The organism is Spirillospora sp. NPDC047418, assembly GCF_040643275.1.
GTDB lineage: Bacteria > Actinomycetota > Actinomycetes > Streptosporangiales > Streptosporangiaceae > Spirillospora.
In genome coordinates this window covers 1-50714 of record NZ_JBEYTW010000062.1, presented here as the reverse complement: position 1 = coordinate 50714, position 50714 = coordinate 1, and the positions used below count along the sequence as shown (strand labels likewise).

At 68.5% G+C, this 50714-nt stretch carries 44 protein-coding genes; 19 read left to right on the top strand and 25 right to left on the bottom strand.

Annotated features, from left to right (window positions below; genetic code table 11):
• On the top strand, positions 1-639 hold a 639-nt coding region (locus ABZ806_RS30600), incomplete at its 5' end, for an IS256 family transposase (protein WP_500220898.1).
• A 324-nt stretch (positions 640-963) separates the two neighbouring features.
• Here the strand turns inward: ABZ806_RS30600 and ABZ806_RS30595 are convergent.
• The 15 genes from ABZ806_RS30595 to ABZ806_RS30525 form a co-directional block, all read right to left on the bottom strand.
• Positions 964-2505: a hypothetical protein gene (locus ABZ806_RS30595; protein WP_500220897.1), complete on the bottom strand. Its 1542-nt coding sequence runs from the start codon at positions 2503-2505 to the stop codon at positions 964-966.
• A gap of 4 nt (positions 2506-2509) precedes the next feature.
• On the bottom strand, positions 2510-2893 hold the full coding sequence (locus tag ABZ806_RS30590) for a hypothetical protein (protein ID WP_500220896.1): 384 nt from the start codon (positions 2891-2893) through the stop codon (positions 2510-2512).
• Between the two features lie 136 nt (positions 2894-3029).
• Positions 3030-3782 (bottom strand): hypothetical protein, encoded by a 753-nt coding sequence (locus ABZ806_RS30585; protein WP_500220895.1) that lies wholly within the window; start codon positions 3780-3782, stop codon positions 3030-3032.
• A 5-nt stretch (positions 3783-3787) separates the two neighbouring features.
• Positions 3788-4189, bottom strand: a complete 402-nt coding sequence (locus tag ABZ806_RS30580; protein ID WP_500220894.1) for a hypothetical protein — start codon at positions 4187-4189, stop codon at positions 3788-3790.
• A 90-nt stretch (positions 4190-4279) separates the two neighbouring features.
• Positions 4280-5101, bottom strand: a complete 822-nt coding sequence (locus ABZ806_RS30575) for a hypothetical protein (protein ID WP_500220893.1) — start codon at positions 5099-5101, stop codon at positions 4280-4282.
• Between the two features lie 52 nt (positions 5102-5153).
• Positions 5154-5978 carry a hypothetical protein gene (locus ABZ806_RS30570; protein ID WP_500220892.1) on the bottom strand — a complete coding sequence of 275 codons (825 nt, stop codon included), beginning with the start codon at positions 5976-5978 and terminating at the stop codon, positions 5154-5156.
• 43 nt (positions 5979-6021) lie between these two features.
• Entirely contained in the window at positions 6022-6819 is a 798-nt protein-coding gene (locus ABZ806_RS30565) for a hypothetical protein (RefSeq protein WP_500220891.1), read from the bottom strand.
• On the bottom strand, positions 6816-7220 hold the full coding sequence (locus ABZ806_RS30560; RefSeq protein ID WP_500220890.1) for a DUF4913 domain-containing protein: 405 nt from the start codon (positions 7218-7220) through the stop codon (positions 6816-6818). Before ABZ806_RS30560 ends, ABZ806_RS30565 begins: the two co-directional genes overlap by 4 nt.
• Positions 7221-7310: 90 nt before the next feature.
• Positions 7311-9116 (bottom strand): type IV secretory system conjugative DNA transfer family protein, encoded by a 1806-nt coding sequence (locus ABZ806_RS30555; protein ID WP_500220889.1) that lies wholly within the window; start codon positions 9114-9116, stop codon positions 7311-7313.
• Positions 9113-10558 carry a putative type IV secretion/conjugal transfer ATPase gene (locus ABZ806_RS30550; RefSeq protein ID WP_500220888.1) on the bottom strand — a complete coding sequence of 482 codons (1446 nt, stop codon included), beginning with the start codon at positions 10556-10558 and terminating at the stop codon, positions 9113-9115. Before ABZ806_RS30550 ends, ABZ806_RS30555 begins: the two co-directional genes overlap by 4 nt.
• Before the next feature lie 15 nt (positions 10559-10573).
• A complete protein-coding gene (locus ABZ806_RS30545; RefSeq protein ID WP_500220887.1) occupies positions 10574-12049 on the bottom strand; it encodes an SCO6880 family protein in 1476 nt (491 codons plus the stop codon).
• Positions 12039-13394, bottom strand: a complete 1356-nt coding sequence (locus ABZ806_RS30540; RefSeq protein ID WP_500220886.1) for a TrbL/VirB6 family protein — start codon at positions 13392-13394, stop codon at positions 12039-12041. The genes ABZ806_RS30545 and ABZ806_RS30540 overlap by 11 nt, the downstream gene beginning before the upstream one ends.
• Before the next feature lie 62 nt (positions 13395-13456).
• Complete coding sequence (locus ABZ806_RS30535) at positions 13457-14203, bottom strand: DUF8175 domain-containg protein (protein ID WP_500220885.1); 747 nt, start codon at positions 14201-14203, stop codon at positions 13457-13459.
• A complete protein-coding gene (locus tag ABZ806_RS30530) occupies positions 14200-14511 on the bottom strand; it encodes a hypothetical protein (protein WP_500220884.1) in 312 nt (103 codons plus the stop codon). The genes ABZ806_RS30535 and ABZ806_RS30530 overlap by 4 nt, the downstream gene beginning before the upstream one ends.
• Before the next feature lie 2 nt (positions 14512-14513).
• Positions 14514-14951: a hypothetical protein gene (locus ABZ806_RS30525; RefSeq protein WP_500220883.1), complete on the bottom strand. Its 438-nt coding sequence runs from the start codon at positions 14949-14951 to the stop codon at positions 14514-14516.
• Between the two features lie 232 nt (positions 14952-15183).
• Here ABZ806_RS30525 and ABZ806_RS30520 point away from each other — a divergent pair, with 232 nt between their 5' ends.
• The 6 genes from ABZ806_RS30520 (at position 15184) to ABZ806_RS30495 (ending at position 19354) form a co-directional block, all read left to right on the top strand.
• Entirely contained in the window at positions 15184-15480 is a 297-nt protein-coding gene (locus ABZ806_RS30520) for a helix-turn-helix domain-containing protein (protein ID WP_500220882.1), read from the top strand.
• A 33-nt stretch (positions 15481-15513) separates the two neighbouring features.
• Positions 15514-16491 carry a C40 family peptidase gene (locus ABZ806_RS30515; RefSeq protein ID WP_500220881.1) on the top strand — a complete coding sequence of 326 codons (978 nt, stop codon included), beginning with the start codon at positions 15514-15516 and terminating at the stop codon, positions 16489-16491.
• A 14-nt stretch (positions 16492-16505) separates the two neighbouring features.
• Positions 16506-17438: a phosphoadenosine phosphosulfate reductase gene (locus tag ABZ806_RS30510; RefSeq protein ID WP_500220880.1), complete on the top strand. Its 933-nt coding sequence runs from the start codon at positions 16506-16508 to the stop codon at positions 17436-17438.
• A gap of 44 nt (positions 17439-17482) precedes the next feature.
• Complete coding sequence (locus ABZ806_RS30505; protein ID WP_500220879.1) at positions 17483-17704, top strand: helix-turn-helix domain-containing protein; 222 nt, start codon at positions 17483-17485, stop codon at positions 17702-17704.
• Positions 17705-17989: 285 nt separating this feature from the next.
• On the top strand, positions 17990-18712 hold the full coding sequence (locus ABZ806_RS30500; RefSeq protein WP_500220878.1) for an acyl-CoA dehydrogenase family protein: 723 nt from the start codon (positions 17990-17992) through the stop codon (positions 18710-18712).
• A 399-nt stretch (positions 18713-19111) separates the two neighbouring features.
• Positions 19112-19354 carry a hypothetical protein gene (locus tag ABZ806_RS30495; RefSeq protein ID WP_500220877.1) on the top strand — a complete coding sequence of 81 codons (243 nt, stop codon included), beginning with the start codon at positions 19112-19114 and terminating at the stop codon, positions 19352-19354.
• Between the two features lie 288 nt (positions 19355-19642).
• Here the strand turns inward: ABZ806_RS30495 and ABZ806_RS30490 are convergent, their stop codons facing one another.
• Positions 19643-20551, bottom strand: a complete 909-nt coding sequence (locus ABZ806_RS30490; RefSeq protein WP_500220876.1) for an AraC family transcriptional regulator — start codon at positions 20549-20551, stop codon at positions 19643-19645.
• A 414-nt stretch (positions 20552-20965) separates the two neighbouring features.
• On the opposite strand from ABZ806_RS30490, the gene ABZ806_RS30485 reads away from it, so the two are divergent.
• Complete coding sequence (locus ABZ806_RS30485; RefSeq protein ID WP_500220875.1) at positions 20966-22090, top strand: sensor histidine kinase; 1125 nt, start codon at positions 20966-20968, stop codon at positions 22088-22090.
• A gap of 89 nt (positions 22091-22179) precedes the next feature.
• Here ABZ806_RS30485 and ABZ806_RS30480 read toward each other — a convergent pair whose 3' ends face one another.
• The 5 genes from ABZ806_RS30480 to ABZ806_RS30460 form a co-directional block, all read right to left on the bottom strand.
• Entirely contained in the window at positions 22180-23394 is a 1215-nt protein-coding gene (locus tag ABZ806_RS30480; protein ID WP_500220874.1) for a fibronectin type III domain-containing protein, read from the bottom strand.
• On the bottom strand, positions 23391-24617 hold the full coding sequence (locus tag ABZ806_RS30475; RefSeq protein ID WP_500220873.1) for a hypothetical protein: 1227 nt from the start codon (positions 24615-24617) through the stop codon (positions 23391-23393). Before ABZ806_RS30475 ends, ABZ806_RS30480 begins: the two co-directional genes overlap by 4 nt.
• A 174-nt stretch (positions 24618-24791) precedes the next feature.
• Positions 24792-26636, bottom strand: a complete 1845-nt coding sequence (locus ABZ806_RS30470; protein ID WP_500220872.1) for a type IV secretory system conjugative DNA transfer family protein — start codon at positions 26634-26636, stop codon at positions 24792-24794.
• Positions 26637-26726: 90 nt separating this feature from the next.
• On the bottom strand, positions 26727-27299 hold the full coding sequence (locus ABZ806_RS30465; protein ID WP_500220871.1) for a hypothetical protein: 573 nt from the start codon (positions 27297-27299) through the stop codon (positions 26727-26729).
• A gap of 53 nt (positions 27300-27352) precedes the next feature.
• A complete protein-coding gene (locus tag ABZ806_RS30460) occupies positions 27353-28492 on the bottom strand; it encodes a C40 family peptidase (RefSeq protein WP_500220870.1) in 1140 nt (379 codons plus the stop codon).
• A gap of 1236 nt (positions 28493-29728) precedes the next feature.
• Here ABZ806_RS30460 and ABZ806_RS30455 point away from each other — a divergent pair.
• From ABZ806_RS30455 to ABZ806_RS30430, 6 genes are all read left to right on the top strand, one after another.
• A complete protein-coding gene (locus ABZ806_RS30455; protein ID WP_500220869.1) occupies positions 29729-30055 on the top strand; it encodes a hypothetical protein in 327 nt (108 codons plus the stop codon).
• Positions 30056-30275: 220 nt separating this feature from the next.
• Complete coding sequence (locus ABZ806_RS30450; protein WP_500220868.1) at positions 30276-31415, top strand: hypothetical protein; 1140 nt, start codon at positions 30276-30278, stop codon at positions 31413-31415.
• Between the two features lie 124 nt (positions 31416-31539).
• On the top strand, positions 31540-32976 hold the full coding sequence (locus tag ABZ806_RS30445) for a hypothetical protein (RefSeq protein WP_500220867.1): 1437 nt from the start codon (positions 31540-31542) through the stop codon (positions 32974-32976).
• Positions 32977-32993: 17 nt separating this feature from the next.
• Positions 32994-34475, top strand: a complete 1482-nt coding sequence (locus ABZ806_RS30440) for an SCO6880 family protein (protein WP_500220866.1) — start codon at positions 32994-32996, stop codon at positions 34473-34475.
• The gene (locus ABZ806_RS30435) at positions 34472-36043 is read left to right on the top strand and encodes a putative type IV secretion/conjugal transfer ATPase (RefSeq protein ID WP_500220865.1); all 1572 of its coding nucleotides are present in this window, start codon (positions 34472-34474) and stop codon (positions 36041-36043) included. Before ABZ806_RS30440 ends, ABZ806_RS30435 begins: the two co-directional genes overlap by 4 nt.
• A gap of 224 nt (positions 36044-36267) precedes the next feature.
• Entirely contained in the window at positions 36268-36597 is a 330-nt protein-coding gene (locus ABZ806_RS30430) for a hypothetical protein (protein WP_500220864.1), read from the top strand.
• Positions 36598-36801: 204 nt separating this feature from the next.
• Here the strand turns inward: ABZ806_RS30430 and ABZ806_RS30425 are convergent, their stop codons facing one another.
• Positions 36802-38772, bottom strand: coding sequence for a PAS domain-containing sensor histidine kinase (locus ABZ806_RS30425; RefSeq protein WP_500220863.1), 1971 nt, complete (start codon positions 38770-38772; stop codon positions 36802-36804).
• Between the two features lie 436 nt (positions 38773-39208).
• Between ABZ806_RS30425 and ABZ806_RS30420 the strand changes: the two genes are divergently transcribed.
• Complete coding sequence (locus ABZ806_RS30420; protein WP_500220862.1) at positions 39209-39508, top strand: hypothetical protein; 300 nt, start codon at positions 39209-39211, stop codon at positions 39506-39508.
• 286 nt (positions 39509-39794) lie between these two features.
• Here ABZ806_RS30420 and ABZ806_RS30415 read toward each other — a convergent pair whose 3' ends face one another.
• Positions 39795-40775 (bottom strand): helix-turn-helix transcriptional regulator, encoded by a 981-nt coding sequence (locus ABZ806_RS30415; protein ID WP_500220861.1) that lies wholly within the window; start codon positions 40773-40775, stop codon positions 39795-39797.
• 138 nt (positions 40776-40913) lie between these two features.
• On the opposite strand from ABZ806_RS30415, the gene ABZ806_RS30410 reads away from it, so the two are divergent.
• From ABZ806_RS30410 to ABZ806_RS30395, 4 genes are all read left to right on the top strand, one after another.
• Complete coding sequence (locus ABZ806_RS30410) at positions 40914-42038, top strand: epoxide hydrolase family protein (RefSeq protein ID WP_500220860.1); 1125 nt, start codon at positions 40914-40916, stop codon at positions 42036-42038.
• Positions 42035-43108 carry a winged helix DNA-binding domain-containing protein gene (locus tag ABZ806_RS30405; RefSeq protein WP_500220859.1) on the top strand — a complete coding sequence of 358 codons (1074 nt, stop codon included), beginning with the start codon at positions 42035-42037 and terminating at the stop codon, positions 43106-43108. The genes ABZ806_RS30410 and ABZ806_RS30405 overlap by 4 nt, the downstream gene beginning before the upstream one ends.
• 184 nt (positions 43109-43292) lie before the next feature.
• Positions 43293-45335, top strand: coding sequence for an SNIPE associated domain-containing protein (locus ABZ806_RS30400; protein WP_500220858.1), 2043 nt, complete (start codon positions 43293-43295; stop codon positions 45333-45335).
• Between the two features lie 1071 nt (positions 45336-46406).
• On the top strand, positions 46407-47186 hold the full coding sequence (locus ABZ806_RS30395) for an SAM-dependent methyltransferase (RefSeq protein ID WP_500220857.1): 780 nt from the start codon (positions 46407-46409) through the stop codon (positions 47184-47186).
• A gap of 699 nt (positions 47187-47885) precedes the next feature.
• On the opposite strand, the gene ABZ806_RS30390 is transcribed toward ABZ806_RS30395, so the two are convergent.
• On the bottom strand, positions 47886-49250 hold the full coding sequence (locus ABZ806_RS30390) for an ATP-dependent nuclease (RefSeq protein WP_500220856.1): 1365 nt from the start codon (positions 49248-49250) through the stop codon (positions 47886-47888).
• A gap of 431 nt (positions 49251-49681) precedes the next feature.
• Positions 49682-50714 (bottom strand): hypothetical protein (locus tag ABZ806_RS30385; RefSeq protein WP_500220855.1); only part of this gene is annotated, 1033 nt, incomplete at its 5' end.

Below are 50714 nucleotides of genomic sequence, written 5' to 3'. Positions count from 1 at the left end.
GGGCAGGTGATGACCGACCTGCGCAACCGCGGCGTCCGCGACATCCTCATCGCCTGCTGCGACGGGCTGAAGGGCTTCGAGGACGCCATCGGCGGGGCGTTCCCGGGCACCGTGGTGCAGACCTGTGTGGTCCACCTCATTCGCAACGCGCTGCGGCCGGTCGCCCGCCGCGACGCCGGCGCGGTGGCCAAGGAGTTGAAGAAGGTCTACACCGCGCCCGATGCCGACGCCGCGCTGGAGGCCCTGGCCGAGTTCGCCGGCACCGACCTGGGCCGCAAGTATCCGCAGGCGGTGCGGGTGTTCGAGGACGCCTGGGACCGGTTCACGCCCTTCTTCGCCTTCACCCGCCCCGTCCGCAAGCTGCTCTACACCACCAACGGGATCGAGTCGCTGAACTACCAACTCCGCAAGGTCACCAAAGCACGCGGGCACTTCCCCACCGACGACGCCGTGGTCAAGCTGCTCTGGCTGGCCATCATCAACATCGAGGACAAGAGAGCCCGCGAACGCGCCGCCAAACGCGAGCAAGGCGACAAGCACGCCTTCCAGCCCACACGCCTCGTCGAGGGGCAACGCGCCGCCGGATGGCGCGAAGCACTCAACGAACTCGCCGAGGCATATCCAGGACGCATCAGGTAAAGCGAACATCGCCTTCTACCTGCAAGGACTTTCCACACCTGACGTTACAAGCTCCCTCACTGGTCTGTAGCCGTGCTGGTGCGTTCTCTGATCGTGTCGGCGTAAGCAGCCCAGGGTGTTGCGACGACCGGTTGAGGGCAGGCAGTTGAGCCCGGGGGCCTGCTGAAATCAGGCCCCGGGGTTCTGAGCCTCGGCGAGGTCGACGGCGCTCGTCCAGAGCATCCTGAGACGAGATTTCATCTGCAGCGTAGCTAAGTCGAGTCTTCGACGTGCTCGGTGCTACTGGTGCCGTGGCGGATCCGGTATCGCATCAGGTCCTGCTGCTCATCGTCTACGGGGCGCCTCTGGCCTGTTGTCTGTTGGGGATTGGGCGTTGGTCGGTGTCGTGGGCGGCGGGAGGGGTTGGGGTGGCGACGCTGATTGTTCTAGGCATTCGTTGATGGAGTACGGGAAGTCGGCGGCGGCCAGGCGGTGTTTGGTGTGCTCGTCCAGGATCGAGTTCCGCTGGTAGATCAGCTCGACTTCTTCGGGGACGGAGGCGGGCGTGGAGGTCAGGTTGTGGATGGCTTGGCCGATGGTCGTGATGGTTTGGCGGCCTTTGATCTGGGCTTTTTCGTAGCGGGTTGAGAGTTCGCGGGCTGATGCTGGTGCGCGGGGGATGTGGGTGGGGTGTTTCTTGTGGCGGTCGAGGGCGTGGAGGGTGGCTGCGTCGTTGATGGCGGTGTGGTGGTGGGCGGCGAGTGTGTTGCAGGCTTCGATGGTTTTGAGGGTGATGGTGGCGAGTTCGGCTGCGTGGGTGAGGGTGGGGGCGAGTTGGTGGGGTGGTTTGAGGTGGGAGGAGGCGCGGGGGCTGGGTGTCCAGGCGGGGTCGGTGTGGACGAGGCGGCCGAGGCGGATGATGAGGTCGCCGGCGTCGGTGGCGGGGCCGTTGGCGGGGTGGCCGTGGTGGCCGATGTGGGTGTCCCAGCGGCGGACGATGGTTTTCCAGGTGGTGCGGAGGCGGCGGAGGTCGGTAGCCGCTTGTTGGATGGCGGGTAGGTGGTCGCGTTGGTCGAGTTCGTTGATGCGGTAGATAAGTTGGCGGATGGTCTTGTGGTTGAGGTCGCAGATGATGGCGGCTGCGCGGGCGAGGTAGCGCCAGGTGGTGACGGAGGTGGCGGTGGTGGGGTTGCCGAGTCGGTCGATGCTGGCGTTGATGCCGGCGAGGACTTGATCGCTTGTTTCGCCGATCTCGGGTGGGATGCGGTCGGGCGTGTGGTGGAGGGGGATGGCGGTGATGGGTGGTGGGGGCTGGTTCTCGCTGTAGAAGCGGGCGAGGACGGCGGCTTTGAGTAGGAGCGGGCCGGCCTGGTCGGTTGGGGTGGTGGTGCCGTAGGCGAGGTGGCCGAGGGTGGCGGTGTGGGTGCTGAGCTGGTGCAGCAGGGCGCGGGCGGTGTCGGGGGCGGCGATCATCGCGGCGTTCACGGATGTCGCTTGGTCGGGGGCGGTGGGGAAGTGGGTGGCGAGCAGGTCCAGGCCGCAGCCCAGAGCGATGGAGGCGGCGCGGAGTTGTGCCGCCAGGGGTGATTGCGGGGTTTCTGTGGTCGCGGGTGGGCCGAGGTGGTGTTCGGCTTGTTTGATGAGGGTGCTGGCGCGGTGGGCGGCGTCCCGGACCCCGGCGGTGGCGGTGGTGGTGTCGGGGTGGGGGAGGCCGAAGCCGACGGCGATCTGGTCGTGGTAGCGGGCTAGGACGTGGGTGAGGCGGGCCAGTTCGGGTGGGGCGGTGTGGTGGCGCAGGTCGTGGTGCAGGAGCGGGGTGTAGAGGCGGTGGTGCAGGTCGGTGAGGTGCTGGTCGGCGAGCGCGGTCATCTCTCCGAAGGTGGCCATGCCGTTACCGGAGGGCGTCGCGTAGGCGGCCGGCGTGCAGGGCGGCTTGGAGGCAGGCCATCTTGTCGTCGGGGTCGCCGGTCAGTTCGGCGGCCCGGACCAGGCTTTGGGAGACGGTGGTTGCGAGGTGGAACAGGGCGTCGGCGGTGGCGTCCAGTTCGGTGTGGTCGGTGGCGGGTGTGGCGTGCAGGGAGGGGGCTTGGCGGAGGGCTTGGTGGGCTTGGACGGCTTCGCCTTCGGCCATGCCCCAGGCGATGAATCCGTCGGGTTGCTGGGCGGCGTAGGCGGTGATGACGCGTTCGGCGTGGGCGAGGTCGTTGAGGGCGGTGGTGAGGATCTCGGTGAACCAGGTGTGTCGGACGTCCTGGTGGTGGTGTTCGTTGGTCATTGGGGTGTCCTCCGGTGGGACGGGTGGGTTGTCGCGGGCGGTGTCGGCTGGTTCAGCCTGGCGCGGGCTGTGGTGTGGTGGGGGTGGGGCGTGTTTCTGTGGACAACGGCAGGCTGCTCGGTGGTGTGGCGGGTGGTCAGGCTTGGGCTGCGGGCGAGGGCGGCGGCTCCTCACGGCCGTGGGGGTGCGGGCCTGCCGTGGGTGGGCTCGGGTTGATGTCGGTGTAGGAGTCCGTGGCGGCGGCTGTGGTGTCGGTGGGTTGGTGTCTGCTCGGGGTGGGGTGCGGGGCGAGTGCGTCGTGCAGTCGGGTTTGGGTGATGCCGCTCCATGTGCTCAGCGCGGCCAGGAGCCGCCGCCGGTCGTGTTCGAGGGCGTGCCGGGCTGGTTCTGGGGCGTTCGCGAGGCGGGTGGTGATGGTGGTGTAGAGGTCTTCGGCCTGGTCGGCGTGGTGGACGGTGCCCAGGGCCGTCTGGGTGGGCGGGAAGGCGGGCGCGGGTGCCAGGTGGGTGGCGGGTTCGGCGTAGATGAACGGGATGCCGGGGACCGCGACCAGAAAGGTCGTGTCGGGGTCGGGGCCGGTGGTCTGCCAGCCGATGACGGTGCCGCACCGGTCGTCGTGGCGGGTGAGGCGGACCTGGTCGCCGACCTTGTACGGGGCGTCCTCGGCGACTTCTGCGGCGTTGAGGGCGCGGCCGGTGCTGAGGGTGGAGGTGAAGTTGATGCCGTGGTGGTGGGCGTAGTGCTCCAGGTCGCAGACCAGTGCCGCGAGCAGCGCTTGGGTGTAGAAGGTGTCACGCTGCAGGAGCGAGGGCTTGCCGGGGAAGGCGTCGTTCTCGTAGGCGGTCAGGGCGTGGGTGGCGCGGTCGAGGCGTCTGCCGGCAAGGGTCATGGCGGTCACCTCAGGGCCGCGGCGACGTTGCCGGCGTGGTGGACGGCGCGCAGACACGCCACCCGGTCGGCGGGCTGGGAGGTCTTGGAGGCGACGTTGAGGAGCGCTTCGGCCACGGCCATCACCAGTGCGGCGATGGCCTCGGTGAACTCGGGGATCTCGGTGTCGGGCATAGCGTGACCGGGCCAGGCCAGCGAGGGGGCCTCGGCGAGCGCCCACCAGGCGTCGGATGCGTCCGCGAGTGCGGTCCGGTAGGCGTCCTCGGGTGTGGCTTGGGCCAGGACGGTGGCGGCGCGCTCGATCAGTTCCAGCCCCATGAAAGCGGCGGCCAGGAGCGCGGGCAGGGAGTCGGCGGTCTTGATCTGCCGGGTGACGTAGTCGAAGAAGTGCTTCAGCGGAACCTCCATGGTGTCGATGCCCGCGGCCTTGAGGGCGCCGTGGCACAAGCAGTCGTGGTGCGGCGAGTGTTGTGCTGGAGTCTGTGCAGGTGAAGCTGGCTATGGGCGGTGTCGGTGAGGTGGTGCGGGAGAGGTGGCGGGACGCTGGTGGGCGGCGGGTTGGTGGTCGGCGAGCCCTTGCGCCAGCGGGATGGGGAAGTCGCGCGCGGCGAGCTGGGCCGGGCTGAGCGCTGTCCCGGCGGATGCAGGTGGGGTGGTGAGGCGCGGTTCCACTTTGGCCAGCAGTAGGTCGGTGACCTCGCGTTCGTCGATGACGTTCCAGGCCGTGAGGGCATCCAGGAGGGCGTGGTGGTCGTTGAGGTCTTCTTGTGCCGGCTGGACACCGTTGAGGTCGGCGCGGCCGATCCGGGCCATGGTCTCCACGAGGGTCTCTTCGGCCCGAAGCGGGTTGCTGATGACGCCCTGGCTGGTGGGTGTGGACGGGAAGGGCGGGGCCGGCTTGAGGTCCGCGGCGATGATGGTGCGGCTGCTGGTCTGGCCGAGGAAGTGCACGTCGTACTGGGTGGGGCCGTCGTGGGGGACCAGGAGTCCGGTGACAGTGCCGCGGGTCGGTGCGCCGAGCAGGATCGCCTCGTCGGCGGCGGGTCCGTCGAGTTGGACGGTGGTGCCGATGGCCAGGACGTCGGGGCTGTTGTGTTCGCTGAGGTAGTAGCCGTTGGCCTGGGCGAGGATGTCGTTGAACTCCAGGCCGCGGTGGTCGGCGTAGTGCATCAGGTCGATCAGCAGATCGCCGAGGAGTTCCCGGGCGTGGGTGTTGTTGCCGCGGTGGTCGAGGTGTTCGGTCTCCTCGAACAGCGCTTGGAAGGCGTCCAGGGCTGCGGCTCCGAATTCGGCGAATTCGGCGGTGCGGGCTTCAGTCATGCAACCTCCATGGGTGTCGGTTCGGATGACAGAACGACTGAGTGTTGGGTGGTCAGGGGCGGTGCCTGTGCGGGCGTGGCGGGTCGTCGGGCTTGGGGCGAGTGCTGGCCGGTGAGTCGTCGGAGGGGACGGGGTTCGGCTGCTGGGGGAACTCGGTGGCGGCGAGTCTGGCCGCCGCATCCAGTCCGGGGCGCCTGTTCGCGGGTGTGTGTGCGGCATGCATGATGCGGTTGTAGAGGTGGCGCATGATGGCGTCGGGTCGGCCGCCCGACCATTGCCCCAGCCGCATGGTCAGCTGGGCGAGGTCGGTGAGTGCCTGCTCGTCGGTGACCAGGCCGTTGTTGGCGGCGCGCTTGAGCCGGACGGCGACGTTGACGATCGTTGATTCGGCGTCGCGGGCGTTGGAGACGACTCCGGCCGTCCGGGTCGCCAGGGGCAGCAGGGAATCGGCGGGCTCCAACTCGGTTGCGGTGACGTGCAGGCCTTCGTTGACGCCGGGGATCCGTACCGTGCAGTGGTGTTCGCCGTAGGGGGAGGTGGCCAGCGCGTCGATGAAGCCGCGCCACAGCGGGTACCGCGGCTTGGCGCCGGTGGCGGTGCGCTGCTGGCGGAACTGGACTTGGGCGCCGAGCCGGAAACTGTAGATCGGGTCGTGGTCGTGTCCGCCGCGGTCAAGGTGCTGCTGGTGAAGCTCGGCGAAGGTGTCGTGGACGTTCAGGTCGAGTCGGCCGGCGTAGTGGGCGAGCTGCTCGACGAGGGACTCGATCAGTGGCTCGGCCAGGAGTGGGTCGGTGCGGTGGCTGTCGCTTTCGTCGGGCAGGAGTTGCTGCTGGTAGGCGTCGAGTGCGGCGGCGACGGCTTCGTTGTGGTCGGGCAAGTGGGTACCTCCGAAGGTGCGTGCGGGGTCAGGGGCGCGCCTGTCACATCAGGCGATGACGTTGGTTCGGGCTCGGGGGGTCTGGGCGGCTGGACGACCACGCTCGGGTGGGCTGCTCGCCGGCCAGGAGGGCGGCGATGTCGTTGGGGAACGCGGTCGCTGCGCGGCGGGCGGCGGGCGACAGACCATCGGGGACGTGGTGGATTTCGCCGGCACGGTGGCGGAGATGGTTCAGCACGTGCTCGGGCTTGGTGCCCGACCAGGTGGCCAAGGCGGTGGACAACTCGGCCAGGTCCGCCAGCGCCTGCGGGTCGGTACCGGCTTCACCGTGCCTGGCAGGTAGGCGGGTGAGCAGGTCGGTGATGGTGTCTTCGGCCTCCAGCGCGGAGAAAACGGTCCCGCAGGTGCGCGTCGGCACCGGCACCATGCGCGTGCCTGGTTCCAGCGCGGCGGTACTGGTGTGCTGCGGGTCGATGATCCCCGGGATGCGCAGCATGCATTCGGCGTCCTGGCTGGCGCCGGATGATTTCAGTTCGGTGATGAACCCCCGGTTGGGTTCGGTGCCGTGGTCGCGGAACTGGACCTCGGTGTTGAGACGGAAGCTGTAGCGGGGGTTGGTGATGGCGCCGCCGCGGTCGAGGCGGGCCTGGACGAGGGCGTCCAGCAGGTCGACCACGTCCAGGTGGTTGCCTTCGCCGTAGTTGATGAGGTCGACCACCAGGGCGTGCAGGAGTCCTTCGGCTTCGGCGTGGTCGGTGCGGTGCCCGTTGGCCAGGTCGCCGAACAAGTGCTGTTCGTAGGCGTCCAACGCCAGCGCGGTGGCCTCCATGCGCTCGCTCATGCGCGCACCGGACCCGGAGCTGGGGCCGACGTGGCGGTGTCGAAGCCGAGCCATCCGGTGGGAACGGCTACGAGGCGGGCTTCGTGCGGGGCCAGGTGCTCGTTCTCGGTGCACTGGTAGAAGGGGCCGCGGGGGCCGAGCAGGACGGGGAGTTGGTGGTCGCGGTACCACAGGGCCATGCCGGTGGCGCCTTGCAGCCGCATCGCCTCCCAGGCGAACCAGAGCGCGGTGAGGCGGGAGATGGCCTCGCCGTGCCGCCACCATTCGGCGCACCAGCGGAACTCCCCGCCCAGCGTGCGCCGGTACATCGGGACGAAGTGCTCGCTCACCCAGGCGGTGACATCCGGGTACAGCGACTCGCGGCGCTTGCCGGTGTCCGCGGACGGAGCAGGGTCGGACATGGGGTTGAAGCCTCCAAAGCGGTGGATGTGTGCATGTGAAGGCCCCTTTCTGCGCGGATGTGGATGTGGACGTGTGGAGTGTGGTGCGGGCTAGGTCGTGGGCCCGGAGTCCGGGCGGCTGTGGTGGCGGCGGGCGGCCTCGGCGATCGCGGTATCGGCAGCGGTGATGGCCTTGCCGATGGGAGCGGCGTGCGGGCCCGAGTACCAGGGGCGTAGCCGGATGAGGGCGGGTTTGGTGCCGGTGGCCAGCAGCAGGGCGGTCCCGGCGGGCAGAGCGCGGATGTCGGCGCCTTCGAGGATTTCCTGGCGGCGCAGCGAGATCTGCTCGCTGGCGCGGCCGTCGCTGTAGGTGATGGATCGGACGGGGACGTCGTGCTGTCCGATGAGGGTGGCCAGGTCGCGCACCAGCCGCGGCGAGTCGATCCCGGCGCCGATCAGCTTGCGGGTCGCGGCGCCCCACATTGCGGCCATGCCGGGTTCGCCCCAGACGGTGACGCCCTGTTCGTAGCTTTGCAGGATGGTGACCGGGATGATCCCGCGCGACCCCAGGTGGGAGTACAGCTGCGGCAGGTCGGCGATGCGGCAGATGTTGGCGGCCTCATCGAGCGCGACGATCAGGGGCGGGTCGAGGCGTCCACCAGCCTGTTCGGCGCGGCGTTCGGCGGCGCGCATGGCGGTGTCGGTGAGCGCGGCGATCAGCGGCGCGGCCGCCGACAGCGACTTCGACAGCAGATACAGCGTGTCGCGTGAGCCGGCGAACGCGTGCGGGTCGAAGACGGGCAGGTCACGGTCGGGGGTGACCCAGGCGAGGATCTCCTGGTCGCGGAGGGCTTTGGCGGCGGTGCGGGCGGTCTGGTAGATCCCGTCGCGGGTCTCCACGGCACCGTTCTGGGTGCCCTTCAGGGAGGAAGCCATCAGCTGGAACCCGGCCTCCTGGAGCAACTCGATCGGCGTCGGGACGGCCGGCTCGTCCAACCACCGGGCGACGTGGTGCAGCGACCGGTCCGATGTTGCGGCGGCCAGGAACAGGGCGCACAGCAGGTCTTGCGCGGCCGGTCCCCACAGGTCTTTCTTCTGGCCGTCGTCGACGGTGAGGACGAAGTGCCCGGCGAGGCGGTGGGCGTCCTCGACGGTGGACAGTCCGGCGAGCGGGTTCCACCACCAGGCCTGCGGCTGGTAGGTGATGCGCTGCGGATCGAACAACCATGCCGTGCCGCCTGTGCGCTGGGCGCGGACGGTGGCGATCGCCGACCATAGGTCGGCCTTGTTGCTGGTCGCGATGACCGGACCGGGCGCGGACAGCACGTGCGGGATCGACTGGGTGGTGGTCTTGCCCGACCGGGGCGCCATGAACGCCACGACCGTGTCCTCGAACGAGGCGAGCAACGTCGGGCCGTTCCGGTCGCCCGGCAGCAGGACGTCCCCCAGGACGAGGCCGATGTCGCCCGGTTCCAAGTCACCGGGGTTGACCTTGGCGAGGGAACGCCGCAGCGCGATCGCCTTGCGTGCGGTCGCGTCCGGCTGAAGGCCAGTCAAGCCGGGGTTCTCAGCGAGTGCGGCGACGGGGTCCCCGGGCTGCGGAAGGCGTTTGGCGATCCGCAGCCAGATCTCCCAGAGGCTGCAGACGAGCGCGGTGACGAAGAGGGCCAGGATGAGCAGGACGAGCCAGGTCGGCGTCCCCGGCCAGGCCAGATCGGTCTGGCCCCGGGCGAGCGCGACGGCGAAGTCGGCGCCGAACGCCATGACCGTCCCGCCCACCGCGACCGCGCACACCTTCGCCGACAACCACACCATCCACAGTCCGGCGATGGGCGTCCAGCAGGCGGCTAGCACCAGCCATGAGGCGCCGGTGCCGGAATGCCACAACGACGCCCGCGGCCCTAGAGCCCGCGTCATGCGGTCGCCCGGATGGCCTGGTCGGTGTCGTAGAGGTGGGTTTCGGGGCCGACGAGGGAGAGTTCGATGGGGATGCCGAGGCGCTCGCCGGTTTTGATGAGGTATTTGCCGCGTCCGGGGTGGCGGGCGCCGGGTTGCCAGGAGTCGGGCGCCGACCAGGAGGCGACCAGGTGCTGTTCGGGGCCGGTGAGTGGGGTGATCTGGTGGACGCGGGCCAGTTCGCGGGGCGGGAGCCCGGCCAGGACGGTGATGGCCGAGCGGTCGGCGAACCCTTTGGCTTTGGCGCGGTCTTCCTCAGTGGCCAGCGCGTCGAGGTCGGCGAGGGAGTGGGTGATCATGATGGAGGCCATGCCTTTGGCGCGGTTGAGGCGGGTGAGGGCGTCGGCGTGCTCGACCAGGCCGGGAGCGCCGCGCAACGCGCGCCACAGCTCGTCCATGACGCCGAGGTAGGAGCGGCGCGGGGCGGCGCCGAGGTCGGCGAGGGCGGTGGCGGCATCCACCATGCCGAAGGCGTAGGCCCAGGTGCACAGCATCGCGGCGGTGAGGAGTTTGTCGCCGGCGGCGCGGACGCGGGAGATGTCGACGCTGATCGCGGGCGCGTCCAGGTCCAGCGGCCGGGTGGTGGCGGCGTCGAACACCCCGGCCAGCGACCCGGAGATGAGCAGGTCGAGGGTGAAGACCAGGTCGCGGGTCTGGGCCCGGTAGGCGTCGGCGGTGTCGGTGCGGGCCGCTCCCCGCAGTTCGTCCGGGCCCTCTTCGAGGATGTGCAGGATGTCGACGATGGTGGGTTCACGGTCGAGGCGGTCGTCGAGCAGGTCGATGGCGCGGCCCAGGACGACTTCTTCGGCGTTGGTGATGCGGGCCTCGCGGACCAGAGTCGCCAGGGCCAGGAGCAGGGACAGGCGGCGGGAGCGTACTTCCCAGCGCAGGGTTTCGGCGTCGGCTCCCGTCAGGCGGCGGCGTGCTTGGTCGAGGGGGCCGGCGTCCAGGGGGTTGATGCGGTCGGCGCCGCGTCCGACGCGGATGACCTGCCCGCCCAGGTAGTCGACCAGCCGGGTGTAGTCGGGTTTGGTGTCGCCGAGGATGATCGGTGTGGTGCCGGTCGCGACGGCGCCGGTGACCAGGCGTTTGACCAGGGTGGACTTGCCGGTGCCGGGCTGTCCGAGGACGAACATGCCTGGGTTGGTGACCAGTCCCTCCCGCAGCCAGGCGAGGGGATCGAGGCAAACGACTTCGCCCCACAGTTGGTGGCGTCCGACCGGGGTGCCGGCGGTGGGCGTGCCGGACCCGGCGGTGAAGGGATAGAGACCGCAGACCTGGCTGGTGGTGGCCTGATACTCGGGTGCGGGTTCGACGTGCGCGGCGCGCCCGGCATCCCGCCCGCGCCACCCCCAGGGCGGGGCGAGCGGTTCGGACATGGCCAAGGTTTCGGCGTTCGGCAAGCGTGACTCCAGGCTTTAGTGGATGAAGCGGCGGGACAGTTCGGGTGGGCAGATGCCGCACGGCAGGGTGGTGGCGAACCCGGCGGCCTGGCTGCCCCACAGGCGCCGCAGCCGGATCTTGGCCGAGTCGGCCGCAGCCTCCACGTGCGCGGCGGCGCGGCGAACCTGGTCGGGATCGGTGGCGGTGACGGTGGCGTACAGCGAGACCAAGCACACACCGGCGCCCATGGCCTCCTCGGCGGCGGCCTGCCGTGCCCGGGCAGAGTCCCAGCTGTCGCGGGCGGTCTCGTCGCGTCCCGTACGGCGCCGAAACTGAGTCCGGAACGCGGCCGCGTTGACCTCCTGCTGCAGGACGCGGCTGGCGGCGGCGACCGGCAGGGCCCGGTACTGCAGGGTGACGCGTTTGCAGAACGGGCCGGGTGCGACCAGTCGGGCCAGGACGTCGGAGCGGACGTTCTGGCGCGGCGGCTCGTGCCACGCCCAGCTCACCGAGATGCCGCCGTCGTGCTCGTAGTGGCCGACGTGCTCGGTCGCGGCGACCGGCCCCGCATCACCCCAACTCAGGACCTCGTTCGCGTCGGGGCCGGCGAGGAGCCGGTTGACCTCTCCGCGCGCATCGGGGTCGAACGCGGTGCGCACGGCCCCGGCGATTTCGGCGGCGGTGGCGCGATCGAGGACGGAGACGCCGCAGCCACCGAGCCGCGATGCGAGCCCGTCGAGGGTGCGGCCCAGTTCGGCGACCGCCTCGTACAGATCTTTCGGACGGGCCGAGGACGCTTTGGGGTCGAAGGTGATCGATACGCGGGTGTCGACGTCGGCGGCTGCGGCCGGGGCCGTCCGGACCAGTTCGCTCATGATCGTGCGCGCGGGCGCGGGTGCGGTGGGGACGACGGCGCGGCCGACGGCGTCGGCGAGGGTTGAGCCGGGTTCGGGTGCGGTCTCGACCGTGACCGTCACCCACCGCACGGCGGGCATGTGCCCGAGCGCGGCCAGCCACCCGCCCCACCCAGCCACCCAGGCATCGGCGTCGCTTTGGTCGGCGAGCCAGGTCGAGGTCGGGACGACGCGCAGGGTGGCGGTGAGCAGGCCGGTGCGGCGGTCCCACACGATCCCGTACCGGCCGCCGTACCCGTCCTCGGCGCTCAGCAGGGTCAGCGGCGCCAGCACGCCTGGGAGCTGGAACGCGCGCGGATGGTCGGTCACGACCCCGGCGCGGTAGTGGTGGTGGCCGCGCCACACGCCCCACCGCCACCGGCACCGCGCCAGCACCAGCCGCGCCACCGGGACACCACCGATGCGGACCAGTCCCAGCCCGCCGCCGATCAGCGCCGGCGGAAGCAGGTAGATGAGTAGGTGCGGGGCGGTGGCGGCGATGAGCACCAGCAGCATCGCCGCGGCGAGGGCGATGAAGGTGGAGGCGGTGTCCAGGCCGAGCAGGCCGATACCATGCCGGCGCCGCCAACCCCCGTAGGTGCGGACGTCATGCCCCATGGCCACCGCCCCCCTCACCGGCCGCGCCGGTCGGGCCGCCGAAACCGCCGGTCGCGGCCCACCGGACCGTGTCCTCTCCCCGCTGCCGTTCCTGCTCGGCCGTCCGGACTGCGGTCGGGCCGACCGGTTCACCGTGACCGCTGTCCGGGGGCGCCCACCCGTGCCCATCCGCTGGGCTCTGCCCCGTCCCGGACGAGGCGCCATCGGGCTGGCCGCTCCCCGGCGGGGCGCCTGGGTCGGTGCCGTGGCCGCCGGGATGGGCCGGTACATGCGGGTCGGACGGCGGTTGGGACGGGGCGGGCGGCTGGTCTGATGAAGCGTCGGCGGGTGGCGGGGTGTCCTGGTCGCCGAGCTGCTGCTGGAGATAGGCGCCGTGCTCGCTGGCCGTACTGGACTGGCCCCCACCGAAACCGCCGCTGCTGCCGCTGAAACCGCCGCCGTAGGCGCGCAGCGCGCCGAGCGCGGTGGCACTGCTCATCAGCGCGCCGAGCATGCCGCCGCCGGGGCTGGACTCAGTGCCGCCGGTCGTCCAGGTGAAGAACTTCAGCAGCACCGGGAAGGCGATCAGGCTGATCAGCATCATCGCGAACCCCATCAGGACCGTGTGTAGGTCCTTGCCCTTGCCGACCAGCGTGAACGTGGTCGCATACACCGCCGCCGCGGCCGGCTTGTAGAAGACCAGCGCGAGCATCCAGCCCGCCACACGCGGGAACCATGCCTTGGTCGATGTGGTGATCATCCCTGCCGCCGCCAGCGGCAGCAGCCCCGCCAAAATGACCAGCGCCGCCCCGCGAAACAGCAGCAGAATCGCCTGGACAAGCCCAATGACCAGCGCGAACAGGCAGAGGACGAGCACGAGCGCGCGCGGTGCCGCACCTGGGAACGTCACGATCTGGGTCATGCGCTTGGCGAAGTCCCCGTCGGAGGAGGCGTTCAGGACCCAGCCGCACCACTGGTCGCCCCACTGCAGCAGCAGATTCGGCACCACCGTGCCGATCACGGTGACCGCCGCCAGGATGACCAGCCCGCGGCCGGCGTCCACCAGCGGGAGCGCTTTGCGCGACAAGGCCATCCGCGCGGCCACGGCCAGCAACGCCACTACTGCCACCGCGACCGTCAACGGCTGGACCAGCACCTGCAGGTACCCGATCGCCGGCGTCTCCTGCAGGTCGGGGGAGGGGGTGTGTACCCACCAGGACGCGGTGTTGGAGATCAGCCACCCGGTTGCCGACTGGAACGACTCGGCCATCTCGTCCAGCACGTGCCCGCCGATCGCCCCCGGAATATCGGGCAGCCCAGGCAAGTCAGGGAGCAGCGGGTTGCCGCCGCCGTCATCGTTGTCCACCGGTTGCACGCACGCCGGATCCAGGACCGGCGAGCACGGGTCGAGCGGAAGCCGGGGAAGCATCAGCCGCCCCCGTGCGGGAAGCGGACGTAGCCGTCCAACGACTTGATCGGGGCCGCCGTCCCGGCCCAGGTCCCGCCGGGTGGGGCGACGACGCGCCAGTCACCGTCCTGCCACCGCAGTTGGAGCCGGGTCACGGCGCGGACGGTGACATCGCTGTCGCCGGGCCCGGCCGACAGCAAGTCCACGCTCGCAACCTGGTCGGTGTAGCCCAGCCAGCGGAACCCCTCCAGGACGACATAGCCGCGGCCGAGCGGCTCCCCGCCCCGCCGATCGCCCCGATGCTTCTCGTAGGCCTCGCGGGTCGAATCCATCAGCACGTCGGTATCGGGACCGATGACCTGCCGCTGGATGGTCGGCCCGAACACCTCCGTGCCCCACTGCATGCCGGCCCGCACCGCGATATGGACCGCGGCCAGCAGCGCCCCGCGCGGCGTCCGCGTAAACCCCGTCGCCAGATCGCCCTCGGTGTTGTGCGGGCCGTCCTGCGCCGAGTAGGGGAGCAGGACACTGTGGTAGTCCCGCCACGACACCCCGGCGAATGACACCGGCGGCGCGCTCACCAGCTCGCCGGCATCTGCGGTCGTCCGCACGATGACCGAGGTACGCGTGGGGGCCGTCCTGAACACCGAAGGCGCGGCCATGCCGAGCAGCACTCCGCCGCCGACCACCGACATTGCGATGACGCGGCGACGGCGCCACCATGGCACGTCGCGCGGCTGTCCCATGCTCTTGCTCGGTCGGCTCATTTGAAGAACACCTCCACGATCGGAGCCGCCGTCGCCGCCAGGCTCAATCCGCCCAGCACCCACGGGATGCCGGTCGCGCCGTCGGCGGCGAACGTGGAACGGTTCTTGCGGCCGATGGCCATCTGGCCCGCGCAGATGAACAGCCCGGCCACGCCGCAGATCAGCACGCCCCACTTGCCCCACGCCAGCAGCGTCTCCATCTTCTGATCCAGCCCCGGCGGCGCCTCCGGAGGCGGATCAGGCACATCCACATCACCGTCCAGCGGCGCCAGCGCCGCCAACGCGGCCACGGTGAACGAAGTCAGCACGATCAGGACCCTCCGCCGGCCAGCCGACGAAGCTCTTTGAGGGCCAGGCGCGCCTTACCGGGCAGGACGACCTCGGACGGGTCCTCCATCAGCCGCAGCTCCCGCACGTGCGGAACCCGCACGACACCCGTGACCCGCCCGGCCAGCAGCGCGAACCGCGCCGTGGCCTCCCGCGACTCCGGGCCGCCGTCACTGACGATCGCCAGCGCCGCCACCCGCTCGTCCCACTCGCGCAGCGCCCCGATCGCCGCCGTGGCCTCCTTGGCCGCCACCGCGGTGTTGCGCACCGCAAGCACCACCGGACGGCCCTTCGCCCGCAGCGGCGAGCAGCCGAACTCCAGCAGCGGTCCGATCGAGCCCATGTCCCACACCGCCGGCAGCAACGCCGCCAGCGTGGACGTCCCGGCCCCGCCATGCGCGCCGGCCACGACCACGTCCAAGGCCTCTCCCGCCTGGTCAGCCGGTCTTGGCCTGGTTTGTCGAATACTCATCCACATACCCCCGAATCGATGCACTGAGTTGCTGAACGATCACGGTACGTGGCACCATAACAGAGCGCAAGCATCGTCAAACAAATTCAGAGCACGTCATCACACCGAACAAGCTGCCTCCGCAGCACCGATCCACCACACTGGACAGGACAACCGTGACCGCCACCCAGGAGTCCAAGCGATGACCGAGACACCCGGCCGCGACCCCGACGTCCTCACCACCGCCGAACTCGCGACCAAACTCGGCCTCTCACCCCAGACCGTCCGCCGGATGGCCAACGCCGGACAGATCCCCGCCCTCAAAACCGGCAAGGACTTCCGCTACTCCTGGCAAGCAGTCCGCGAGGTGCTGCGGCAGCCCCACCACCAACCCGGGGAAGCCGCCCATGACCCAACCGAACAGTCCCAGCCGAAGAAGGGCGCCGGGTATCGCGCCCAACGCCAAGCCCGCACCGGCGCCCACGACACCGCCGACTAACTGCCCAGCATCCCCACTCCGGCGGCCGACCCGATGAAGGTCGCTGCCTCCGCGTGCGCCGCCGCGCTAGCCCTGCCGCTGGGCCTGGTCTTCCTGGCGGCCGGTCGTGACTCGGCCGCCGGCACCGGCTCACCCCTGGCTGGCGCGCCGACCGCCGAGGCCAGGCGCGACATCCCACCCGCCTACCTGCGCTGGTACCTCGACGCCGCCCGCACCTGCCCCGGCCTGCCCTGGAACGTCCTGGCCGCCATCGGCAAAATCGAATCCGACCACGGCCGCTCAACCGCCGCCGGTGTCCATTCGGGTGAGAACTCGGCCGGAGCCGGCGGCCCCATGCAATTCCTCGCCGTGACCTGGGCCGCCTACGGCGTGGACGGCGACCACGACGGCCGCAAAGACCGCTACAACCCCGCCGACGCCATCCCCGGCGCCGCCCGCTACCTGTGCGCCAACCACGCCGGACAAGGCGGCAAGCATCTGCGCCGCGCGATCTGGCAGTACAACCACGCCGACTGGTACGTCCGCAAAGTCCTCGCCCAGTCCGCCCGCTACGCCGCCCCCACCGCAACCGGACGCGGCGCCATCGCCGTCCGCGCCGCCCTGCGCTGGCTCGGCACCCCCTACTCCTGGGGCGGCGGCGGACACACCGGCCCCACTTACGGCACAGCCCAAGGCGCCGCCACCAAAGGCTTCGATTGCTCCGGCCTCACCCAATACGCCTGGGCCCAAGCCGGCATCCGCCTACCCCGCATCGCCGCCGACCAATACAACGCCGGCATCCACGTCTCGAGAACCCAACTCCAGCCCGGCGACCTGCTGTTCTTCGCCACCAACCCCGCGAACCCGGCCACCATCCACCACGTCGCCATCTACTACGGGCACGGCCGCATGATCCACGCACCCCACACCGGCGACGTCGTCCGCATCGCCCAATTCACCGGCAACCCCTACCGCGAACGCCAATACACCGGCGCCACCAGACCCACAAGACCGCACTCGACCGAATCCTGACCGGAGGACCGCCCTTGCCTCACCACGGGAACCTAAACCGTGACCCACACCCGCCCAGGACCGCCCGCGGCCACACTCGCCCAGTACCCAACCACGAACACTCGAAGACGACGCCACCCCAATCGAAGGAGGCGAAAACCCCGCCGCCGTGCGGGCCGCCCCGCGCCTTCAGTTACGGCGGCGGCTGGCAATCCACCACCGCCCTCGTCCTGGCCGCCCAAGGACGCATCGACTTCCAGACATTCCTGTTCGCCAACGTCGGCGACGACTCCGAACACCCCGCCACCCTGGCCTACATCCGCGACCACGCCGCCCCCTACGCCACCGCCCACGGCATCGACCTCCGCCAACTGCACCGCATCCCCCGCGACGACACCACCGAAACCCTCTACGGCGGCCTCATACGCGGAGGCTCCCGCTCCACCCCCATCCCCGTCCGCATGAGCAATGGCGCCCCCGGCGCCCGCTCCTGCACCACCGACTTCACAACCCGCGTCATCGGCCGCTGGCTCAAAGCCCACGGCGCCAGCGCCACTAACCTCGCCACCATCGCCATCAGCCTCGACGAAATCCACCGCGCCAACACCCGCCGCCACGAACCCTACGAAAACATCGTCTACCCCCTCCTGGGCCTGCGGATCCGCCGCACCGACTGCCCCCGCATCATTCGCTCTGCCGGCCTACCCGTCCCACCCAAATCCGCCTGCTGGTTCTGCCCCTTCCACCGCCTCACCTTCTGGCAAGACATGCGCCACACACAACCAGCCCTCTTCACCAAGGCCTGCCACCTCGAAACAACCATCAACCAACGCCGCAACGACCTCGGAAAAGACCCCGTCTACCTCACCCGCTACAACGCACCCCTCGCCGACGTCACCTCCAGCATCGACACCCTTCCCTTCGATGACGGTGACGGTACCTGCGACAGCGGCTGGTGCTGCACCTGACAACCGTCCGCACCAACTGGGTAATCGACCGAGACACCGGATCCATGGAGGTCAACATGCAGACACTTAAATACACGGATCTTGCAGAACTCCCAAGCGTCGTCGACATCACGACCGCTGCCCGAGCCCTCGGCCTCTCCCGTACGTACGCCTACCAACTCGCCAAGAACGGCCAGTTCCCCTGCAATGTGCTCCGTATCGGCACCTGCTACCGAGTCCCAACCGCGGCCCTCCTCGCCCTCCTGGATGCAAACCGAGTCTCCTGACCCGTCCGCAATACACCGCTGCCGGCCGCTCGTAAGGACGCTGCCGATCCGATTTACATAAACGACGATCACGGCGGTGCACGAGCGCGGGGGATCGTCACCGCCTGCGAGTACGTCGGCGCACTGGCGGGCGCCTTCTGGTCCGCCGGGCGAAGCTCAACCAAGCCCTCGGGACACCCGCCGATGAGGCCCGCAGAACTGTCGGCACGCGCCTGGTGTCGGCGCTGTCGAAGACCTCCGCGGGCGCAATGGCCGCCGATCGGCCCGGATCCAGGGAGGGAAGCGATGTCGAACCTCGACTTCAGCATGGGTGACTCCGCGGCGGCACTGCGCATTCGGCTTCGCCAAATGGTCGGCGAGCACCTCCCCGAAGGGTTCCTCGGGGCCTTCACCGACGACCCCAAGGACCTCGCGACCACGCAGGAGTTCAGCCGCACGCTCGCACGCGAGGGTCTGCTCACCCTCGCGTGGCCACGCGAGTACGGCGGTGCCGACGGGACCGTCTGGGAGCAGACGGTCGTCCGCGAGGAGATGTGGGCCCACCACCAACCCCGTGGGGCGCAGTATATGGGCCTGAATCGGGTCGGCCCGGCGATCATGGCGTACGGCACCGAGGAGCAGAAGACCAAGCACCTGCCCCCGATCGCCGCCGGGAACACGATCTGGTGCCAGGGCTTCAGCGAACCGGAAAGCGGGTCGGATCTCGCGTCCCTGCAGACGCGCGCGGTCCGGGTCGAGGGCGGCTGGGAGATCAGCGGCCAGAAGATATGGACGTCCTACGCCGGCATGGCCGACTGGTGTGTGCTCGCGGCGCGTACGGGTGAAAAGGACAGCCGCCACCGCGGCATCTCGTTGTTCCTGATCCCTATGGACAGGCCCGGCATCACCGTCCGGCCGATCCGCGCGATGCTCGGCCCGCACCACCTCAACGAGTGCTTCTTCGACTCCGTCCATGCCTCCCATGACGAAGTGCTCGGTGCCGTGAGTCGACGCTCAAGTCCCACGTGATCGTGCCCTGAGCGTCGGCCAGGGACTGGAGCCGGGTGAGGATTCGGTGCCAGATGCCGCTCCGCTGCCACGGGCGGAACAGGTCGTAGAGTCGGCCCCATGGCCCGTACTCGACGGGCACGTCCCCGCCACGGCACACCGGTCCGGACCCGGAACCGTATGCCATCGATCACTGCCGACGCGGCCAGACGGGCGGCCGTCCCACTCTCGCGCCCTTCGGCAACAACGGCTCCAGCACCGCCCACTGCTCGTCCGTGAGATCTCCCCGACCCATGAAGCACGATTATTCACAGCCCAAGATCCGTTTCCGATACACGCCCTAGCACCCTCACACCGCTTGCGACAGAGCCGGTAACTTGACACTCCCGCGCGCGGCGGGCACGTCCGACAAGGCAGCGGGTGTCAACGGCTCCGGGGGCCGGGGCGGATGCGGACCGCTTCATCAGCCGGGAGGGCGGCTTCCTCGCCATTGAGGCGTGGTTCCGTACCACCGGCAAGGGCGTGATCCTTCCGTATCAGAACGCCCAGTACGGGTACGGCGGGAACGCCCATATGTTCACGCTGGCGGGTGAACATTCAGGTTTTTTCACGGTGTGTGACGGGTTCCTGAGTGGTGTGGCGGACCGTAATGTTGATCACTGAGGGTCGTGGTGGTGTGATCATCGGGTGTCCGGCTTGGAGGAGATGTCGCGCGAGAAGTTGAGCGTTCTGGCGCGGGGTCTGCTGGCCGAGAACGCCCGGCTGAGCGAGCGGGTGGCGGTGCACGCGCTGCCCCTAGCCGCCGGTCAGCCGGATGGCTCGGCGGTCTCCGACGGCACCGGCACATGGCCTTACGGCACCCCGGCCACCTTCAACGCCCTCTCCGGGTACTGTGACGGCTACGCCACCGAGTGCCCCGGCGACGCCTGGTCCGGCCGCGTGGCACGGCTTCTACGCCGGGATGACGGACGGAGGTCGATCGTCCGCCGTGTCCCTCTCCAGCGCTCGTCGGCGGGTGTCGCGGGGGCTTTCGCCGAAGCGCCGGCGGTAGGCGGCGCTGAAGGCGCTGGCCGACGGGTGGCCCGTCGCGTTCCCGATACCGATGATCGGCACATTCCGGTGGCGCGGGTCGCGTAGCCGGTCGCGGGCGAGCCGGAGCCGCTCCTCGCGGATCAGGTCCCGCGGGGTGGTCCCGGCGTGCTGCAGAGCGAGTTGGACCTGGCGCAGGGACCAGCCGATGCCGTGCGCCACCGACGCGCCATTAAGCTCCGGGTTCGCTATGTGCCGACGCACGTAGCGGCGGATGTCGGCCTCCACTTCCGTGAAGCGCGTTGCCTCGGAGGGCCGGTCGGCGCCGTCCACCAGCATGCACAGCAGTTCGGTGACGCGGTCGCAGGCGGCGTCGAACTGTGCGGCGGTGAGCTCGTCGCGCTCGGACCGCAGGGCCTCGATCATGGCGCCCACGATCCGGCCGAGGCCTTTGGACAGGTCGAAGATGTGGCTGCTCGGGTACGGGCCGGGCACCTCGCGGGCGGGAATCGTCAGCAGGTCGCTGCGGCACCGGCCGGCCTGGACGAACCGGGACGGCTCGGCGAGCGTCACCAGGGCGCCCGTGCCGGGCCGCAGTGTCACCTCGCCGCCGTTCGTGACCAGGCCCAACTCTCCCGCGAGCGGGATCATGAGACGGTGGTCCTCGTCGGGTTCCCGGCGGACCTGCTTCGGCGTCCGCAGGTACTGCACCTCGGTCGACCAGTACGAGACGAGCTGGTAGGTGCCGCTGTACTGGCGGGTCATCCCGCCGCGGAAGTCCTCTGGAGAGGTGCAGCGGATGTCGAGAGCGGACTGGTAGGTGGTGGTCACCTCGCTCCATGCCTCGAGGCGGTTCCGGGGCGCGTAATCGTCGGTCGTAGTGGGGGTGATGGTATATCTCAAGATGACCTCCCGCGGGGGGCACGCCAACAACCACTCGTCCTGCCGTTCGCGGCACCTGTGAACGAACTGTGCACATTCACGGCATACCTCGGACGAGGATAATCGTCACCGTACTCGCCCCCGAACGGCCGGTACGCGTTCCCACTGGTGCATAAGGCGGCAACTACCCTGCGTGGCGCGGCAAGTCCTCGCCCGCCGCTCGGCTTACCTTCAGTGAATCGCATGTTCTCGGGGCATGGCTCAACTGTGTGGCGCGGCTGCGTCGGCATGCCTGGACCGAGGCCATCCCAGGGGGGTTCTGTGCGTGTTGCGGATTTCACTGCGGAGACGATGCCTGCCGAGATGGCGAAGCGCGGCCTGGTTGTCGACCCGGTCTCGGGTCAGAACGCAGGGGGGCTCGCGATTGCCGCCGTTGACTCCTCCGGTCGAGTAGTGGGGTGGAATGCCGCGATGGCGGTACTGACGGGTGTGCCGCTGGACGAAGCGGTCGGCAGACGAACACCGGAACTGTTCACCCTGGCGGACGAGGACGGGATGGCGCTGTCGCCGACGGCGGAGTTCGGCGGAGCGGCCTGGCTGGGCACCCGGGACCGGCGTGCCGTGCCGGTGGAGGTCTCCTGCGCCGGTGTCGGACCGACACCCGAGGGCACGACACTGATCGCGGTCTCGGCCGCCGAGTCGGCGGCGAGGCGGCTGAACCAGCTGTGGGAGTTGCTACTGGCCTGCCTGAACCATGAGCTGCACGGCCCGCTCACCGTGATCCACGGGCATGCCCAGCTATTGGAGGCGTCGGTCACCGACCCGGCCGCCCCCGAATCGCTGGCGGCCATCCGCGAAGCGGTCCAGACGATGCGGCACATCATCAAGGACCTGGCACTGATCACCGGGGACGGGCCGCCGCCCGACACGGCGGAGATCGACGCACGCTCGCTGCTTCGCGAGGTGATCCGGGACCTGCCGTCGCTGAAGACGCGAACGGTGGTCGAGGAATCCTCGCGGACCGTCCTGCGCGGTGATCGCCGACGCCTGCGGCAGTGCCTGCTGATCGTGTTGAGCAACGCGGACAAATACGCCCCTGAGGGGACGATCACGGTGACCCTGGACGGGGAAGGCGACTGGGGTGTGATCGCGGTCAGCGACCAAGGCCCCGGCATCCCCGAGAGTGAACGGGCCTCGGTGCTCGGGCCCTACGGCAGGTCCACGACGATCTTGGACCGGCCGGGCAAGGGACTCGGCCTGTACATCGCGAACGTCCTGATGGCCTCGATGAGCGGCCGGATCGGCCTGATGTCCGCACCCGCCGGCGGGTTGCGGGCCGAGTTGCGACTGCCGCTGGCTCCCGCACGGCATGCCTCGCGGGACAAGGGCGGGCGGACCGGTGCCGCCGACTGTCCGCGCAAGACCGGCTATCCGAGAATCCTCTACCGCACGGTTCCGGACGGCTTCGCCAACCTCACCGCATGTTGACGGCCCTACTGCCTCCTCGCCAACGACGTGACACGGGTGTGTACCGCCGCCTGTCCTGGTGGTGGACCCGCGTGCTGCTCCCGGGCGGCTCAGCCTTCGTGCTTGCCGCGGTGAGTGCAGACGGGCTGGGCATAGGCGATCCGGTCGACGTCCACGACGGCGACGACGGTCAGGCAGTACTCCACGCTCGGGTTCAGGGCGGCGACCACGACCTTGGTGGCTCCCCGCTCGGTGTTGGCCAGGGTCGAGGGCGTCTGCCCCACCGGGCCGCCGACCACGTAGTACACGGCCTTGCCGCCGTTCCGGTCCTTCCAACTGACCTCGATCGAGATCCGGCTGTCGACGATGCGCACCCCGGTCGGCTTGTACTGGTCGGCCGGCCGCACCGCCGTCGGGGTGGACGTCGGGACCTGGGACGCGGTCCCCTGCGACGACGGGGCCGAGGACGAGGGAGCGGCTGAGGCGGGCGAGGCGACGGGTGACGCGGGCGAGGGCCTGCTGGAAGTGGCCGCCTCGGGGCGAGCCTCGTCCCTCCGCGGCCCGACCGCAAGTAAGGCCGCGCCCATCAGCCCCGCGAGGAGCACGAACACCGCTGCGGCGATCAGCACGATCCTGCCGCGGCCCCGCGAGCCCGCCGCCCCCTGTCCCGGGGGCGGCCAGCCCTGCCGTCCAGACTCCGGTGGCATGGCCGCGCGGTCGCCAGATTCCGGCGGGAGGCCGGCGTAGTGGTCGGGCTCCGGCTCCGTCTCCTTCCACATCCATTCGGCGGGGTTCTCCGGCTCGAGGCTTTCCACCGGCCCGTGTCCGACGGCGAGGGCGGGGACGTCCTGGAGGTCCTCCTCCGCGTCGTCCAGCGGCCCGTACTCTGCCAGGTCGTTCAGGTCGGCGTCGGGGACGGGAGGCGGAGGCGGCTCGGACGGGGGCCGGTCCGGAGGGGCCGCCGGAGCGGCCGGCCGGGCGAGGATCGTCAGCAGTTCCGCCATGGTCAGCGGCCCCGTGCCCGAGATGACCCGCGGGTCGAATACGTCACCGTGCTCGGTGAAGACGTCGTGGACGATCACGGCGAACCCGCTCGCCGCCAGCCCGTTGGCCAGGACGGCGACGCTCGCGTCGGGGAGGTCCTCGTCGAAGTCCGGGGCGAACATGAACGTGGCCGGAGAAGCGACCCCGCTGCTCTCCGACAACTCCCGCAGTGCGGTGGCGGACGCGACGTCGAACACCGCCGGGAACCGACCGGTTGTCCGTAGCTTCCGCGCGAGGTCCGGGTGCCCCGCCACGATGACGTTGGGCGCGGTGGCCGTCACAGTTCCCTCCGTGCGCCCGCGACCTCGGCGTCCGTACGTGCGGGGATCGATCGGACGGGTTCCGGCGGGGCGGCCTCGGGCCGACCGCTTCCGGCTCCCCGCTGCACCTCGACCCGGGTGGGCGTGGCCTCCAGGACGGGAAGGCCGGCCGTGGCGGCGCGCAGGCCCGCAACGGCGACGCGGCCGACATCGCCGAGCGCGATGTCATAGGCGATGTCGCGCACGGCTTCGGCGTCGAACGACGCCTCGATCAGTCCGCCGATGGCCTCGCCGAGCACCCGCCGGTAGGACTCGAACCGGACGGAGCCGAAGACCCCCGGGTTCCATGTCAGCCCGTCGCGCAGGTGGATGAGCAGCCTGCCGGTGACCGGGTCGAGCCGGTTCAGGTCGATCTCCGCGACGACGTCGCCCTGGGCCGCGGGGGTCCCGTCGCCGGTGGCGAGGCGGACCGGCACCGGGAACGAGACGGACCCGGCTGACGGGCCCGGTGGGGCCCCCAAGTGCCCTGGCGCGGGCCGCGCGTCGAGGCGGGCGAGCCCGGTCAGCAGGCGGAAGGCCGCCAGGTCGTGGGCGCTGTTGAGGGCCAGTGCGGTGGCGCGGGTCAGCGTCTCGAGCTCACCGGGCCTGCGGGCGAGGTGGCCGCTGAAGGCGTAGGCGACGATGCGCCGCCGGACCGGGGAGCGGAGGAAGATGCGCAGGCGGACCCCCCAGGTCGGGATCTTGAACTCGGCGTCGGTGTCGGCGGCGCTGGTCCGAGCGTGCCCTCCGCCGAGGGTCCCGGCCAGCCTGCCGACGAGGTTCAGGCCGGCCCCGTCCCGCCGGTCCGTGAGCGCCAGGACGTACAGGTCGCCGTCCAGTTCGACGATCAGTTCGTCGCCGAGGACCCGCGAGAACGCGCGCGCCGCCTCGGCCAGGTCGCGCAGGGCCGCGCGGGGCATCCGGGGCCGCAGTACGGTGCTCCTGGTCACCGTCGTCGTGCCCACGGTGCCCTCGAGGTGCTCGACCTCCTGTTCGGCCTGCCACGCGGTGTAGTCGCGCAGGCTGAAGGCGACCACCTCGTCGTCCGTCCGCACGGCGCAGGTGGCCTTCAGTGCCCTCTTGGCGCTCAGCGGGTAGGGCATCCGTTCCTGGGCGTACCGGGTGGCGTCCACGAACAAGGGGACGTCGTCGCCGACCGCCCGCAGCAGGTAGAACTCTTCTTTGATCCGCGAAGTGGGAGTCACGGTGCCCTTCCGCGTCCGGCCGCCTGCCAGGTGTTCGGGCCGGCGGCGAGGTTCTGTGGTCCGGTCGACACTCCGGCCGGGCGCGGCACCGGCCGGGCCGGGCCGGTGCCGCACGTCAAGCCCACAAAGGGACCGTCCGGAGGGCGGCCTTCGCCGCAACCCCTGACACCCTCCTCACCACACGATCGATGCGTCGTCGTCCGCGCCGGCCGGCGTGCCGGTCACGGGCGCCGTGATGGCACGAGCGGCAGGCAGGCCGTCGGATGTCGGGTCGTCCGGCGGCGGAGCGTTCATCCGGCGGATCATCTCCTCGACCGCCTCCTTGCCACGGACGATGGCCTCCCGGTCCTTGCGCTTCCACCAGGGGGTCAGCCACATCTCGACAGGACGGGCGGTATTACCGACCAGGACGGCGCGGCCGAAGCGCATGGTCCGCAATTCCTCGGGTGTCAGGATCTGCTGCCCTTGGTGCTTGCCCACGAGGTCGGAGAGGTCGGAGATGTCCTTGATCGTACCGGCGCCGCCAGAGATGATCTTCATGGCGGCGTTGTCCAGCAAGGCCGCGGTGCGGTCCGCACCCCACTTCGCGCGGGCCTCCGCCAGTGACGCCAGATAGACGTGCACGCAGATGGAGTACCCGCCGGACTCGGCCATATAGGTGGGCAGGCCGCCCGAGGGGAAGACGTCGGTCACCTGGTTGAGCTCGAAGGTCAGCGGCGGATCGAGGCGGCCCGACGGGTTCTTCATCGCCGTGCCGCGCGCCGTCCGGAAGTACTGCTCGAGGATCGTGATGACGACGGGAGCGATGCCGCCCCAGTCGGGCTGCCGCTTGGCGACGAAGTAAAGGGTGTTCCGGCCCTTGAGGAACTTGACGAGGTCGAATTCCTCTCCGGGCTCCGGGGAGCAGTCGTCCAGGATGTCGGGGTGCGAGAAGGCGTGCATGACCTGGATCACGCCTGACCACAGGCGCCGGTCCCGCATGTTGAACTCCAGTTGCGCGGGATACGACGGTTCGACCCGGCCCTCGCGCTCGCCCTCGCGCAGGATCTCCAGCGCCTCCTCCCCGTTGGCCTCGAAGATCCAGTGCATCACGTCCCGGAAGTTGCGCCTGCCGATGGCGCCGGCGTGCAACAGGCACCGGATGAGGGTGATGACGCCGCCGAGCACGGCGCCGCCCTCCCGCCCGATCTCGAAACCGCTGGCCTCCACGAGCGTGCCGGACCTGACCGCGCACACGTTCGGGTTCTCGCAACCCTGCAGCGGTGACCAGCGCATGCGGTTCGGCCACCCGGTCCAGCCCCACGGGTCGAACACGTACACCTCGCCGTACTGCGCCCGGACCATGGCGGTGTTGACGAACGTTTCCCGCCGGGTGGAGGTGACGATGACGGGGCCAGGGGCGTCGATGGTGAACGGCGTGACGAAGTGCACGTCCTTGCCCTGCCGCGGCGGGGCGATGACGACCGCCATGTCCTCAAAGGACGCGTACAGCTTCCGCCGGGACCTGATGTCCCTGCCGAGATAGAAACCGATCTCCCGGAGATCCAACTTCCGGACGTTCTGGCCGAGCGTCGACGGACGGACCTCCCATGCCTTCTTCCGTACCCTCCGGACGCTCAGCAGCCTGCGGACCTCCCAGCCGGAGGCGTAGCCGAGACGGAACCGGCGGACCGACCTGCGGCGCCGGAAATTGAGGAGCAGCCGTATCAGGAAGTAGGTCCCCACCGCCCCGGCCGTGAGGAACAGGATGAGCAGCATGAAGAAGACGGGTCCGGAGCCCAGGGCCGCTGCGGCGGCGGGCGGCCATGCCCCGCGCGGGTCGCCCGGATGGGTCACGAGCCTGAAGGCGACGCCGATGCAGTCGGTGGGGTCGGAGGCCGGCCATCCACCGCCCGCGATGACACCGGACACCTGACCCGCCAGCCAGGTCAGGAAACTGCCCGCTCCACCCAGCAGCGCGACCAGCAGAGCGATGCCGAAGAAGAGCACGAACACGTCATCGTCGTCATTGCCGGCCACAGAACCTCCTCGATCGTCGGGTCCGGATGTGTCTCTCGGCGAGCCACTGCGAGCTCCGGTGCCGCCGAGCGCCGATCAGTCTTGCCTTGGTCATGCCGTGGTGACCTCCGATACCTGCCATCCGCCGTCGTCGCCGCGCCTGAGGGTGACGAAGGCGGTCGCGTGCACGGGTGATCCGGTCCAGCCGTCCCGGCCAGTGGGAGTGGCGGTGATGCTCCATTGACGATGGGCGGTGGCGGAGGTGTCGGCGCCGACCCCGTCCTCTGGGGCCTGCTGCGTCAGACGAACCCGGGAGTAGGCGCGATGGTCAAGCCAGAGGGCGGGCAGCGCGCCGGAGGTCTCGGCGCTCACTCCCTTGGCGTACTCCGGAGACAGGTACGGCTTGGCTCGCAGGTAGGCGTCGAGCTGGCTGCTGTCGACCGCGGCATCGACCGTCCACATCACCTTGATGGCAGCCCGCGAGACCGCGGTCGCGTCACCGCGGTCGATGGCGTCCGGGTCGGGAAGGCCACCGTGCGGAGTGGCGGTGGGTGCAGGTGTGGGTGAGCGCGCCGGTGTAACCAGGGCAGAGCGGATGGGCGTCGGGGCTGCTTCGGTGTCGTCTCCCATTAACCGGAGCGGGAGGATGTATGCCAAAGCGAGCAATATCGCCACCACGGCCATGCAGCCGAGCCCTGCCCGCGGCCCGGACGCTCGTTCCCGGTGAAGCATCCCCATCAGGCCTTCACCGTCATCGTGAACCGCATGCCACCGCTGAATTCCTTCCAGCCGATGGCCTCCACCCTGACGACGGCGCCCGTATGCGGCGCGTTGACCATCTTCCCTCCGCCGACGTAAATTCCGACATGATGCGCACCCTTCGCGCCGGCCGCGGTGAAGAAGACCAGATCACCGGGTTGGAGTTCCGAGCGGCTCACCCGCTTGCCGCGGGGATCTCTCTGCTGGTCCGCGGCAACGCGCGGAAGTTTGATCTGGCCGTCGCTGGCGTGGTAGACCGCGTACCTGACCAGGGACGAGCAGTCGAAACCTCCCTTGTAGGGGCCGTTGAGGTCTCCGCCTCCGTACACGTATCGTGTTCCAAGCCATTTCTCGGCATCCTCGATGATGCGTTTGCCGAACTCCGACGCGGTGCTGTCAGACGTCCCGCATGAAAACCCGGCATAATTCGGGTCATCGAGAGAAAAGTTGTCGCCGCCATATTTATTGGCCCAGGAAAGGACCAAATCAACATAGTCCCAGGAATGGTTGTAGGCGTAGATCGCCTTCCTAGTGTCTCCAGGCGCGCCACTGTGGTGCAGGTAGTTGGCGGCGGTGAAGATCGCATCCGCCGGGTTGTAGCGGTCCGTCTTGCCGTCAGGTTTGCCGTCGGGTGCGCCGTCAGGTCCGAAAGTAGGGCCGTCGATCGCGAAGCCGTTCCAGGTACCTTGCAGGAACTGCATCGGTCCACCCGCTCCGGCATAGTTCTCCCCTGATGCCACCCCCGGGAGCTTGGAACGGCCGTGATCGGTCTCGACCTTTCCGATCCCGGCGAGTATGTACCATGGAATCCCGCCGAACCTCTTGTCCGAGGCTGCGGCCTTGTAAAGCTTGAGGTAGTTCGAGGGAATGCTGTTCGCGCTGCTCTTGGGCGCCAGGGCGGCGTTCCGCACGCTGCCGGCATCGAGCGGTTTCGCGCCAGGGCGCGTGGTGTAGGCGGCGGGCAGCACGTCCGGACCGCTCGTGCTGGGGTTCGGCTCCGGCGCGTTGCTGAGTTGCTTGGGTCCCGGCGCGTTCCCGGGCGCGCATGCGTTCACAATGTCGGCAAGGGGACCCACATGGTTGACCACGAGTGCGGCCATGAACATGAGCGCCAGCATGAGGGCCACCCCCGAGCAGCCCAGTCCCGCTACGAGCCGGAGCAACAAAGAATTTCTCATCGCAAACTGTTCGTGAAACCATCCATGATGTGGCACCTCATGATCCTCGGTGACACCATCGCCGCTCTTCCCCCGCGCCGGTGAACCACGGAGCCGGCGCCGCCGATCTGCTCTTCCGGCATCTCCCACCTCCCCGTGACGCGCCGATCAAGACAGTGCGGTCGTTGGACGAATGCGCAAGGTGCCTTCGCCCGCCTCGCGCCCGGACGCCCGGAGCGAAGCCATACGGTGATCGAATCGTCACGCACCGCGGAACTGGGCGTCCAGAGGCATCGCGAGCTTGACGGTGGCGACTGACTGCGGACGGTCGAGGCCGTGCACCAAGGGCCGTTGTGAGTAGACGCGGAGGAGGACATATGGATGCCGTGGCCAGGACTCGGCCTCTCTCCGCCTGCCGTCGCGAGTCGACGCGTTCACGCTGGGGCTCTCGTCACCAACGGTGCGAGCGCGGGACGTTAGCGCTCAGGCACGCACGGGCACTCCTGGCCGCGCAGCCATGCGGCCGGGCTTCCGGCCGTCCACGCCGCCGCGGGCCGTCGGGCCGCGGGCGTGCTTCCGAGCACGCGGTTGTTCGGGCTGGCGGTCGTCACCGACGTCTCGTGACTCGCCCGAAACCGCTGTGCGACGTCGTGCGGCTGATCGCCGGCGACGTCTCCGGCTCTGGCAGCTTCTGATGTGGGAGACCCCGGTCTTCGGCACTGCCGGACAGGGCGGAAGCACCCTGGTCAACACACGCATGATCCGTGAGGTGGGCGACTTGATCACGGGGTGAAGGATCGGTCCGACCGGCGGAACGCGCCGGTGTCGGCCCCTGTGGTGAGGCCTCCCGTCGGCGCGTACACGGCCGTCTCCGCGATCCCGGGCAGTGCCCGTCGCGAGGACGGTCCGCGTCGGCCTCAAATTTTCCGCGGGAGACTGTGCCGCCGTGGTTGCCGATCACCCCAGGTTCCGGACCGTCCTGAACATAGAACAGAACGGTGCTCGGGAGGTGTTCCTCCCCCTGGATCGAAGTTGACAGCGCGGACCCATCGGCGGAGGCGGCCATCGATCACGCAGGCGGCGGTCGCACCCCGGTCACGCTGGCTTGCTCTGCGCCTCGGCGACCCCTATCACGGGGTGCATCGCCGCTCTCCCGGCGCAGGGCCGGCCAGATCTCGATCGCCTTCGGAGGACGCAATGCTCGAAGCGATGATCACGTGGATTGCGGATATGGCGCACCACGCGGCTCATTTGATTACGCCGGTGACGGAGCCACCGCACATCCCGAACCCCGGCCAGGGCGAAAAACCGCCCTTCGCGGATCAGTTCCTGCTGATATTCAGGTACGGGGTGTACTTCGCCTCCGGTTGCGGGGTGGCAGGTTACATAATCGTCGGCGTCCGGATGACGCTCCAGCACAGGAGGGGCGAGGGAGGGGGGCACATGGCAAGCGTCATCATCGTAACGGGCGGCTGCATCTTCATCGTCTTTTCATACAAGATCGTCACCACTGTCACGAGTTGATGAGGCTCCGGACAAGCCTCTCCGAAAGGGGAAACGCGCTGGCTGGAGCGAATGTCGGCGCCTCGGCGCGATCGTCTCCCCGCCTGCACCCGCTTCGGAGGCACCCCACGGGAATAGGGGGCCACTATCGCGAAGCCCCGCCCGCGGCGGCGCGGACTCGGAGTTGGCCGTCGCCTGCGCAGCTCTTCTGGCCGACTCGTTCTGAGATCGGAGGTCCACCGTGCACAATACGCAGATTACCGGCAAGAAGGGGCCGCGCGGAGTACTCGATGACCTTCGCTTGTACACGAATTTGCTGTTGGCGGCGTTCGGTCTCGGCGTGATCGGGTTTCTGGGGCTTCCCGCCGCTGACGCAGCCGGCCATCCACCGGCCGGGAACGATCTGGTGGCGACTTCGCGGACGGCCGGTCAGGCCGCCGGTGGAGCGATGGGGTTTACGGCCGATAACGGCTCGGCGGCTCGGGCGCCGGACAGTGTGACCGTCGTCGATGTTGTCTTTGCATTCCCCCCCTGCTGGGGGGACGATTACTGGTGCAGGACACCATCTTTCGTTACCCGTGACTCGCACGCCGGTGGCGTGCTTCACTGGGACCCAGAAGGGGGACGGATCATGATCTGCGACATAGAAAAGGACGACTACGCCGTCGACGGCAAGATATTCGCTGGATCGATCGGAGTGACCTATGTGTACGTGAGCAAGGTTGGTAACTGCAATGTAGGGGCAATTCCAAATTACGATAAGAATAAGACGTACAAGTTCAAGGTGTGCCTGATTGCGGAGCACGGGGAGGGGTTTTGTAATAACAGCACTTCTGCAAAATTTCCTCAAGTCTATTGTGAGCAGAAGTCCGGAAAGGATAGCCCCGACTGCGGGGCTCCCGAGGGTAATGCCTGCAAGCAGCTGCTGGAACCCTTCCAAGAGGAGTGCTCCAAGGACGACGAAGATTTGCCCGCGGTGGAGCCGTGCGTCGGACTGACCGCGGCGGTCACAAAACAGTGCTTTGCCGACACGAAGGATCAAGTCGAAAGGGGAGGAGCATGGCAACCTGGGATCGGACCGCCCGCAGGCGATATGCATTCACCATCAATTCATGACAGGGTTTTCCTGTCGCATGATAACGCGTCCGAAGCGGCTGGACCCGCCGAGCCGATCAATCTGTTCGCCGTTTGGTTGAGGTGGACTGTTCTGGGCGGGTGCGAGGTAGCCGTCGTGGTCGTCGGTGCCAATGCTGCGATCAAGCACAAGAGGAGCGAAGCGGGCGCGCATGCCACTGGGCTGACCTGGGTGGTGATCGCGACCGTCGTCGCGGGTTCCGGACTGGTCTTCGGTTTGATCTCTATTGTGGCCACCCCACTCTAGACTCTACTGCGGATGTTCGGCGACCCCCATGCGTGAGCGGAATGCGGTAATCCGGTGACCTCGCTCAGCGCCTTCTGAGGGTATTTGTCCCTAAGTCGATCGGCTCCTCACCTGGAGGTTCGCAATGCTTGTGCTGGCTGCTCCTGTCGATGACTTTATGGATGCTCTCACCGGCTGGTTTTACAAGTGGGTGATCAGCAGTGCGCTCTCCAGTCTCCAAACCAACCTGACCTGGTGGATGAGCGACAGCGATTATAGCTTGAACCTTGCCGGAGACAGCGAGACCGGCATGCTCAATCTCCTGCGCGAGCACACCAACTTTCTCACCTACATAGGCGCATTCGCGGGCTTCCTTGTTGCGGCATTCCGGGTCGCCATCCAGCGCAGGGGAGGTCCCTTCCGTGAAGCGCTCTCGCAATTTGTCGAGTTGGTCATCATCGTTTTCACCCTGGCCACGGCCGTGAATCTGGCGAGCATTGCGGGCGATCGGTACTCTGCGTGGATCCTGAAGTCCGTGGCACCGGAGAGCGGGGACTGGACCGCGGCGTGGACCTCTGGTCTCAATTTTTATAAAGGTGCCGGCTTGTCGCTACTGGTCGTGGTATTCGCGGCTGCGGCACTGGTCTCTAATTTGGTCCAATACACTCTAATGCTCTTTCGGAGCGGTATTCTTATTATTTTGGTCGGTATACTTCCAGTATTGGCCGCTTCGAGGTTCACCTCATATGGAAATCGCGCTTATAAGCGATCTCTCGGCTGGCTGGCATCATGGATACTATTCAAGCCGACCGCGGCAACGATCTATACCGCAGCAGAAGGCTTGATGCAATCCAATAGTCAGGCCGATCGGCTTTTCGGCCTTGCTCTCGTGGGCGGTGCGATTTTTACGCTCCCGGCGACACTCCGGGCCGTCATGCCCGCGATTACGGAAGATAACAGCTTCTTCAGCCCGCGCCAGGTCGGTCACTTCATGTTCGGTGGCGGTGCACTGAACGCCGTTAAGGGGGAGAACCTCTTGACGGGTTCCTGGGCAGGGGTGAAGCGCGTGAGGGGGAACGTCCACGAAGCGCGGGGGCTGATGAACAGCCTGTTCGGTCCCGGGGGCGGTAACACCGCAACAGGAAATGATCGTGGGACTCCAGGGGCTGGTACTCCCGGGCCCGGCGGCTCCCCCGGGACCGGTGGTTCGGGGCCGGATGGCGGCCCTAAAGCCGGTGGCACTTCTGGGGCTAATGCTGCTCCCGGTACTTCTGCGGGCGGTGGTCCTGGCAAGGCAGTGGGTACCTCCGCAGGCGGCGAGCCTCGGAGCTCGGGCCGCCCGCGGCGGGTGGTGCGCTTCAGCAGTCCCGGAGGCGCGGCAGTTTGGGGAGGACATCGGGACGCCGCGGACGGAGCCCGTGGTCCGGTCGATGGTTGGGAGGCGGAAGATTTCCAGGCTGCCGTAGATGCCAATCAAATGCGCATCACACCCTCTCGCGAGTCGTCCGGCCCGAGCGGGAATGCCGGAACTGTTCGCGATCGCGACGAAAATGCCGGTCCCACCGGCAACCCGGGAACATAGGATTGAGGTGAGCCAACGTGTCTTCCGACTATCGTGAACCCACGTACGGGAACTGGCGCAGACCCGTCTCGCCGGGGATCGGGCGACTGGGACTGGTCGGCACGCTGACCCTCATGACAGGGCTGATCATCGTCACCCTGATCGCGATGGTGATGCCACTGGCCGGCCTGATCGGTGCCGCGGTGCTCGGACTGGTCATGCTTCCGCTGGTCATCCAGGATCAACACGGCAGGACCGCGCTCCAGTCGCTCACGGCGCGGTCGAACTGGTGGTGGGGCCGTACCCAGGGATGGAATCTCTACCGCTCGGGACCTCTGGGCGTCGTCTCGCACGGCTCGTGCCGACTCCCGGGCCTGCTCGCAGCCTCCCGGCTGGTGGAGGGCCGCGACTCCTACGGGCGCCCGTTCGCCGTGGTGGTGGTCCCGTCGACCAGCCACTACACCGTGGTGTTCGAGTGCAACGCCGACGGGGCGGCGTTGGTAGATCAGGAGCAGATCGACGCATGGGTCGCTCACTGGGGGCATTGGCTCGCCGCGCTCGGCTACGAGCCCGGCCTGGTCGCCGCGAGCGTCACGATCGAGACCATCCCCGACCTCGGCCACCGTCTCCGGCAGGAGGTGTACGCCAACATCGACCCGAACGCTCCGGAGCTGGCTCGGGCGGCTCTAGACGAGATCGTGTGGAATTACCCGGTGGGAAGCGCCCGTGTCTCCACGCGCGTCTCGGTCACCTATGCGTCGATGCCGCATCTCGGCGGGAAGCGTCGTGACCAGGACGCGATGGTGCGGCAGATCGGGATGCGCATTCCCGGGCTGATCTCCGGGCTGGAGATGACTGGTGCCGGATCCGCTCGTCCGATGACCGCCCACGAACTCGCCGGAGCCGTGCGGATCGCCTATGACCCGGGCGGACAGTCGGGGATGGAGGCCGCTGGGAGCGAGTCGGCGCGCTGGGAGGACGCCGGGCCCGTGGCGGCTCAGGAATCATGGGACCACTACGTCCACGACAGCGGTTATTCCATCACCTGGGGCATGTCAGAGGCACCTCGCGGTGAGGTGCTGTCCAGCGTCATGAACAGTCTGGTGTCACCGCACCCCGACATCGCCCGCAAGCGCGTCACTTTCCTCTACCGGCCGCACGACCCCGCCTCCGCGGCTCGGATTGTTGAGCGGGACCGCAAGGACTCGCGGTTCCGTCTCGACGGGGCCGCGAGCGCCGCCCGCAACGAGATCGACGTCATCAAGAGCGACCAGTCGGCCATCGAGGAGGCTCGGGGTGCCGGAGTGACCCGGTTCACCATTCTCGTCACCGCCACCGTCCACTCGGCCGAGGAACTCCCTGTCGCGGCGGCGGCCGTCGACACGCTCTCGGCGCCCGCGCGAGTGCGGTTGCGGCGGATGTACGGTTCGCAGGCGTCGGCGTTCGCGGCCGCCCTTCCCGTGGGGATCGTGCTTCCCGACCATCTTCAGGTTCCTGCTGTGGTGAGGGAGGCGATGTGAGCGGTCCAGAGGAGTCGGTCCGGGACGGTGGGCCGCCCGTCGGAGCGGGCGGCAGGAAAGGCAAGAAGAACGGGAAGAAGAGCAAGAACAAGAAGACCGACAAAGTCGTACGCCTACCTGGTTACAGGGGTTTCGCCCGCCGGGGCGGAGGCCGGGTCTCCTACGTGGAGGCGCCTCCGGAGTGGCGCGGCACCACGGTCCAGGTGTGCGGGCTGTGGCCGTTCGCGGCCGGTACGGGAACTCCCATGGTCGGTGTGCCGATCGGCCGAGAACTGATCAGCGGCGCCTCGCTGTGCTGCGACCCGATCTCGTGGTTCCAGCGCGCCAACCTGATCCACAACCCGTCGGCCCTGGTACTCGGCAAGCCTGGGCTGGGCAAGTCGACCCTGATCCGCCGGATGCTGCTGGGCCTCGCCGGCCAGGGGGTGTTCCCCATGGTGCTCGGCGACCTGAAACCCGACTACGTCGACCTGGTCCGGGCGATGGGCGGGCAGATCATCAAGCTCGGTCGCGGGCTGGGGTCGCTGAACGTGCTCGATCCCGGTGCGACGCTCGCCGCGGCCCCCAAGCTCTCCGAGCAGGCGAGGACCAAGCTGATCGCGGACGCCCACGGCCGCCGGCTGAACATCGTCGCCGCACTGCTCACGCTGGTGCGTGGAGGGCCGATCGCCGACACCGAGCGGACCGTCCTCAACGCCGCCCTGCGGGTGCTGGACGAGCGCCACCACGGCGTTCCCATCCTGCCCGACCTCATCAAGGTGATCGACGAAGGGCCGGAACGGCTGCGTGCCGTGACTCTGGCGCGCGGTGACGAGGCGCGGTACCGCACGACTGTCGACCCGTTGCACGCGTCGCTGCTCGGCGTGCTGGACGGGCCGATGGGCGAGACGTTCTCGCGGCACACCACCACCGGGATCGAGCTGGACAATCCGGGCGGCGTTTGCATCGACATCAGCGGGATCGACGATTCCGACGCCGAACTCCAGGCGGCCGTCCTGCTGGCGTGCTGGTCGGACGGGTTCGGCTCGATCGAGGTCGCGCACGCGCTCGCCGACGAGGGCCTGGCGCCCCAGCGGCACTTCTTCGTCGTCCTCGACGAACTGTGGCGGGTGCTGCGGTCCGGACGCGGCCTGGTGGACCGGGTCGACGCCCTCACCCGCCTCAACCGGCAGCGCGGCGCGGGCCAGGTGATGATCACGCACACGATGGCCGATCTGCTGGCGCTGGCGGACGAGTCCGACCGGATGAAGGCCAGGGGCTTCGCCGAACGCGCGGGCATGGTGATATGCGGCGGGCTGCCGCAGGCCGAAATGCCCATGGTGAACGAAGTGGTGCGCCTGTCCTCCGTTGAGGAGCGCATGATCGTCGACTGGTCGACGCCGCCTTCCTGGAGTTCCGACTTGAGGGAGGACAGCGAGCCGCCGGGGCGCGGCAGGTTCCTGGTCAAGGTCGGCGGTCGGCCCGGCATCCCGTTCAGGGTGGAACTGACCTCCGTCGAGAGGGACGTCAACGACACCAACAAGCGCTGGACCAACTCGACCACGAGGCCTCCCGCCAGGACCAGTTGACCGCCGCGGGCGCGGCCGCATCCGCTCTGCGGTTCGCCGAGCCCGGTCGAGCTCGTCCCGTGTGCCGGAAGCGAACGTTGCGGCAGACCGCCATGTCCGGACGGTACCGGTACGAAGCACTGGGAAAAGGAAGGCGAAGAGCCCGGCTCGACGATGGGAAACTCGCCTTCCATGTCGATCTTCGGCCGACTTCATGGCATGGGGAGGCACCTACCAAAATGAGTATGGTCACCGGTGACCGGTCGGGGGAGGAAAATGACAGGCCGGAGAAAAAAGTCTCTGAGCTTCTGGAGCAGTTGGCGACGGAATTGAACTCCCGGCAATTGTTGCGGGCCCGATTGGAGCGCACGGCCGGCGGTGCATGGGTCAGGGTTGTCAACCCGAAGACCGGATGGTTCAGCGAGCGGGTGACGTGCTACCCGGATCCGCTGGCCGAGGACGCCCTCTTCTTCTGGTGGGAGTGGGGTTCGAAGATCGGCCGGGTGGACGATCTGCCCGGTTGCGCCACGGTGATCGCTCGCGTGCTGGACCCGGAGCCGGAGGTAGGCGATTGATCGGTGGTGGGCGACTGATCTGCGGTGGCAGAAGCGAGCCGGTTCCGGACGGTAGGAGATGAGGCCGCTGTCCGGCGCGGAACCGGTCACCTCCGGCGGTCTCGCCTGAAGAACCCGCTCCCTCGGCCGCCAACGGCGCCGGTCGAGGGAGCGGGTTCCCTCAGCTGACGTGGGACGACGCTCACCTTCCCGGCGCAGCCTGTCTCAGTCCGCGGAGTCGGTCCGCGGTTCATCGTCCTGACCCAGATCGGCCGGCGCGAGGGGGAGCCGGAGCTCGACCTTGAGCCCGCCCGACGGTGCCGTGCCCAGGTCGATCCGCCCGCACATCGAGGTCATGAGGAGGTCGGCGATGTGGAGGCCGAGCCCCGAGCCCGGAAGGTCCTGCGTGGAGGCCGACCGGTAGTAGGGCCTGAGTACGGAGAGTAGTTCCCCGGCGGGAATGCCGGGTCCCTCGTCGCAGATCGTGAGCACGCCGTGGTCCGCCTCCTGGCGCGTCTCCGCTGTCATCTTGCCCTCCGGGGCATACTTCTCCGCGTTGCGGAGGACGAGCACCAGGCACTGCCGCAGCCGGACGGGATCGCCGCGCACGATGATCCGCGATGGCGTAGCGACCACCGTGCGCGAAGCCACGGACGGTGCGCTCAGCAGCGCCCGGTGCAGCAGGTTCGAGATCTCGATGTCCTCCTCGGCCGCGGCAGGCCAGGCGGTGGGGTCGCCGTCGATGACGAGCATCAGGTCGGCGACGACGTGCTGCATCACCTCCACCGAGTCGAGAATCGCGCTGATCGACATGGTGTCCTCCTGGCTCGTGACGGCGGTCTCGAGTAGCTGGGCGTGCCCGCGGATCGTGGTGAGCGGGCCGTACAGCTCGTGATGCACCGAGACCAGCAGCAGGCGCCGCATACGGTCCAGCCGCTGCCTCGCCGACTTGTCCACGAACACGGCCGTGAGCAGCTGGGAGCCTCCAGGGCCGGAAGCGGCCGAGCATGAGACCTCCACCCACAGCAGACGCCCGTTCCGGGTGGTCAGCCTGGGCGTGCCGGTCAGCCCGTCGGCGAGTTCGACCGGGGAGCCGTCGGCGTAGGCGAGGGTGAAGAGTTCCTCGCTGCGGCGGCTGATCGCCTCGTCCGCCGGGATGCCCGTCAGCGCGGCCATCGCGGAGTTCCACACCTCGACCCGCCCCGACGCGTCGAGCACCAGGATCGCGACGTCCGAATGGTCGATGGCCGCGCTGAGCCGTGTGCGACCGACCTCGAGCTCGTGGGCCGCCCAGGTGTTGGCCCAGTAGGCGCCGAGCGCCCCGGTCGTCCCCCTGATCGCTCCTCCCAGGAGCCCGGACAGCGTCCAGGAACTCAGGTACAGGCCGGTGATCCGTGTCCATCCCATCAGCAGGTAGCCGGCGACGCGCCCGCCGGGGGCCTCCAGCGGGAAGTGCACGCCGGCGCGCCAGCCGCCGGGCAGGGCGTCCCGGTCGACGAGGTGCGGATGCGGTCGCGATGCGAGCCGTTCGAGCCAGTCCAACTCCTCCGGCCGCCGGCGGTGGCGGGTGATGCCCTCGGCGCAGGCTTTGATCCATATATCGCCCGTCGGAAGGGACGTGTGCAGCCAGAGCACATCGGATCTCGTGATCTTGTACAGATCGCCGACGAAGGGGGCGAGGTCCGCCGGCTCCGCATTCCGGTGGGCCATGACGTAGGGCAATTGCAGCAGTCGCTCCGCCGTGCTGAGCGCCGTCTCCCGGGTTCTCAGGACAAGGGTGTCGAAATAGTGGACGGCGGCCGGGAGAACGGCGAGGAACGCCCACATGACGTCCCCGGTCCGCGCGGCCTTGAGGACGAGGAAGGCGAAACCGGCGGCGCAGGCCGCCTCCACCAGGTCCTTCGCGCTCAGCGGAGCGTGCGCGGACCGGCTCATGATCGCGACGATCAGCAGTGCGGCCGCCAAGAGGAGGGCAACCTGCGCCGCGCTCGGCGCCCGGCTGGGCAGCCCCGCGGGGCGGGCTGTCACAAGGCCGGTGACGGCCAGGGTGAGCAGGGTCTCGATCGCGTCCAGCGCGATCCTCCACCGCCTCCCGCGCAGCAGCACGGCCTCGCCGAGCAGGACGACCGCAGCGCCCGCCGGTGCGACGAGCCAGTACGGGACGAGGCAGTAGGCCAGGGGGGCGGCGAAGGCCACCAGGGACGTGGTCGCCGAGGGCGGCCGTGAGGAACAGACGGCGGTTCGGTCAGAGACGGGCTGCGAGAGCCTCATGCCGCCCCTGCGCCGGGAAACGCGTCCCGTGCTCTCCGGCGGCGATTGAAGCGTCTTGACATGGTGGCTGAGTTGGGCATGGCATCCAGGAACGTTGCGGGCCGTCTTCGATGCGGAGACCTTCGATGCGGGGACCGAGTCGAGGTCGGGCGAGGCCTTCTGACGCGTCGCCACAGACGATCGTCCGCACACTGCCCGGCGCTGCAACGGATCGGTCCCGTCTGATGGCTAGTCGTCTCACTCTGCGGGACCACGGCGATTTCAAGGTGGTTCGTCTGGCGGGATCATGGGAGTTGTCGAAGCTTCCATCACCCGAACAAGAAGGTCCATCGGTGTCGGTCACGCATGTCCGCTCGTTGCCGTGTCTGCTGGAGGCCACCCTGGGAGGGCCCGCAACTACCGGGAGTTGGGGCCACCAGCGATCTGGAGCACCGACCTGGCCGGCGGCGACAAGGTGAAGCCGCAGTACGCGGCCCGCCTGGCGGTGATCCGCCGGGACGTCGCCGACCGCCCCGGACAAGCTGTCAGCAACGACATCGTCATGATGGTGACCAGCCGCGTCACGATGACCAGCGTCGTCACGACCGCCCGTCACCCAACGACTTTGCGCCGGCCACGATCTCCCGTCTGGAGCAGGGGCGCAGCGCCGGGCTCGACGTGATGAAGGCGAGGTCGCGGGTGCCGGGATGCCCGCTCAGACTTTGGCGGCGTTACTAGGGTTGGCGGGCCTCCTGGGGCCACGGTGGTCACTGGAGTGGCACCCGTTCCCGCGGCCGGGGCGGCAGGTCTACGAACAACCCGTCTATGTCGGTGCACAACGCCAAGGCGTCCTCGCCGGGTTATTGCGGTGTGCCGGTGTCCGACGAGCAGCCAACGCGGCGGAAACCCTGGGGCCCACGTCCACCGCCGCTGCCACGGATCGTCTGCTCGGCCCGGACGGCCGGTCGTCATCCTCCCGACCCTGTCTGCCGGCTGGTGTCGAGTGCGCGCTGATAGCGCTTCGTCAGGTTGTGCAGGGCGTCGACCAGTTCCGGGGAATCCACGATCGTGAAGTCGGCGTCCAGCAGTCCTAGATAGAGGGCGAGCATCTCCGGATGGTCCGAGCCCGGCTCGAACGCGCACCGGTCTTCGCCGAGGGGCTCCACCTCCATGGGGATCGGCAGCCGACCCCGCACGTATGCTGCCGGCGCGTGCACGATGACCCGTGCCCGGTACCGCCAGGTCGCCTCGCCGACTCCGCGCGCCACCTGCGCCGTGATCTTCTGGTCGGACGGCAGCGCGCGGGGCTTGAAGCGCGGCCCCGTCGGCGTCCGCGGCTCGATCCGATCGACCCGGAAGGTGCGCCAGTCGTCCCGGTCCAGGTCCCAGGCCACGAGGTACCAGCGCCGCCGGTCGTTCACCAGGCGGTACGGCTCGACCGAGCGCCGGCCGGACGCGCCGGAATGCGTCCGATAGTCGAACCGGAGCCGCTCATGGTCCCGGCATGCGCTCGCGATCACAGTCAGGACGTCCGGGTCCACCTGCGGGCCGCGCGACGGCATCGGCAGCGCGTACGACTGGAGGGTGCTGACCCGGTGGCGCAGCCGCGCGGGAAGCACCTGCTGCAGCTTCGCCAGCGCACGCATCGAGGTCTCCTCGATGCCGGCGATCGAGCCGTTCGCGGCGGTGCGCAATCCGACGGCGACCGCCACGGCCTCCTCGTCGTCCAGCAGGAGCGGCGGCAGGGCACGGCCCGTGCCGAGCCGGTACCCGCCGGCGACGCCCGGACGCGCGTCGACCGGATAGCCCAGCTCGCGCAGCCGCCGGATGTCATTTCGGACGGTGCGGGTGGTGACGCCGAGCCGCGCGGCGAGCTCGGTACTGGTCCAGTCGCGTTGAGCCTGCAGCAAGGACAGCAGACGCAGCAGCCGCGCCGAAGTCTCCAACATTCTTCGATCCTGACGACAAACTAGGAAAGAGCCTTTCCTTTATTATTCCTAGCCTTCTCGCGGTGAGCACAAGAGCTCCCCTGCTCCCAGCTCGGCCCTCCGGCCGATACCAGCCCGGTCGACACAAGGAGAAGCGCCATGAGCGACGGCATCCAGCCCTTCCGCATCGACATCCCTCAGACGGACGTCGACTACCTGCACGACCGGCTCGCCGGCGCCCGCTGGCCCGGCGAGCTGCCCGGCGTGGAATGGGCCCGCGGCGTCCCGCTGGCCTACCTGAAAGAACTCGCCGAGTACTGGCGCACACAGTACGACTGGCGTGCCCAGGAGGCGCAGCTCAACCAGTACCCGCAGTTCACCACCGAGATCGACGGGCAGCGCATCCATTTCCTGCACGTCCGATCCGACCAGCCCGGCGCCAAGCCGCTGCTGATCACCCACGGCTTCCCGAGCTCCGTCGCCGAGTTCATGCACCTGATCGAACCGCTGGTCAACCCGGTGGATGGTCAGGCTTTCCACGTCGTCGCGCCGTCCCTGCCCGGGTACGCCTTCTCGACCCCCCTCGGCGGGACGGGCTGGGCGAGGGGCCGCACCGCACGCGCCTGGGTCGAGCTGATGCGCCGGCTCGGCTACGAGCGGTACGGCGTGCACGGCGGCGACGTCGGCGCGGCCGTGTCCGGCATGGTCGCCGCCTTCGATGGCGGGAAGGTCACCGGCGTCCACGTGGTCACCGATCCGTTCACCGCCTCCGGCGTCGCCACCTTCATACCCGGCATGGCGGACCGGCTGGACGAGAACGACCCGGTCGACAAGCTGATCCTGGACCGGATGGAGGCATTCGTAAAGGAAGGTTCCGGATACCTGGCGATCCAGAACAGTCGGCCGCAGACGATCGGCTACGGCCTGGTCGACTCGCCGCTGCTCCAGCTCGCCTGGATCGCCGAGAAGTTCCACGAGTGGACCGACCTGCCGGTCGACCGCGACCAGCTGCTCACCACGGTCAGCCTGTACTGGTTCACCGGCTCCGGCGCCACCGCCGCGCATAGCCTTTACGAGCAGGCGCATTCCTCCGACTGGGCCGCACCGTCCGGCGTACCGCAGGGATTCGCGGTCTTCGGCGCGGACGACACCGTCCGGAAGCTCGTCCCCGCCCCGGCCGGCGCGCACTGGAGCAAGTTCGAGCGGGGCAAGCACTTCCCGGCGATGGAGGCCCCGGCCCAGCTGGCAGCCGACCTGCGGGCCTTCTTCGGACCGCTGAAGTGACCGATGTGCTGAGCCGGCGTGGCCTCAACCGGGCCACGCTGGCTCGCCAGCACCTGCTGGAACGCGCGCCGACCGGGGCCCTCGAAGCGATCGAGCACCTGGGCGGCATGCAGTCCCAGGCGCCCCTCGCCCCGTACGTAGGACTGTGGACCCGCCTCCAGAACTTTGCGGCGGACGAGCTTTCGTCACTGACCGAGCAGCGCCAAGTAGTCCGGCTGAGCCTGATGCGCAACACCGTGCACCTCGTCAGCGCCCGCGACTGCCTGGACTGGCGCCTGCTGTTCCAAGAACTGCACGCCGCTGCGTTCACCGGCCATTTCCGCCGCGGCATCCAGGGAGTGGACTTGGACGCCCTCCTCCACCAAGCGAACCGGCTGCTGAAAGAACAGCCTCGCACCCGCGCCGAGCTAGGCAAGGTGCTGGCAGAACGCTGGCCGGACGCCGACCCGGCCACACTGGCGTACGCGGCAACCCACCACATCCCGCTGTGCCAGGTCCCACCGCGGGGCGTTTGGGGCAAGAATGGCCCTGCGGCATGGGCGCCGGTGCAGAACTGGCTCGGCGCGCCCCTGCGCCCGGTACCGGTGGACGTGCTAATACTCCGCTACCTCGGCGCATTCGGCCCGGCACAGGTCGCGGACATCCAGGTGTGGTCCGGACTGACCCGCCTGCGCGAGGTCGCAGAGCGCCTTCCGCTGCGGACGTTCCGCGGCCCGGACGGCCAGACCCTGTACGACCTCCCCGAAGCGCCCCGCCCTTCTGAGCACATGCCTGCCCCACCACGGTTCCTGCCCGAATACGACAACCTCCTGCTGTCGCACAAGGACCGCACTCGAGTGATCCTTGACAACCGCCCGGTACCGCTCCCGCCGGGCAACGGGGCCACCACCGGCACCTTCCTGGTCGACGGCACATGGCAGGGCACCTGGCGAATCCGAAACCAATCCCTCTACATCCAACCGTTCACCGAACTACGCCGAGATGATCGCGAAGCGCTGCTGCGCGAGGCCGCCCAGCTGTGCACTTTCCTTCAAGCGGCGCACGACATTGTCGTCGGCACCGTGCCCTGACCTGGGGCGTGGGCTGCGGAGGGCTGCCGGATGCGGCCACTAACGGTGTGTAAACCGGGGGCGCCATCGGGTCGTCCTAGATGCGTCGGGTGCTCCCCTCGATGAGTTCAGACCGTGGTGGGACGGAGGCACGGTGCCGGATCGAGGCCCTCGTTTCGCTTTGAGATGACGTTGCGAGGACGTGATGGCACTGCAGGAAATCCCGCGCCCGGACTACATCGGCGTCGAAGTGGATTCCGCCGACGCTGAGATTGCCCTACGCCTCTTGCGGTTCTTCCTTCGGGAGGGCGAGAGGGTGGTGGCCCTCGCGACGACCGTCAAAGCGCTCCCTACGCTCACTCACATCGTCATCACCGAGCGCCGGGTCCTTGGGTTCTCCGTCGCCGAACTCGCCCGGGAAGGCCCGCGCCAGGAAACCGACATCACGACGATCGCTTCCGTCGAGATGCGGAAGTCGTACAAGCAGCGCTGGTTCTTCGTGATCGTGGACAGAGCAGGCGCCGATACCGATTTCGGCGACGTGCACGACCGGGACGCACCACGCCTTACCAAGATCGTCCAAGACCTTGTCGGGCGGCAGGCACACCCCCGCCCGGAGGCTGCCGTCCCGGCACCGCACACGCCGAGGATTAGCGCGGGGACGCCTATGTCACCACCCGCCGCACCCGTCACGCCGCCGCCCCTGTCCTCGCCGCCGCCGTTGCCACCGCCCGTGCCCTCGCCTGCGGTCGTCCCGGCTGCGCCCCATCCGACCGGGTGGCGTTACAACCCGCCGCCCACCTGGCCTACGCCGCCCCCAGGCTGGACGCCACCGCCCGGATGGATGCCTGATGCGAGTTGGCCGCCCGTACCGCCGGGCTGGCAATTCTGGTCACCCGTGCCCGTTCAGACCATGCCGCCCCGGAGGAGCCGGCAGCCCCTGGCGCACCAGGTGGTCGAAGCGCCTGTTCCCCCCACGTCCGGGGCGGCGCCGCCTCCACTCGAGCCATTCGGCGGATCCAGGGGCAGGGCGGGGTTCGGCAACCGCAGGCAGCGAATCGAGGAACTCGAGGCTGAAAACGCCGAACTGCGCGGATGGCTCCAGCGGCTAGGAGGCTTGGAGGCACCCCAGGTAGCGGCGGAACTGAAGCGAATACGCGACGAGATCGCCGACGCAGAGCGCAAGCGCACAGAACTGCGCAACGAGTTGCGGCGCGTCCGCATCTCGATCACCGAGACAGAGGACCTCGCCCTCCTACAGGAGGCGGGTGTTTACGAGTACCAGCATCCGCTGGCCGACGTCGTCGCCTACAAGGCCGAGTTGGCGAAGGTGAAGGATCGCATCAAGGCCATGGCGCGAACCGGTAAGGCGGTCGTCGGCGCCACGAACTGGACGGTGAACGGTTCGGGGGCACAGGGCGGCAAGATGGTGCGGGACTTCTCCAAGCTGATGCTGCGCGCCTACAACGCCGAGGCCGACAACCTGGTCCGGACGATGCGGCCCTACAAACTGCAGTCGGCGATCGAGCGGCTCGACAAGAGCGCACAGACGATCGAACGGCTCGGCAAGACCATGGACATCCGGGTCAGCCGAGAGTACCGGTCGATCCGTGTCGAGGAACTGCGTCTGACCGCGGACCATCTGGCCAAGGCCGAAGAGGAGAAGGAACGGGTCCGGGCCGAGCGCGAGCGTCAGCGCGAGGAGGAGAAGGCACGCAAGGAGTTCGAGCGGGAGAAGGCCCGCCTGCTCAAGGAGCGCTCGCACGTCGAGTCGGCGCTCGCGCGCCTGGAGGCAAACGGCGACACGGGCGGCGCCGCCGACCTCCGGGCGAAACTCGCCGATGTGGAGTCGGCGATCTCCGACGTGGAGGGCCGCGCGGCCAACGTCCGAGCCGGGTACGTTTATGTGATCTCCAACATCGGCGCGTTCGGCGAGCGCATGGTGAAGATCGGGATGACCCGGCGCTTGGAACCGATGGACCGCGTCCGCGAGTTGGGCGATGCATCAGTGCCCTTCCGGTTCGACGTCCACGCCCTCATCTTCAGCGATGACGCAGTCGGGCTGGAGAACAGCCTCCATCAGTCGTTCGCGCAACGCCGTGTCAACCAGGTCAACCTTCGCAGAGAGTTCTTCTACGCGACGCCCGCCGAGGTCCGCGAGGTGCTCGAGCAGATCGCGGGTAACCATCTCCTGGAATACAACGAGATACCCGAGGCCCTCGAATATCGCGCCGGCAAATCCGCCTGACAAGATGGCTCCGATCACCCAGTCGGCAGGCGAAAGGATCGGCCGACCACGGGGGCCCACTGGCCACGCTGACGTGCTCAGCGACGGCCGCCTTGGCGTTTGTGCGGGTTGCGTGCCCAAAGGGCGCTGCTGTGGGAAGAGGGAGCGGCGTACGCCGGGGTGATCATAACCATTTGCACATGCCGCCATCAACCTCGATCGGCGATGTCTACCGCCTGGCTCCAAAGACGCGGGATAGATCTTCTCGCGCCGGTTCGAACCAAGTACGGAAAACCGCGCGCATGGCTGCACCGGTGGCGGGCCGCGAACGTGACCGTCCCGCAACCGGCGCAGTCCAGGCCCGGGAGCAGACACTCGGTGACTTTCCGGACGATCTCGATGTCGATGACCTGCGCCCACCGGGCTCCACCGGGCCCGCGCCGTTCAGGGAGCGGTGACAGGACCGGCATTCGATCGGCGGATCCGCGGTCTTCCACTCGTCGGGGTCGGGGTCACGTTTGGGTCCTTTGCCCTGGTGGCCGGGCTGCCCGCCGCGCTTGCGGTCCTTGCGCCGCTTCCGTTGCGACTCCTGCCGGGCCCTGCACGCGGCCTTGGCCCCAATGCACTCCTTCGGGGAAGGAGTGCCCGAGTCGCTGCTGTCCATCGACAGCCGACGCTCCAACTCCGCAACCCTCAACTCCAGGCGGCGCTCCCGCTCCGCCGACGCCTCCACCCGGGATGGCAGAGCCTCGACCTGCGCCTGCAGCACCGCGAGCTGCTCGTCCTTCGCCTCGATGACAGCCGGCAGCCGCAACACAAGCGGCTGCTCGCCCAACTCATCGGACACAAGCCGTAAGGCTGCTCGGCCCGGACCCGAACCTCAAGCAGCCGAGCCCGTCGGCGTGTCGCCATTCAGATCCCGTGAATGGACACATCCTCTCGGTAAGGGCGTCGGCCGAAAAATCGCGTCGATCGGTTGCCATATCTCCGGAAGGCCGGACAGTGCTCCCTAGGCGACAGGCCTACACGGTTGGTCACTGCGAAGCGGCGGCAGTGTGCCCAGTGATCTCTCGACAGGATGGAGCGGCCTTCATGGCAGATTCGGACGAGACCTACCGCTCGTACGAGAGGTACTTCGAGACGAAAAAGTATGCACAGCGGTATCCACGGCCGAATCGCCTCGCTCTCGAGCGCATATTGCGCGCTCTTTCGCCTGGCGCAACATTGATCGACATCGGTGCAGGGCACGGTCGTTACAGCATCGCCCTCGCAGAACAGGGCTACACCGTCGTAGCTGTGGAAAGAAGCGACGCGGCCCGCGAACAGCTTACCGAAACGGCATTACGACGAGGCCTGAGTGACAAGCTTCTCTGCTTCAAGGAACTCGAGGACGTTGATCCGAAACTGGCCGAAAAGAGCGAGCTCTCACTCTTGTTCTTCGGCGTCCTCTCGCACATGGCCTTCAAGGAGCGAGAACTCGCACTGAAAACCATCCATAGCATGATGGGCGAACAGGCGAATGTGATCGGATCGGTGCCCTGCACGTTCCGGAGATACAAGAGTGAACGGGTCAACGCCAGGATCGACGACTTCGGAGACGCTCCGCGATTCTTCTATACGCACCATCTCGACGGAGCCGCGTACGAGTTCGCTTACACCGCGTTTTCGCCACAGCAGTTGCGCGCGGAGTTCGCACTCCACGGCTGGGAGTCCGTGCAGATGAAGACAGAGTCGGTACTGAGCGAGCGAAAGGTGGCACGGAATCGATTTATCGGCGCGGTGGACGCGATGGTCTCTCGAATGACACCCTGCCGATTCTCGCATGCCATCTTCTTTCATATTCGACCTGCAGACGATGCACCTCAGAGCTGACCACTCTACCCAAAAGCCGCATTCACCGCAAAGGCATTCGTATGCGAGCGCGCCCTGTGCTGCGCTGGCCTCGACTGAACCGCAGCAGATGTCGTCCCGACCAGACCCTACTTCTGGAGTACGTCGATGCCAAGCGCACCCCTAAATGGCGAAGTCCGAAATTCCGTCCTGGTGGCCGAGAATCTGGCCATACAAGAGGCCGTCGACAGCGGCGGACAGTTGGGCTCTCCACGCTTCCGCTCGCATTCGGCAAAAGTGGACTGCCGGCCCATTCGATACTCAAATCCCAGCTCGCAACCGCCGTCGACCTCAACGCTTACGGAGCTCTCGGCGGCGAGGCCAACCGGTCATAGGTCACACAGACCCCATACACACTCCCTGTGTCAACCTCAGGCAGCGTTGGGGGCGTTGAGGGCTGCCGCGGCTCCGTGTTTGGCGGGGTCGTACGGGGTGCCGTCGAGCCAGCATCGCCAGATCACGCGGATCCATGCGCGGGCAAGAATTCGGATGGCGTGTGCGTGGTCTTTGCCGCCGGCTCGTGCATCGGCATAGATCTTGGCGGCCCAGGGACTGGAGCGTCGGCTGTGGCCACGAGGTCTCCGGTGTTTCTGGTTCTTCTTGGTCGATGAACGCTCTACCGGAGACCTCGCTGTTTAAGGATCACGACACACCGTCACACACCAGACTTCGAGACAGGCCCTAGTTCTCCCTGGCCATCAGCTGCACGTGGGCGATGATCTCCTTCAGCTGTGCCGGCGGGAGCGTCCTGGTCAGCAGGGTGGCCTGGAAGTATGTGTGCTCGCTCTTGCCGTCCGTCCCGTGGCCGTCCGCAATGAGCTCCTTCTTCATGATCTCCCAGTCCGACCACTCCTCCTTGAGGAAGGCTTCGAGTGTGTCGCGGAACACGGCGTAGCCGCTGGCCACCGTGGTCTCCGGCCAGTCCTCGTCGTCCGCGCCGAGCAGGCACAGCAGGTCGCGGTTCTTGCCGGTCTCCTTACCGATCCGGTCAGCCAGGTTCTTGTCTGTCTCGTCGGGTTTGCGCTCGGCGTTGTGCCTGTCCCCGTCGAACACCACATAGGTTGGGATGCCGAGTGTGGTGAGGATGGCGTATGGCAGCCGGAGGTTCTGCTTGCCTTCGACATTTACCACCATGATGCCGTTGGTGTTCAACGGGTCCTCGCGGTAACCGCAGCCTTCGAGGACGCCCTTGTCGCTGACGCCCTCCACCAGAACGACGGCGCGGGCGAACATGGCCTCCGGGATGTCCGTCAAGTAGGCCCGCGCGATCTTCCGAGCGAGTTCCACGTCGCTGATCTTCATCCCAAGCAGATCCTTGACGGCCTGCTGCGTGCCGGAGTCGACGTGGACGGACGGGGCGCCGTCCTCCTTCGTGCGCGTCATACGGCGGATCTGATGAAACCCGTCCGTCTCCAGGAAGTAGGGGCTGTGTGTGGCGTAGGAGATCTGGATTCCGTGCTGCGGCCCCGTGGCGAGCCTGCGCAGCACCGACGCGAAGGTCCGGGCCTGGACAGGATGCTGGAAGAGCTCCGGCTCCTCGATCGCCAGGAACACCGTCCGGCTCGCCTCGGCGGCCTTCCGCTCTGCCAGCACCCGCAGCGCAGTGATGAGCACCGCCCGCTGGAAACCATGCCCCTGCTGATCAACACGGGTGTTGGCGGTCCCGTCCTCCACCGACACCTGGAACAGGGGCTGTGGCACGCGCATCTCGGGAATGTGCGAACTGACGCGCAGCCTGCGGCCCCGGGTGAGCTGCTCGACCTCGCGGGTCAGCTCGTTCGAGAGTTCATGCAGTTGCGCCTCGAAGTGCTCGGCGTGGATCTTGCCGCGATCGTCGTTGAACACCGCCTGAAGATCGAGCATGTCCCGCTCGGCTTGGCCGCGGTCCACGGCCTGGTCCATGATCCGGCCGATGATGGAGCCTTTCACATCACGCCCCTCCTCGACGGCCCGCAGGTCCGCGCTGACGAACACGTAGTCGAACAGCCCGGTCATCTTCGCCTGTCCGGCGAAGCCGAAGAAGTGGGTGTCGGCGGGCAGTTCCACCGCTTCGAGCCGGTCTCGATGTCCTTGAGGAGTTCGAGGAACCGCCACAGCCTGCGCAGGTTGGTGACTCTCATGGTCAGCGTTTCCTGTTCCCGGTCCTCCTACGAGTCCCCGGTCTCCTCGCCGAAGATAACTTCGAACGTGTCGATGGCCCGCCATTTATCCGTGCTTCCTGATGCCCCGTTCCTTCGAATTCGTCCGCAATTATAAATGCGGACGTGGTGTCGGTCAGACTTTTGTCGCTCCGGTGCGACTTGTGCTTTCCTACACGACGTCGTATACCGCGTCGGCCGAGAAACACCTGGGATGCATACAGGAGGGTGGTCGACGTATTGAGGAGATGGTCGACGCGATCACAAGCCACTTCGAGCGTTTCCTGGCTTGGACGGTCGGCGCTCTCTTAACTGCGGATACTCGCGCTTTTCCAGCCGTCAGTCCGGTGGGCGATCCGGTTCGGGGCGGGGTGCCGGGGCGGGCGGTGGTGCCGGGGTGGGTGGCGCTGCGGGGCCGGGCCATGGTGCGACGGGTGCTCCGGGACGGGGCGTGGCGGCGCCCAGAGCAGGGGCCGGGGCCTCGGCCGGCCGGTCGACGGTGATCGTGAGGCGGTCCAGGTAGGCGACCTGCAGTGCGGCCAAGACGAGCAGCGCGAGGACGAGCACGGCGAGCGGGGTCGCGAACCCGAGTGAGACGCCGGGGGCGGAGTACTGGCCCAGTTGGCTGACAAGTGCGACAGGTGCCGTCATGGTGTCGCGGCTCGTTCCGACCAGCAGTGGCCAGAGCAGTTCCTGCGCGTTGATCAGGACCGTCGCGCCGCCGAGGAGGACGGCCAGCGGAAGCGCCGGCACCGCGACGGTGCGCAGGAAGCCGCCGGCGGCCGGGGCGCCGGCCGCCATCTGCGCCTGCCACGCGGCCGCCCGGCCGCGGCAGAACAGCGTCAGCACGACCAGCGCGGGGACGCTGATCAGCGTCGGCGGGATCAGACTGCCGAACGTATCGATCAGGTCGAAGCTGCGGGCGTTCTCGAAACCGCTGATGCTCAGCGGCCCGATGCCGACGAACAGCCACGGCGCGAACGGCAGCAGCAGCCATTCGCTCCTGCGGCCCAGCGGGCGCAACCCGCCGATGCCCAGTGCGCCGAGGAACGCGGCGCCGACCGAGACCAGCGCGCCCAGCAGCGGCGGCACCCACGTGTTGACATACGTCCTCGCGTCGGCGGGGGACGCGGCGCCGCGCGGGCCCTGCGAGGAGAACAGCGCCGACAGCCAGGGCCACGCACCGACCAGCACGACGGCCAGGACGGCGAGCAACGCCGCTGCGGCGATCACGATGCGGCCCGGGCCGACCGGCCGTCCGGCGGGATCCGCCGGAGCGAGGTCGATGCGCAGTGCGGTGGTGATCGCGACGAGCGTGGCCGCGATGCCCAGGACTCCGAGGATCAGCCCCGTCACCGTGGCCAGAGCCGCG

Coding starts and splice junctions, on each gene's coding strand:
- ABZ806_RS30595 (WP_500220897.1), bottom strand. CDS start 2,505: ATGGCCACCTTCGGAGAGATGACCGCGCTCGCCGACCAGCACCTCACC.
- ABZ806_RS30590 (WP_500220896.1), bottom strand. CDS start 2,893: ATGACCAACGAACACCACCACCAGGACGTCCGACACACCTGGTTCACC.
- ABZ806_RS30585 (WP_500220895.1), bottom strand. CDS start 3,782: ATGACCCTTGCCGGCAGACGCCTCGACCGCGCCACCCACGCCCTGACC.
- ABZ806_RS30580 (WP_500220894.1), bottom strand. CDS start 4,189: ATGGAGGTTCCGCTGAAGCACTTCTTCGACTACGTCACCCGGCAGATC.
- ABZ806_RS30575 (WP_500220893.1), bottom strand. CDS start 5,101: ATGACTGAAGCCCGCACCGCCGAATTCGCCGAATTCGGAGCCGCAGCC.
- ABZ806_RS30565 (WP_500220891.1), bottom strand. CDS start 6,819: ATGAGCGAGCGCATGGAGGCCACCGCGCTGGCGTTGGACGCCTACGAA.
- ABZ806_RS30560 (WP_500220890.1), bottom strand. CDS start 7,220: ATGTCCGACCCTGCTCCGTCCGCGGACACCGGCAAGCGCCGCGAGTCG.
- ABZ806_RS30555 (WP_500220889.1), bottom strand. CDS start 9,116: ATGACGCGGGCTCTAGGGCCGCGGGCGTCGTTGTGGCATTCCGGCACC.
- ABZ806_RS30545 (WP_500220887.1), bottom strand. CDS start 12,049: ATGGGGCATGACGTCCGCACCTACGGGGGTTGGCGGCGCCGGCATGGT.
- ABZ806_RS30535 (WP_500220885.1), bottom strand. CDS start 14,203: ATGAGCCGACCGAGCAAGAGCATGGGACAGCCGCGCGACGTGCCATGG.
- ABZ806_RS30520 (WP_500220882.1), top strand. CDS start 15,184: ATGACCGAGACACCCGGCCGCGACCCCGACGTCCTCACCACCGCCGAA.
- ABZ806_RS30515 (WP_500220881.1), top strand. CDS start 15,514: ATGAAGGTCGCTGCCTCCGCGTGCGCCGCCGCGCTAGCCCTGCCGCTG.
- ABZ806_RS30505 (WP_500220879.1), top strand. CDS start 17,483: ATGGAGGTCAACATGCAGACACTTAAATACACGGATCTTGCAGAACTC.
- ABZ806_RS30500 (WP_500220878.1), top strand. CDS start 17,990: ATGTCGAACCTCGACTTCAGCATGGGTGACTCCGCGGCGGCACTGCGC.
- ABZ806_RS30485 (WP_500220875.1), top strand. CDS start 20,966: ATGGCGAAGCGCGGCCTGGTTGTCGACCCGGTCTCGGGTCAGAACGCA.
- ABZ806_RS30465 (WP_500220871.1), bottom strand. CDS start 27,299: ATGGCCGTGGTGGCGATATTGCTCGCTTTGGCATACATCCTCCCGCTC.
- ABZ806_RS30460 (WP_500220870.1), bottom strand. CDS start 28,492: ATGCTGGCGCTCATGTTCATGGCCGCACTCGTGGTCAACCATGTGGGT.
- ABZ806_RS30455 (WP_500220869.1), top strand. CDS start 29,729: ATGCTCGAAGCGATGATCACGTGGATTGCGGATATGGCGCACCACGCG.
- ABZ806_RS30445 (WP_500220867.1), top strand. CDS start 31,540: ATGCTTGTGCTGGCTGCTCCTGTCGATGACTTTATGGATGCTCTCACC.
- ABZ806_RS30430 (WP_500220864.1), top strand. CDS start 36,268: ATGGTCACCGGTGACCGGTCGGGGGAGGAAAATGACAGGCCGGAGAAA.
- ABZ806_RS30415 (WP_500220861.1), bottom strand. CDS start 40,775: ATGTTGGAGACTTCGGCGCGGCTGCTGCGTCTGCTGTCCTTGCTGCAG.
- ABZ806_RS30410 (WP_500220860.1), top strand. CDS start 40,914: ATGAGCGACGGCATCCAGCCCTTCCGCATCGACATCCCTCAGACGGAC.
- ABZ806_RS30400 (WP_500220858.1), top strand. CDS start 43,293: ATGGCACTGCAGGAAATCCCGCGCCCGGACTACATCGGCGTCGAAGTG.
- ABZ806_RS30395 (WP_500220857.1), top strand. CDS start 46,407: ATGGCAGATTCGGACGAGACCTACCGCTCGTACGAGAGGTACTTCGAG.